Origin of the sequence: Paraburkholderia bryophila, from assembly GCF_003269035.1 — a bacterium.
Classification (GTDB): domain Bacteria; phylum Pseudomonadota; class Gammaproteobacteria; order Burkholderiales; family Burkholderiaceae; genus Paraburkholderia; species Paraburkholderia bryophila.
Genome location: NZ_QLTK01000016.1, coordinates 1 through 56,642, shown reverse-complemented (window position 1 = coordinate 56,642; position 56,642 = coordinate 1). Strand labels below are relative to the sequence as shown.

Sequence of the window (56,642 nt, the reverse complement as noted above, 5' to 3'; positions counted from 1 at the left end):
GCGTCGCACCCAGTGCGTTGAGCGCCTTCACCACATCGGCGAGGTTCGCGCCGGCGGTCACCATCTTCAGTGCGCCGTTGTCCTGCTTCAATTGAATCTGCGACTGCTTGGCCGCTACCGTCTGGCCGTTCGAGAACGCGCCGGGCTGGCTCACCACCGGCTGCGTATTGATCACCACCGACAGATTGCCGTGCGCGACCGCGCAGTTCTGCAGCGTGACCATCTGGTTCATGACGATCGAGCCGGTGCGCGCGTTCAGGATCACCTTCGCGGCGGCCAGCGCCGGCTTGACGTCGATGTTCTGCAACTGCGCCATGAAGGCGACCTGCTGCTCGGGGTCGCTCGGTGCGCGCAACTGGATCGTGCGGCCGTCGAGCGCCATGGCCGTGCCGCTGCCGAACGTGGTGTTGACCGCCGACACGATGCGCTGCGTGGTGTCGTAATCCATATCGTTCAGGTCGAGCTGCATCGTGCCGGCTTGCGACACCGAGGTCGGCACCGCGCGCTCGACGATCGCGCCGCCGGCGATTCGGCCTGCGGCCAGCGTGTTGACCTGCACCTTGCTGCCGTTCGCGCTCGCGCCGGCGCCGCCGACCGCGAGGTTGCCCTGACCGAGCGCGTACACCTGGCCGTCCGCGCCCTTCAGCGGGGTGAGCAGCAGCGTGCCGCCGCGCAGGCTCTTCGCATTGCCGAGCGACGACACGGTCACGTCGATCGCTTCGCCCGGACGCGCGAACGGCGGCAGCACCGCCGTCACCATCACCGCGGCGACGTTTTTCAGCTGGATGTTCGACAGCGACGACTGCTGGTTGGTCGAGCCCGCCGCCTGGTTGTTGATCGAGATGCCGAGGTTCGCCAGCATGTTGGCGAGCGTCTGCGTGGTGAACGGCGTCTGCGTGGTCTGGTCGCCCGTGCCGTCGAGACCGACGACGAGGCCGTAGCCGATCAGCGGGTTGTCGCGCACGCCCTGAATCTGCACGAGGTCTTTCAGACGCTCCGCGTGCGCGGGCGTCGCGGCCGGCAGCGCCGCGCAGGCGAGCGCGACGAAAGCCAGCGCTCGGCCGAAATGAGCGAGTCGCGCGAGGCGGCCTGGGCGGGAGAAGACGGTGCGCATGATTACCACGGTGAGACGTTGAGGAAGAACCGCTGCAACCAGCCCATGTTCTCGGCCTCGTTGAGATAGCCCTTGGCGGAGTATTCGATCTTCGCGTCGGCCACCTGGGTCGAGTACACGGCGTTCAGGTTCGAGATCGTGTTCGGATTCACCACGCCGGAGAAGCGCACGAACTCATCGCCCTGGTTGATCAGCATCTGCTTTTCGCCGCTCACCGCCAGGTTGCCGTTCGGCAGCACGCCGGTCACCGTCACGGTGATCGTGCCGTTGAACGTATTCGACGCGTTCGCGCCGCCCGTGCCCTGGAACACGTTGGAACCGGTGGCGCTGAGGTTCGACCTGCTGAACAGGCCGGGCAGGAAACCGGCGGTCGGCACGTTGAAGTTGGTGCTGCCGGAACGGTTGGCGTTCGCGCCCGAGGACTTCGTCGCATTGACGTTTTCCTGGATCACGATGGTCAGGATGTCGCCCACATTGCGCGGCCGTTGATCTTCGAACAGCGGCCGGCCCGCGTAACCCGGGTTATAGATGGAGCCCGGCGCCTGCATCTGCGGCGGCATCGGCGGCATGGCGGTCATCGGCTGCTGCGTGATGGGCTGCTTGGGCACGAGCGCACAGCCACCGAGCGCGGCGAGCAGCGTGAGCTGCACGAGCGCCTCGGCGGTACGCGAATGAACCGGGTGACGAGAAGAGTGCGACATGATGATTACCGCCTTTTAATTCCCAACCCCTTAAACCTGCATCTGGCTCAAGGTCTGCAGCATCTGGTCGGAGGTGGTCACGGCCTTGCTGTTGATTTCGTAAGCGCGTTGCGTCTGGATCATGTTCACCAGTTCCTGCACCACGTTCACGTTCGATGCTTCCACGTAACCCTGATTCAGCGAGCCGGCGCCGTTCAGGCCCGGTTGCGCGATGTTCGGCGCGCCCGACGAAGCCGTTTCAGAGAACAGGTTTTCGCCCTTCGCATCCAGGCCGGCCGGGTTGATGAAGGTCGCGAGCTGCATCGAGCCGAGCTGCTGGCTGTTGGTCGAGCCGGCCACGGTGATCGACACCACGCCGTCGCTGCCGATGGTCAGCGAAGTCGCGTTGGTCGGGATCGTGATGGCCGGAATCACCTGATAGCCGCTCGACGTGACCAGTTGGCCCTGCGCGTTGGTCTGGAACGAGCCGTCGCGCGTGTAGGCGGTCGTGCCGTCCGGCATCTGCACCTGGAAGAAGCCGGCGCCGTTGATCGCAACGTCTTTCGAATTGCCGGTCTGCGTCAGGTTGCCCTGCGTGTACAGACGCTCGGTGGCGACCTGTTGCACGCCGGTGCCGAGCTGGATGCCCGAAGGCAGTTCGGTTTGCTGCGTCGAGTTCGCGCCCGGCTGGCGGACGGTCTGATACAGCAAGTCCTCGAACACCGCGCGCGAGCCCTTGAAGCCGTTGGTGCTGACGTTCGCGAGGTTGTTCGAGATCACGTCCATCTGCGCCTGTTGCGCATTCATGCCGGTGGCGGCGATATACAGTGAGCGGTTCACTTTTGTTCTCCTGAGAGCCGGGCGAACCCAGCGCATCCTGTTAGCTAAAGCTGAGCAACTGGTTAGCGGACTGGTCGTTCTTGTCGGCGTTTTCCAGCAGCTTGGTCTGCATCTGGAACTGGCGCGCGTTGGTGATCATCGAGACCATCGCGCTGACCGGATTCACGTTGCTGCCTTCGAGCGAGGCCGGCGCCACCGTGACGGCCGGATCGGCGTCGGCGGGGTTGCCGTCGGCGGTCCGGAACAGACCGTCGTCGCCGCGCGTCATGGTTTGCGGATCCGGATTCACCAGCTTCAATTGATCGACCGTCACCACCGCCGTCGGCGGATCGCCAGGGGTCAGGGCCGACACCGTGCCGTCCTTGCCGATGGTGATTTCCGCACCCGGCGGCACCGACACCGGGCCGCCGTTGCCGAGCACGGTCTGGTTCATCGCGTTCACCAGTTGGCCGTTTTCGTCGACGTGCAGATTACCGGCGCGCGTATAAGCCTCGTTGCCGTCGGCGGTTTGCACCGCCAGCCAGCCCGGACCCTGAATCGCGACGTCGAGCGGGTTGCCCGTCTGCTGGATCGGGCCGGGCGTGTAGTCCGCGCCCGGCGTCGACGACAGCACGAAAGTGCGAGTGGTGTTGTCGTTGACCGAACTGCCGTCGCCGAACGACATTGGCACGGCACGGAAGGTCGCGAGCTGCGCGCGAAAACCGGTGGTCGATGCGTTCGCCAGATTGTTCGCGACGATAGCCTGCTGTTCGAGCGCTTGCGTGCTGCCCGACATCGCGGTGTAGATCAGCCGATCCATGATGGGAAGTCCCGGTCGCTTACAGGTTGATCAGGGTCTGGTCGACGGTCTGCTGGGTCTTGATCGTCTGCGCATTCGCTTGATAGTTGCGTTGCGCGGTGATCAGGTTCACCAGCTCGCTCGTCAGATCGACGTTCGAGTTTTCCACCGCGCCGCCTTGCAGCACGCCGTGGTTGGTCGAGCCCGGCGCGGAGATCTGCGCGACGCCCGATTGCGAGGTTTGCTGGAACTCGTTGTTACCCAGGTTCACGAGACCGTTCTGGTTCGAGAAGTTCGCCAGCGCGATCTGGCCGAGTGCCGCCGTTTGCTGGTTCGAGTAATTGCCGGTCAGCGTGCCGTCGGCGCCGATCGTGAAGCTCGTCAGCGTGCCGGCCGCGTAGCCGTCGGGCTGCAGCGAGTTCACGCCGTCCTTACCGCCGTACTGCGTCGTGCCGCCGATGTTCAGCGTCAGGTTCTGCGGCGTCGACGAACCGTCGGTAGTCGGAATGCTGAAGTTGTAGACGAACGGCGTGGTGGTTGCCGAGAAGGTTGGCGGCGACGCGATCGGGGTGTTGACCTGGGTCGTGCCGAGCAGCGTGCCCGACGAATTGAAGTTCGCCTGACCCACCAGGTTCGCGGTGCCGGTCGAGGTGCCCGCGTACACGTTCCACGTGCCCGCCGAGGTCTTGGCGAAGTACATGTTGACCGTCTGCGAGCCGCCCAGCGAGTCGTAGACCGTCGTGCTGGTCGAGTAGTTGTACGTCGAGGAGCTGTTCTGGTTGAACGCGATCGGCGTCGGCGTGATCGTCATCTTGTCGCCCGTGACCGGCGTGCCGTTCATCGTGATCGTCTGACCGTTGCCGAGCGAAACCGCCGAGCCGGCCGTGTACGTCGCGGGCGCCGTGGTGGTGCCGAGCGTGGTGTCGGTCACGGTGTAGGTGGTCGCGCTCGTGAAGTTGACGGTGTAGCTGTCGTTGTTCGTGCCCGACGCGGTATTCGTAATCGTCGCGCCCGGCGTGGACAGCGTGCTGCCCGTCTGGAGCGCGGGCACCACGGTCGGCGTACCGAGCATCAGCGGATCCTGCGCATTCAGGTTCAGGCCGGCGACGATCTTGGTGGTCGCTTGCGGTGCGATGTTGGCGGTCGGCACGCTCAACGGCACGGTTTGCGCGGTGTTGATGATGCCCGCGGCGTTCGCGCCGTAGCCCATCAGCTGCAAACCCTGCGCGTTGGTGATGAAGCCGTTCTTGTCGAGCTGGAACACGCCGTTGCGCGAGTACACCAGCGAGCCGTTATTCGACAACTGGAAGAAGCCGTTGCCGTTGATCGCGACGTCCAGCGCCTGGTTGGTGCTGGTGATGGTGCCTTGCGAGAACTGCTGCTGCACTTCCGAGAGCTTCGTGCCGATACCGACCTGGTTGCCCACGGCCGTCGCCACCGAATTCGCGTACATGTCGGCGAATTGCGCCGCGCCGCTCTTGAAGCCAACCGTATTCGCGTTGGCGATGTTGTTGCCGATCACGTCGAGGTCGCTCGACGATGCCGACAAACCACTCAAACCTTGTTGGTAACCCATGACGGTCTCCGTATCTGGAAAGTCGTAACTGACTGAATCTGAATCAGAGGATGGCGGCGATGTTGGTCAGGCCGACCGTCGTGCCGTTCGACAGCACGAGACCCGGCGTACCGGTGCTCTGCATGACGACGCTTTGCACCGTCGCGCTCGACAGCGTGGTCGCGGTGGCCTGCTGACCGTTGATCGTGCCGACGGCGCTGATCGTGTAGGTGCCGTCCGGCAGTGTGTTGCCGGCCGAGTCGGTCGGCGTCCAGCCCACCGGCACCGTGCCGGCCGACTGCTTGCCCAGGTCGACCGTACTGACGATCGTGCCCGCCGAATTCTTGATGACCACCTGCAGGTCGCTCACCGAGTTGGCGAGCTGCACGCCGAACGAGCTGGCCTTGCCGCTCGCGACGGTCGTCGTGCTGCCCGGGGCGAGCACGGTCGAGCCGATCAGCAGCGCGGCTTGCGACTGCTGGCCCGCCGACATCTGCGTGGCAAGCGAGCTGAGGGTCGTGTTCAACTGGCTGATGCCCGACACCGTGTTGATCTGCGCCAGCTGCGAGGTCATCTGCGAGCTGTCCATCGGATTGGTCGGGTCCTGGTTCTGCAACTGCGCGACGAGCAATTGCAAAAAGGTTTGCTGCAGGCTGCTGGCCGAGGTGCTGCTGCTCGAACTCGTCGAGCTGGTCGCGCCCGTCGCGCTCGAGCTCTTGCCCGTGCCGTTCATGGTATCGAGCAGCGTTTGCGACACGGTCGTGCCGTTGCTGCCGATGGAGGTGTTGGTGGTCAAGGAGCTCTCCTCAGGTTCCGATCGTGAGCGTTTTCAGCATCAGTGTCTTGGCGGTGTTCAGGGTCTCGACGTTGGCCTGGTACGAGCGCGAGGCCGAGATCATGTTGACCATTTCCTGCACCGGGTCGACGTTGGGCAGCGTGACGTAGCCGTCCGAATTGGCGGCCGGGTTGCCGGGGTCGTACGCGGTCTTCATCGGCGTCGGGTCGTCGACCACGCCAGTGACCTGCACGCCGCCGACCTGCTGGCCGGACGCGGTGCGCGCGCCGCCCAGCGGGCTGACCGCGAACACGACCTGCTTGGCCTTATACGGCTGGCCGTCCGGGCCGGTCGTGCTGTCCGCGTTGGCGAGATTCGACGCCGTCACGTTGAGCCGCTGCGACTGCGCCGACATCGCGGAGCCTGCAACACCAAAAATGTTCATCAGGGATGGCATGGTTTCCTGACCTCTCCTACCGTTTAGCCGGCTTCAAGTTAATTCACGTAGCGATTGTTCTTGCGACCTGCTGCTGGCCTGCGCGGCGTCGGTTATTACGAGCCCGACTGGATCGCCGCCAGCATCGTCTTGATCTGGCCTGACAGCACCGTCATGCCTGATTCGAAATGCAAGGTGTTGTCCGCGAACTGCACCCGTTCGGTGTCGATGTCGACGGTGTTGCCGTCGAGCGCGGGCTGGGTCGGAATGCGGTATTGCAGATTGCCGTAGTCGTCGGACGTGCCGCCGGTCGGCGTCAGCGTCGATTTGCCCGACATGTGGCCAGGCGACGTCGACACCATCGACATACCGCTCGTCACACCGGCGGGCTGCGTCATCGCGAGCGTCGAGTTGTTCGACGCGGCGGTGCCGGTGGCGCCACTGCCCTTCTTCAGCGCGCCGGCAAGCGACGAGGCGAAGTCGACGTCGCGCGCCTTGTACCCGGGGGTATCGGCGTTGGCGATATTCGACGACAGCAGCTCCTGGCGGTAAGCGCGTACATCGAGCGCCTGGCGGCCAAAGGCGAATTCGGCATCGAGTTTGTCCAGCATAAGAAATCTCCGGAGAACGTTCCCGAGGCTTCCCGCTGCAACCTCGCGTGAGGACTGCGTGAAGCGAGAAGGCCTTTTTGCATGAAGTGCATCTTATGGGCGCTACGCAAGGAGCAATCGGACGAATAACCGGGAAAGGGGGCTTCTATTCAACGTTTGCGCGAAGGGGGCGCTCACTAGAATGCAAGGCGTACCGATGCATTCGATGGAGTAACACAATGGACCAGCCCACCTTCGATCCGACGTTCCGCGCCAGGCGCGCGGCAGCGCATGGCGTCGGTGCGGGCGTGCCGCGCCGGGCAAGGACACTGCCGGCCTGGTCGATGCGGCTCGCGCGCCTGGCGTTGGGTTCGGCGCTGTGTCTGCCGGCCGGCGCCCTGTTGTTCGCGCCGAGCGCCTACGCACAGGAAGCCGATGGGCCGATCGTGATTCCCGGCCCGGGCGAAAAGAATCCGGCGGCGCTCGCCGATCTCGCGCAGCAGATGCAAGCCGCGCCGGCCAAACGCGCCGGCACCGCCGGGACGCTCGCTGCGGCCACGGCGCAATCGCTGGGGCGTGGACCGGTTTCCCGCACCACGGATGAATTCACCCGCGTCGCCAATACAAGCGGCTCGATCGTGATTGGTGGCGAAGGCGATTCGCCCGCCGCGCCGCAAATGATCCGCACCAATTTCAAACCCGACGCGAACGGCGTCGTGACGATTCCCGCGCCGGGTGCGGCCAATGCGCCGAACGGCGTGGCCAACGTCAATGTCGTGCCGGGCCAGCGCCAGGTGATGCCGGTCGTCGTGGCGCCGGCTGCGCGGCAAGCGGCGAGTGTGCAGCCGGTGGCGGCCAATGCGCCTGCCAATGGCGGGTATCGCGGCGTGAATAACGGCGTCGTGAGCAGCGCCAGCGGCGTCAACGGCATTGCCAGCAATCCCGCCGTCACCGACGGTTTCGACAGTCTCGCTTCGCGCGGCGAGCCGCCGCAACTGGGTGCGAACGGCAAGCCGCTCGCCGCTCGCGGGATCGCCACGCGCGCGGCTGTCGCGCCGCTCGCCCCTTCGACCACGACCGCTGCCACGGCCACGAACGCCACGCCGGCAACGAGCCCGACGCCCGCGACGATCGCCCGCGTATCGGCCACACGGCCCATCGCACCGGCCATCGCGCAACAAAACATGCGCGCCGCCGCCGTCGCGCAGCCCGCGCCGTTGCCCGGCCAGCAAGATGCGGAAGCGATCCGCGGCGCCGCTCTCGCGTTCCTGCAGCAGCAATCCACCGGCTTGCCGGGCAAGGTCGAGATCAGCGTCGCCCAGGCGTTTCCGCGCGGTCTCGCGGCCTGCACGGCACTCGAACCCTTCATGCCAAGCGGCGCGCGCCTGTGGGGCCGCACGACCGTCGGCGTGCGCTGCGCAGGCGAACGGCCGTGGACCATCTACCTGCAGGCGCGTATTTCACTCACCGCCACCTACTACCTCGCTGCCCGCGCCATGTCGCCGGGCGAAGTGCTCACCGCCGCCGACCTCGTCGCGCGTGACGGCGACCTGACCGGTCTGCCGCAGGCGATCGTCACGGACCCGTCGCAAGCGATCGGCTCGGTGACACTCACGCGCGTCGCCGGCGGCATGCCGTTGCGCCGCGACATGCTGAAAAGCAGCTCGGCGATCTCGATCGGTCAGACGGTGCGGGTTGTCGCGGCGGGCGCCGGTTTCTCGATTTCGTCCGAAGGCAGCGCGATGAACAACGCGTCGCCGGGCCAGCAGGTGCGGGTCCGTACGCCCAGCGGCCAGATCGTTTCCGGCATCGTGAAAGACGGCTCGACGGTGGAGATTCAACTGTGAACGGGCCTGCAACGCACGCCGCTCGGGGTTCGCGCGTGCGCACGGCCTCGCGGAGCCGGCGGCAGGTCGTGAAGATGGCACGTGTCGGGCCTGCCAGGGGGCCGGATCGTCTTGAATGGCAAGGCAAAACCTGGAGCGATTGCGCTAAAGTTTTGATCAGCGAGTGCCGTTATCAGGATCAAATCGTTCAGGAAGCCAATCGTGAAAGTCGATTCCACAACCAATTCGAATCTGCCGTCGTTGAAAGACGCCCTGTCCCGTTCGCAAGCAAGCGACGCGACGACCGCGAACAACAACGCGCAGACCGCGAGCACCGCCTCGCAAGCCACCACCAGCGGCACGTCGGGCGACGCCAGCGTCAGCCTGTCGGGCCTGTCGCAGCATCTGCGCAGCCTTGCGGCGTCCGGTTCGGCGGACATCGACACGGCGCACGTCGAGTCGATCAAGCAGGCCATCAAAAACGGCTCGCTGACAATCGACTCCGGCAAGATCGCCGACGGCGTGCTGAATACCGCACGCGACCTGTTGCAAAGCAAAACCTCGTCGACCGGCAACTGATCGACGCATCGAAGTACGGTGAATTGCCGGGCGGCGTTCGACAAACCCGGCTCGCGAATCTAGCGCGAGCCGTCGTGTTCAGCGAGTTGTTGAAATGAAAGACGCCCTGCTTGCCACCCTCGTCGAAGAATATTCGGCCGTCGAGGCGTTCGCCTCGATTCTCACACTCGAGACCAAGGCATTGACCGCCTTGTCGCCGCTCGAATTGCTGCCGCCGATCGTCGAGAAGAAAACCGAACTGATCGGCGTGCTGGCCAATCTCGAAACCAAACGCGACGCGCTGCTCGCCGACATGGGCTTGCCGGCCGGCTGGCCCGGCATGGAGCTCGCGGCCGGCACCGACGCGCGCGTCGCCGAACAATGGTCGCTGCTGCAGAAGGCCGCCGAACGCGCGCGGCGCTTCAACACGAGCAATGGTGAGCTGATCCGCGTGCGGATGGACTACAACCAGCGCGCACTGGCGGCGCTTCAGGTCGAAGTGCCGCAGAAGGTCGGTTTCTACGGACCGGACGGGCGCATTCCCGCGCAGCCAGCGGCGTAACTAACGGCTTCCCCTCCCTGCGCAGCGGCATCGCTGCACGCGATCGGCGCATACGTCGTTTGTTGCGACTGACTCTATTGCCTTGAACGAAGGGCTCGTCATCATCGACGAGCCCTTTCTGCTTTTCGCCTCCACTTTCATTCCCACCCGTGCGTTAGCCATCCGGCCAGGTGGCGCGACTGCACGCGCCGGGTTGAAATCATGCCCTCCCCCACTGAGGTTCTTCGCGGTCCGTCGCGCGCGTCGACATCGATCCGCAGACCAAGGCGGAACGCTAACCTATAGCAGGTTTGTGTAATCGTGTGTATGATTTCAGGAGTGCAAGATGAACAGCGCCGCGGTAATGAAATGGATTCAGGCGAATGACTGGCAGCTAGTCCGCATTTCGGGCAGCCACCATCATTTCCGGCATCCGTTCAGGGCGGGTCTCGTGACGATCCCTCACCCCAAGAAAGATCTGCCGCCCGGCACATTGAACAGCATCCTGAAACAGGCAGGCCTGAAATGAAAAATCTGATTTTCCCGATCGCGCTCGAATCGGGCGACGACCAGCATGCGTATGGCGTGGTGGTGCCGGACCTCCCCGGCTGCTTTGCGGCCGGCGACACGCTTGAAGAGGCTTTTGCGAACGCGAAGCTGGCGGTCGAGTCGCATCTCGACACACTGCTCGACGAAGGGCTACCGGTGCCGCAGCCGCTCAAGTTGAGCGAGCATCAGCGCAATCCGGATTACGCGGGGTTTATCTGGGGATTCGTCGCCACCCGGAATATTCCGGCCCTGAAGAAGGCCGTGCGTATCAACATCTCCCTGCCCGAGGTGCTGGTCCAGGATATCGACATTTACGCGCAAACGCGCGGCCTGTCGCGGTCGTCGTTTCTCGCGCTGGCCGCGGAGCATGAGATGGCGGCGTGAGGCAGGCAGGGTTGAGGGCTATTGCCACCTGCGCCGTAACCTGAAACGCCGGGGTCATCCGGCCGGCGCTTCAGGTTGTGTGGTCACTTCTTCGGGCTACGTCGTGAGACTTCAGGTCGCATCGGGTCGCCTCGAGTCGCCTCAGGTGGCTTCGGCATTCGCCCAGGCCATTTCGCGCAGGCGCGTGCGCAAACGCGCCACCGCCTGGCTGTGCAACTGGCACACCCGCGACTCGCTGACTTCCATCACCGCGCCGATTTCGCGCAGGTTCATGCCACGTTCGTAGTAGAGCGACATCAACAGCTTCTCGCGTTCCGGCAGGCGGTCGATCGCGTCGACCAGCGCCGAGCGCAGGCTGTCGTCCAGCAGCGCCGACAGCGGGTCCGAATGATCCACGCAGTAGCGGTCGAGAAACGGCTCGTCGTCCGCCGAACGGTCGAAGTCTTCGTAGTAGATCAACTGGCTGCCGTGCAGGTCCTGGAGCATCGACTGATACTCGTCAAGCGGCATTTGCAGGTGATCGGCAATCTCCGTTTCGCTCGCCGAGCGGCCCAGGTTCTGCTCCACCTTGTGCACCGCCGATTCGACTTCGCGCGAGGTGCGCCGCAGGCTACGCGGCAACCAGTCGTTGCTACGCAACTCGTCGAGCATCGCGCCGCGAATCCGCTGGCTGGCGTAGGTCTCGAACTGTGCGCCCTGGTCTTCCTTGTAGCGGCTCGCGGCGTCCAGCAGGCCGATCATGCCGGCCTGGATCAGATCGTCGAGATCGACGCTGGCCGGCATCTTGGCAACGAGCTGCAAGCCGAGGCGACGCACCAGCGGTGCGTACTTCGTCAGAACTTCGGCTTGGGAAATCTTTCCCTGAGCGTTATACATCGTGCTCCCCTTGTCCTTGTGCCGCCTCTCAGGCGAGCTGCGCAGACGGTTGGTCGGCGTGTTGCGCCGCTGTAACTGTCGCAGACGCCATCCATGGCGTTTGCGACGACATCGCTGGCCGCATCGGCCAGTACTGCAATTCGGCGGCAAGGTGCCGGAAATCACGCGCAGCCGGTGTCGATGGGAACGCATCGACGACACACCGCGACAACTCCTGGGCTCGCGCCATCCGCGCATCGGCGGTAATGCAACCGGCGTCTTCCAGCGCCACCGTCAGGTAGCGCCCGGCCACGCCGGCCAGGTTGGCGAACGCGGTATGCGCGTCGCCGGGACTCTGCACGTGATTCACCAGCACCCGGAACTGCGCGAGCGCGTGCGCGTAGTGCAGGCGTTTCATGCAGGCGTACGCCTCGGTGATCGCTTGCGCGGCCATCCGCGTAACGATCATCACGTCGTGCGCCTGTTTGGCGAGCGGCGACAGGTGGCCTTGCGGATCCAGCTGCGCGTCGATCAGCACCACGTCCGCGGAGCCGTGCAACACCACGCCGAGTTGCGCGGCCGAATAGCCTTCGCGGTTCGATCGCGACGCGGCCAGCACCGAGAAGCCCACCGCATGCCGCGCGGCGGCGTCGTCGAGCGCCATCTCGCCACGCATCACGGCAGCGAAATTCCCCGCGCCGCGCAGGCCGCCGAGCATCGCGCTCACCGACAGCTCGCCGAGGCATTCGTCGATCACCAATACGTCCTTGCCTTGCTGCGCGAGCGCCGCCGCGAGGTTCACCACCGTCGTCGTACAGCCTGCGCCCGTCGAGCCGCCCGTCACCGCAATCACGCGCGAGCCGCTACGCGCCAGCAGGCGCCGCAGTCCTTCTGCCTGATCGGAGATGAGCTTATCCAAAGCGGACCTCGTGAAGGTCGGCTGTCGAGCGGGCGGACAGCGAGGACAGTAAGGCTGGAATGTCGTCTTCGTGCGGCACGAACGGCGAGTTGTCGCGCGGAATGCAGAACGCGCTCTTGATCAGGAATTTCCTGGTCGCGACGTACAGATTCTCCGGGACCTTCTGCCCGGTCGACACGTAGTGCACCGGCAGCTTGTAGCGGATCACGGTATCGAGCACGCCGCCCAGGTTGGTGGCTTCGTCGAGCTTGGTCAGAATGCAGCCGGCGAGCGGCTGCTGGTCCGGCGAACGCTGATAGGCCTGCACGACTTCGTTAAGCGTGTCGCCATGGCTGGTCGCGTTGAGCAGTAGCAGGCGCTGCACCGGCTGACCGGCGCGGCACAGCATTGCGATCTGGTCGGAGACGAGCCGGTCGCGCTGGCTCATGCCGATCGTGTCGATCAGCACGATGTGCTTGTTGCGCAGTTCGGAGAGCGCGAGTTGCAGATCGGCGCCGTCTTTCACCGCGTGGACCGAGACGCCGAGAATCTTGCCGAAGATGCGCAGTTGTTCGTGGCCGCCGATCCGGTAGCTGTCGGTGGTGAGCAGCGCAACCTTGCTGGCACCGAAACGCATCACGCAGCGCGCGGCCAGCTTGGCGGTGGTCGTCGTCTTGCCGACGCCGGTCGGGCCCATCAGGGCGAACACGCCGCCGCGCTCCATCAGCGCGTCTTCGTCTTCCATCACCGGCAGGTTCGACGCGAGCACCGAGCGCACCCAGTCCATGCCGCCTTCCATGTTGTCGACTTCTTCTGGCAGGTTGTCGACCATCATCTGCACGAGTTGCGCGGAGAAACCGGCGGCGAACAGATGCTTGGTGAGCGCGGCGCGCGCCGGGTTGCGGCGTTGGCGGTCGCCCCACAGCAGGCCGGCGAAGTGTTCTTCCATCATGCCGCGCATCGACGACAGCTCGTTCATCACCGTGTCGTTGACGACCTGCTCCATGCGCGCCTTGATCGCTTCCGCGACGGACGCCGGGGTGCGGTCATCGTTCTGCGTCAGCGACGGCGCGATCTTCTGCGCGGCGCGGCGTGCGGCGAGTTGCGCGGCTTCGCGCGCCCACTCCGGGGCGTCGGCGCTTTGCGCGGCGCCAGCGCTGCCCGGCTGGACGGCGGCGCCCAGACCCTTGGCCATGGCGGCGGCGGGCGTCATCGCAGCGGGACGCGCGCTGTACGCGCCTTCCTGCTGCTGTTCGGCGGCGATACGACGAGCGTGGTCGATCAGCCAGGGATTCGATTCGGCCATCGTGCGCGGCGTTTGCGAGTCAACGACCGGCGCGGCGGACGACGGCGGCATGCCGGCGGCCTTGAGCAGATCGGCGCGAATGTCTTCGTTCAGACGCGCGACCGCGGCGCGTGCGCTCGGCTGCTCGGCGCCGGCTGCGTGCGACGCGGCTGCGGCTGACGTGGCAGGCTTGCCTGCCGCACCCGCCGACAGCGCGTTGGTCGTGCCCGGCAACGCCGCTTTCGGCGTGGCGGACGGCGCCGGCTTCGCAGCGGCCTTCACGGCCTGCTGCGGCGCGTCGGCCAGTTCGTCGCTCGAGGCGTCGTCGAACGCGTACGGGCCGGCGGCATGAACGCTGTCGTTCTCGGCGCCCGCTTCCGGGCTCGCGCCGAACACCGACGAGAACACGTCGGGCATGCCGCTCGCGTACGGATTGCCCATCGGCAGCGCGCGCGGCGCGGCCAGCGCGGGATGTCCAGCCGTGCCGTTCATCGGCCCGGCGTGTGACGCAGCGGCGCTTGCCCGCGGCGGCTTGGGGGTGATGGCGGCCAGGTCGCTGTCGGCCAAGGCGACGATCTCGACGCTGCCGTCGTCCATCGTGCGATTGGACAGTACGACCGCGTCCGCGCCCAACGCTTCGCGTACGAGACGCAGCGCATCACGACTGGTTGCACCGACAAATTTACGAATGTTCAAGCTGGACCCCCGATGAGGTAAACGGAACTAACGGACCGGCGACATACCGCTTCCCATTGAGATCATTATTGCGAAACCCGTCGAGCGACGATCGATGGATAAAGACTGTTAAAGGGGGGTAATTCGGACGATGGAAACGTGCTGCAAGTCCCGCGCACAGCGGTTTTAAACGTGCCTTTCAGGGCCGCGCGACGGGGCGTCAGCGAGGCCATCCTGAACGACACCGCCGGCGTGCGGCGCGAAAAGTCAGGCGCACAAATAAAAACCGGCGCTCGAAGAGCGCCGGTTGAAATACAGTCTGCGAGATAAACCGGAGCGGTGTCCCGGTTCAACGCGGGATTCGATACCCGGTCGAGGGCGGCGCTCAATGCGCCCCGATCAGATTCACCACCTTGATATTGCGCGTATCGGGGACTTCCGCGTAAGACAGCACCTTCAGTTGCGGCAGGCTGCGCCGCAGAAAGCGCGCGAGCATCGGCCGTAAGGCGTGCTGCACCAACAGTACGGGCGCGAGCCCGAGGTTCTGCTGACGCGTCATCGCTTTCTGGGTTTCGTTCAGCAGCGTATGCGCCAGCCCCGGTTCCAGCCCCGGGTTGGAGCCGGTGGACAGCGCCTGCGACAGCACCCGTTCGAGATTCGAATCGAGGCCCATCACCTGCATGTCGCCGGTGCCGGGGAACCACTGCTGCGTAATCGCGCGACCCAGCGCAAGCCGCACGGCCGCGGTGAGATCATGCGCGTCGGTCACCTTCGGCGCGTGCTCGGACAGCGCTTCGAGAATCGTGCGCATGTCGCGGATCGGCACGCCTTCTTCCAGCAGGTTCTGCAGCACCTTTTGCAGCGTGGTGAGCGGCAGCGACTTCGGCACCAGGTCGTCGACCAGCGACGGCGTGTCCTTCTGCATCCGTTCGAGCAGCGACTGCACTTCGCGGCGGCCGAGCAGTTCCGACGCATGCGTGACCACCAGGTGATTCAGGTGCGTCGCCACCACGGTGCTCGAATCGACCACCGTGTAGCCGTACACCTGGGCCTGTTCACGCAGATTCGTATCGATCCAGATAGCCGGCAAACCGAACGCGGGATCCTGCGTCGGTGTGCCCGGCAGCGCGGCGGAAACCTGACCTGGATTGATGGCCAGCCATTGCCCCGGATACGCTTCGCCGACGCCCACTTCGACGCCCTTCAGCGCAATGCGGTAACCGTTCGGCCGCAGTTCGAGGTTGTCGCGAATATGAATGACCGGCGGCAGAAAGCCGATTTCCTGCGCGAACTTCTTGCGGATGCTCTTGATCCGCTTGAGGAGTTCGCCGTCGGAGTTCTTGTCGACCAGCGGAATCAACCGGTAGCCGACTTCGAGACCGAGCGTGTCGATCATCGTCACATCGTCCCAGCTCGCTTCGGTGTTCTCGACCGGCGTCATCGCGGCGGGCGCGACGTCGACCAGCGCGTTGGTGTTCTTGCGCTCGTCGGCCTTCTTCTTCATCGTGCGGCCGAGCTGGATCAGGCCGCCGCCGAGCACCAGAAACGCGAAGTGCGGCATGCCCGGAATCAGGCCCATCAGCACGAGAATGCAGCCGGTGATCACCAGCACGCGCGGATTCGTGAACAACTGCCCGGTGAGCTGGGTGCCGATGTCTTCGTTGGTGGCCACGCGCGACACGATCACACCGGCCGCGGTCGAAATCACCAGCGACGGGATCTGCGCGACCAGGCCGTCACCGATCGTCAGCAGCGTGTAGGTCTTGCCGGCCGAGGCGAAGTCCATGCCATGCTGCACCATCCCGACGATCAGGCCGCCGAAGATGTTGATCACCATGATCAGCAAACCGGCGATCGCATCGCCGCGCACGAACTTGCTCGCACCGTCCATCGAGCCGTAGAACTCGGCTTCCTGCGAGACTTCGAGGCGCCGCTTGCGGGCCTGGTCTTCGTTGATCAGACCGGCGTTCAGATCGGCGTCGATCGCCATCTGCTTGCCCGGCATCGCGTCGAGCGTGAAGCGCGCGGATACTTCCGCGATCCGCCCCGCGCCCTTGGTGATCACCATGAAGTTGATCACCATCAGGATCACGAAGACGACGATACCGACCGCGAAGTTGCCGCCCACGAGAAAGTGGCCGAACGACTCGATCACCTGACCGGCCGCGTCGGGACCGGTGTGGCCTTCGAGCAGCACGACCCGGGTCGACGCGACGTTCAGCGACAACCGCAGCAAGGTCGAGAACAGCAGCACGCTCGGGAACGCGGCAAAGTCGAGCGGCTTCATCGTGTACATGCTGACCAGCAGCACCATCACGGAAAGCGCGATGTTGAAGGTAAACAGCAGATCCAGCAGGAACGGCGGCAACGGCAGAATCATCATGCCGAGGATCATGACGATCAGCACCGGCCCGGCGAGGGCGCGCAAATTGGTGCTGCTCAAGGCATCCGGCCGTCGGGCGAGGAAACCGGCGCGAGTGTTCATGCGGAGGGTCCTGAAGCGTCGTTAGCGGGGTTGACTGGGTTGAGTACGTCGGCGGCTTCCTGGTCGGCTTCGTCGTCCGCCACAGCGCCCTTGTCGAGTTCCGGCGGCACATCGAAGTCGGTCGGGGCGACCGGCACGGTGCCGCCTTCGGTATTGAATCGCCGCAGTTGATACACCCACGCGAGCACTTCGGCGACCGCGCCATACAACGGGCCCGGAATTTCGCGGTTCAGCTCGACGTTGTGATACAGCGCCCGCGCGAGCGGCGGCGCTTCCAGCAGCGGCACGTTGTTTTCGGCGGCGATCTCGCGAATCCGCGCGGCCACCAGGTTCACGCCCTTGGCGACCACCTTCGGCGCGCGCATCTCGCCGTCCGTGTATTGCAGCGCGACCGCGAAGTGCGTCGGGTTGGTCACCACCACGTCGGCCTTCGGCACGTTGGTCATCATGCGGCGGCGGGCAATCGCGCGCTGCTGCTGACGAATCCGGCCTTTCACATGCGGATCGCCTTCGCTTTCGCGGTGCTCGCGCTTCACTTCTTCCTTCGTCATGCGCAGTTTCTTGTGGAACTGCCACAGTTGATACGGCACATCCATGGCGGCGACCACGAACATGCCGGCCACCGTCATGCCGCAGCACACGGCGATCAGATGCGCGGAGTTGGCCAGCGCGAGCTGCAACGGCTGGGTCGCCAGCGCAAGGATCTCTTCGCGGCGATTCCAGATCGCCGTACCGCCGATAATGCCCACCACCAGCGTCTTGGCGAGCGACATGCCGAGCTGGACCGGGCCATTGATCGAAAAAATCTTGCCGAGCCCTTCGATCGGATTGAGCCGGTTGAACTTGGGCTCGAGTCCCTTGGCGGACAACTGCCAGCCGCCCAGCGCCATCGGCGCAAGCAACGCCGCCGCGCCGGTGAAAGCCAGCACCGGCAACAGCGCGTAGAGCCCTTCGCGGCCGGCCACGCCGGCGCCGCTCATCATCCGGCGCGTTTCGAACACGGTGGCGTGATTGAACGTGAAAGCCGTGCGCAGCATGCCTTGCAAATGCTCGCCGATGCTGCTGGACATGCCCCACACGCCGAAGAATCCGGCCGCCAGCAGCGCGAACGTCGACAGCTCCCGCGAACGCACGATCTGCCCTTCCTCGCGCGCCTTCTGCAGGCGCCGGGGCGTGGCTGATTCGGTTTTTTCGAGGTCGCTATCCTCTGCCACAAACGCTCTCCAGTCGGCCGAGGCACGGCGCCTCTTTCCAGTGAGAGCGATTATTCCCGCTCGACGCAAGCGCCGATCGGCGGATAAGGGCGGAGAAAGGGGGGTATTTCGAGAGATGGAGCGGCGCGCGGCGGGGCCAAGCCGCGCGGCTCGCGACCGGCTGCCCGGGGTTATCCGGGCAGCCGGCGAGTCAGGCTGTCAGAGGCTTCCGTCAGAAGGCCACGAACGGCTGCTGGCCACCGCTCGCGGTCTGATCGAGGCCGTAATACACGTAGCGGCCAAAGAAGAACGGCAGACCGAGGTCGAACGCGCTGCTGCCGCTGATCTGCCCGGCGAGGTCGTTGAACGCGTAACTGGTGCTGTTGCCGAACAGCATCGACGCACTCAGGATGCCGATGCTGGCGGTCGCTCGCGCGCTATTCACGCCGCCCAGCGTGACCGAGCGGGTTTGCGCGGACGACGGGCAGTAAAAGCCCTGGAAGTTACTGCCGCACAGCGCGAGCGAACTATCCGAGAAGAAGTAAGCGTTCGAGCCCGAATCCAGGAAGGCCTGCACCGTCGTGCCGTTAAAGACGCTGTTGTTCAGATCGCCGTAAGCGTCCGTGGTGAAGGACTGCGCGGCCGCCAGCGTATTGTTCGACTGCGTGCCGATGCCGAACACCAGCGTGCCGGTGGCCGACGCCGCGCCGAAATTCGACACGGCCGGCAGTTGCACGATCACGCCGTTCTTGTCGACCGGGAAGTTCGCTACCGGATTGGCCACTTGTTGCGTGAGCGGCACGGCGGTACGGGCACAGGACGCACCGCCCGGGCACGCGAAGTAATTGCTGTAGTTCGCCGCCGTCACTGCATTTGCACACGTCGCGCCGCAATCGTTCGGCGCGGTGCCGATGCCGAGAATGCCGTTGGCGCCGAGATCGGCGACGGTATTTTCCGCCGAGCCGCTGCAACCGCGCGACGGCACGGTGCTGGCGGCCAGGTCGCCGATGATCTGCAGCGGAATGGCCGCCGTGGTCGTCTCACCGCCAATCGACACGCTCGCGGTGCGCACGGTGCCCCACGTGTAGCCGTCGGCGAAGGTCGCGCACTCGGCGAGCTGATTGCCGCTCACCGTGCTGACCGGCAGGGCCCCGAGCACCGACTGGTTGATCGCCGTATTGACCAGACGCAAGCCGAACGAAGCGGTATCGACCTGGACGTTATTGATGGTCTGACAGTTGGTCGTGGAGCCCGGCGCGCAAATCGTCACGCTGACCGTTGGAATATTCACGACGCCGTTCACGCCGGCGCCCACCGTGATCGTCGCGGTGTTCGCGGCATTCGCGGCAATCGGCTGCTGCGTCGGGCTGGCCGGCAGCGAGCCGCCGTTCAGCGAGAACGAGGAATTGTTGCCGCTGCTGTTGCTGTCGCCACCCCCGCCGCCGCCGCACGCGACCAGCGTGGACACCAGCATCACGGCCGCGACGGCCTGCATCCAGCTCTTGAGCTTCACAGCCTTGCTTGCAATACGTAGGGTTCGCATCGTCGTCCTCGCGCTTACTGGATGTCGGAACCGCTGACGCCGGCGGGCAACGCGGGCGGCAGCCACGCCTGACCGTTGAAGGCGCCCATATGGCCACCGGAATGCACTACGAGGCCGCTCTGATCGACCGCGACGGGTCCGCGGCCACCGCCGCGCCCAGCCTTCACGGCCTTCACGCCGGCCACGTACTGCGGGAAATAACTGCCGAGCATCTCGTTGAGATCGGGCATTTGCGGACCGCGCCACGCAATGCCGAACACGGAGCCGTCGGCGGCCAGATATTCGCGCACCACCGTGCCGTTGCCGAGCGTGGTCTCGCGCACGGTGTACGGCGCGGAAGCGGAACTGGAGGAAGCCGCGCCGGATGCGGAGCGCATCACGCTCAACGCGGCGCTCGCGGCCGGCTGAATGGTACGGGAGGAAACCGATGCATCCGCGGGCGGGGTCATCGGGGCGCCGCCCAATCCCGCATGGGCGGACGGCACGGCGAATAACGAACTGGGCAAGACTAGCGCCGTAACAATCCTGGCGCGGCGTACACGACTCCACATGACGAGGCTCCTCCCGAGCTGCGCGCGGTTCGCACAAGGTGCGACCGTCGACGTGTATGCAGATCATACGGCACCGCCGGCGTGGCAAACGGGAGGGGTTTTCCTCACCTTGCCACCGCCCGGAGACTGTCGTCACCGGCCAGCCGTGCCGCTGCTTGAGCTCGTAGTATGCCTGTGCTTTGTGTCGGTAGACAGCAAGCACACGCGGGCGCGTGGCTTGCCATGCGGACTGATTCGCCCAGACGTTCCGGGCGGCCCGGCAGGCGGGCCGCCGCTCGCGCCGCCGGCTTAGAAGCCGAGGCTTGCCAGCAGGTCGTCGACTTGCGACTGGTCCTGCATCACGTCCGTCTTGCCTTCCGGATTGATCTGCGGACCATTCAGCAGATGTTCCGGGCTGCCGGTCGGCGACACTTCGGCTGCGGCCAGTGCCGCCGCGTTCGCCGCGAACTGTTCGCGCCGTTCGAGCGCGATGTTCTCGACCAGCACGCCGAGCAACTGCTGCTCGATCAGGTACACCACATCGGTGATCTTCTTGATGACCTGGCCGGTCAGATCCTGGAAGTCTTGCGCGAGCATGATCTCCATGAGCTGCGAGTTGGTCGCCGTGGTCGCCTCGGGCACGCCGCGCAGGAAAGTGCGCGTGTCGTTCATCAGCGCGCGCACTTCCTCGCGCTCGATCGGCGCCGCGTACCACTGCTCCCAACGCGCGTCGAGCACGCCGGCGTCCTTTTGCAGTTGCTCCTGGATCGGCTTGGCGACTTCGATCGACGACAGTACGCGTTCGGCGGCCTGTTCGGTCATGGTCGCGATGTACTTGAGGCGGTCGCGCGCATCCGGCACCGCTTCGGCCGCACGCTCGACGTGCTTGTCGAGCCCGAGCTCGCGCATCGAATCGCGCAGCGTGCGGGTCAGTGCTCCAATGCGGGCGAGGATGCGGTCGGACGCGAAGTCGCCGCTCTCATTCACCGCTTCGGCGCCTTGCGCATTGGTCGGCAGAGTCACATCAGCTCCCGGCTTTCGCCATCTTCTCGAGAATCTTGTTCAGCTTCTCGTCGAGGGTCGCGGCCGTGAACGGCTTGACGACATAACCGCTCGCGCCGGCCTGGGCCGCCGCGATGATGTTTTCCTTCTTCGACTCGGCCGTCACCATCAGCACCGGCAGGTGCGTGAGGTTCGCGTCGGCGCGGATTTCCTTGAGCATGGCCAGACCGTCGAGGTTCGGCATGTTCCAGTCGGAAATCACGAAGTCGTAGGTGCCTCCGCGCAGACGCGCGAGGCCGGCCTGACCGTCTTCCGCCTCGTCGACGTTCGAATAGCCGAGCTCTTTGAGGAGGTTGCGAACGATCCGGCGCATCGTCGGAAAGTCGTCAACTACCAGAATCTTCATTCCCTTATCCATTTCATTCCCTTAGCTTGATCCATGTGCGGCGCTTGACCGTGTCAAACCAGCGCATCAAATTAACGCCCCAATCGCCCGGCCAGCATCATACCCGTTGAACGCGATCGCCCATCGACGACAGACGCGCCATCACGCGCCGGCTCATTTCCGGCAGCGATGCGATCTCGTCCGCCGCGCCGAGCGCAATCGCTTCGCGCGGCATGCCGAACACGATACAGCTCGCTTCGTCCTGCGCAAGGGTATACGCCCCCGCTTTTTTCATGTCCAGCAGTCCGGCGGCGCCGTCGCGCCCCATGCCGGTCAGAATTACCCCGACGGCGTTCTTGCCCGCATGCTGTGCGGCCGAACGGAACAGCACATCCACCGACGGTCGATGCCGGTTCACCGGCGGATCGTCCGACAGATGCGCAATATAGTTCGCGCCGCTGCGGGCCAGCAACAGGTGAGCGTGACCCGGTGCGATATACGCATGCCCCGGCAGTACACGTTCGCCATGCTCTGCCTCTTTAACGGTAATCCGGCACAAACCATTGAGGCGTTGCGCAAAAGATTTCGTGAAACCCGGTGGCATATGCTGCGCGATCAGCACGGCGGGCGCGTCCGGCGGCAGCGGCACCAGCACTTCGCGGATCGCTTCGGTGCCGCCCGTCGACGCGCCGACGATAATCAGCTTCTCGGTACTGAGCAGCGGATTGTTGAACAGCGGCGCGGCGCCCACCGGCGCGTGCGCCGCATGAGCCGCCGCATGCTGGACCGGCGCGGCCTGGCGCACGCGGGCGCGGGCTGCGGCGCGAATCTTGTCGGCGAGCTTTTCCGAGTAGTCGAGCATGCCGTCGCGAATCCCGACCTTCGGCTTGGTCACGAAGTCGACCGCGCCCAGTTCCAGCGCGCGCAGCGTGATTTCGTTGCCGCGCTCGGTCAGCGACGACACCATCACGACCGGCATCGGCCGCAGGCGCATCAGCTTCTCGAGGAAGTCGAGGCCGTCCATGCGGGGCATTTCGACGTCGAGCGTCAGTACGTCCGGATTGTGCTGCTTGATGAGATCGCGCGCGACCAGCGGGTCGGGTGCGGTCGCCACGACCGTCATGTCCGGCTGGCCGTTGATGATTTCCGTCATCAGGCTGCGGATCAGCGCCGAATCGTCGACGCACAGTACTTTGATCTTTTGCACAGCGCTCACGCCTCCTCTGTAGTTCTGGCGTTGTTTGAGTTAATCGGGCGCGAGTTGGCGCCGAACAGTTCGATGCGCGGCTTCGCTGCGCCCGCACTGCCTGCCGCCGACCCGGCTGTTCCCGCTGCTCCGCCGCCGCCCGAGCTGAACAGCTCGACCTTGGGGCGTGCCGCGCCCGTCGACGAAAACAGTTCGACCTTGGGCCGCGTCGCAGCCGGCGTCGAGAACAGCTCGACCCGCTTGCGCGCGGCGGCGAGCCGCTCGGCACGGGCCTCGGCGCCCTGCCGCACGAGCGCCTGTTCGCGCTCGGCCACGCCCGCTTCCTGCTGCAGACGCAATTTCTTCACCATCACCTGACCGGTGCGCGGCATGAACGCGACCTTGCGCGGGTGCGAGCCCTGCAAGTCTTCCGCGACGATCCGGATCTTCTCGAGCGCCAGATAGCGGCGCACGAACTCCGAATTGCGATCGCCGATGTTCATCGTCGTCATCCCCGCCAGCACCGCGCCGCCGCCGAACACCTTGGCTTCGAAGCGCTCGCGCCGGCCGCCGGCCTTGATGAGTTCGTTGATCAGCACTTCCATGGCGTACGCGCCGTAGCGCATCGAGTCCGACGCGGCTTGCGCGACGTCCGCGCCGTCGTCGGGCAGCATGAAGTGGTTCATGCCGCCGATGCCCGCCGTGCGGTCCTGAATGCAGGCCGCCACGCACGAGCCGAGCACGGTGACCAGCACCATGTCTTCGTGCGTCGTGTAGAACTCGTTCGGCAACAGCTTCACGCCGGGGCGCTGGAAGTGGTTGTCGTAATACAGATTGGTTGCGATCGGCAGACGGCTGCTCATACGGTCACCCCGCTCGTCGTGTGAGACGACGTCGATGTCGATGCACGCGCCGGCGTGCGCGTGCCGGTGGCGTCACGCGTCAGTTCGTAGACGGTCTGGCCGCGCAGCTTGAATGCCTGTGTGACGTAGGTGAAGTTTTCCGAGTGACCGGCGAACAGCAGGCCGCCCGATTTCATCAGCGGCTCGAAGCGGCCCAACACCTGGGCCTGGGTCGGCTTGTCGAAATAGATCATCACGTTGCGGCAGAAAATCGCGTCGAACTGCGAGCGCAACTGGTAATCGCGGTCGGTCAGGTTCAGTTGCTGGAAGCGTACCAGCGCGCGTACTTCCGGACGCACCTTGACCATCCCGGCATGCGCGCCGGTGCCCTTCAGGAAGAAGCGCTTGAGCCGCTCGGGCGACAGGTGCTTGACCTGGTCGAACTGGTACATGCCGGCTTCGGCTTTCGCGAGCACCTGCGTGTCGATGTCCGTGGCCAGCACCGACGCCTGGCGCGCGCCGCTGTCGCCCAGCGCTTCGATCAGCGTCATCGCGATCGAGTACGGCTCTTCGCCGGTGGACGCCGCCGAGCACCAGACCGAGACCGGCTGCGCACGGCGCGGCACGAACTCGGCCAGAATCGGAAAGTGATGCGCCTCACGGAAGAACGCAGTCAGGTTGGTGGTCAGCGCATTGGTGAAGGCTTCCCACTCGGCCGGATCGTTCTCCGCTTCGAGCAGATCGAGATACTGTTTGAACGTGTCGAGGCCGCGGGCGCGCAGACGGCGCGCCAGACGGCTGTACGCCATGTCGCGTTTGTGATCCGATAGCGAAATGCCCGCGCTGCGATGGATCAGGTCGCGAATGCGAGCAAAATCCGCCGACGTGAATTCGAAATCCCGTCCCTGTTCACCGGATCTAACCGGCTCCGCCCGATCGGGTCGTTGCTGTGCGCGCGTTGCCATCATGAAAGTTCCTGCCTGCAATACGAGCCATCCCGTTTGCCGCCCAGAGGGTGTCCCTGGGAGGAAGGGATTGTGTTCGCGGGGTCGCGCCCGCCCGCGAGTTCTTCCAACACGCAGTCGGCCCGCGACACGCCGTGTAAGCGTGCTTCGATGATTCGCTCCTCATGGCGCGAGATGTCGAATGACTGCATGTCTTCGTGCCATTTCCTAGAACGTTTCCCAGTCCGCGTCCGAGCCCGCCGCGGTCGCGCTGGACGCGCCCGAGCGTGCCGTGGAATCGGCGGACGGACGAACCGTCTTCGGCCGCAGCGCCGGTTCGACGCGTGCCGCGCCTGCTTCGTGCGCGGTTGCCGCCGGTGCTGCGTGTGTTGCCGTGTTGCTTGCCGCAGCCGCGCCTACCGCCGGTGTGGCGTGATGCGCTGCGTGATTCGTGGCATGAGCCGGGCCCGCTTGCGGAGCCGTCTTGGCCGCTGCCTTGCTCTTGTTGCCGTGGCTACCGACATTGCCGCCGCTACGCGCCGCCACTGGCGAACGCGCCGCCGGAGCCGCGCTGCTGCGCGTCGGGCCGCCGGCCACTTTCCAGCCGGTCAGCACCGCTTGCAACTGCCGCGTCTGATCTTCGAGCGACGCCGCCGCGGCCGCCGCCTGTTCGACCAGCGCGGCATTCTGCTGCGTGACTTCGTCCATCTGCACGACCGCCCGATTCACCTGTTCGATGCCGCCGGACTGTTCTTCCGACGCTGCGCTGATTTCGCCCATGATGTCGGTCACGCGGCGCACCGCCTGCACGATCTCGTCCATCGTGGTGCCCGCCCGGCCGACCAGCGTCGAGCCGCTTTGCACCTTGTCGACCGAGTCGCCGATCAATTCCTTGATTTCCTTCGCGGCGCTCGCGCTGCGCTGCGCGAGGCTGCGCACTTCGCCGGCCACCACCGCGAAACCGCGGCCCTGCTCGCCGGCGCGGGCGGCTTCGACCGCCGCGTTCAGCGCGAGAATATTGGTTTGAAACGCGATACCTTCGATCACGCCGATGATGTCGACGACCTTGTTCGAGCTGGTCGCGATGTCCTGCATCGTCGTGACGACCTGGCTCACCACGTCGCCGCCGCGCGTGGCGATGTCCGACGCGTTGACGGCCAGTTGGCTCGCCTGGCGCGCGTTCTCGGCGTTCTGCCGTACGGTGCCCGTCAGTTGCTCCATGCTCGACGCGGTTTCCTGCAGCGAAGCGGCTTGCTGTTCGGTGCGTTGCGACAGATCGGTGTTGCCCATGGCGATTTCGCGGGCGCCGGTGTCGATCGATTCGGTGCTGCTGTGGACCGCCTTCACCATGGTCGACATGCTGTCCTGCATCCGCTTGATGCCGGCGAACAGAACGCCGATTTCGTTACGGCTGAACACATTGATCGACTCGGACAGATCGCCCGCCGCGATCCGCTCGAAGCACGCGGTTGCATCTTTCAGCGGTTGCACGATCAGGCCGCGCAGCGCGAAACGGATGCCCACCACCACGACCAGCGCGAACAGCGTGAACGCGATGATCAGCGTGGTCATCAGCGAGATGTTCGACTGCGCGCCGGCCTGCAGATCCACCGCGCTTTGCTGCAACGCCTTGATGACCGCCGACGCCGCGCCGTCATAGGCGATGAACATCGGGCTGATCTTCGTATCGGCAATCGCGTGATACGCGTTCATGTCGTTCGCGTTCAACGCCGCGAACTCCGGATCGACGCCGTCGCGCATCACCGCCGTGCGCTTGGCGAGCACGTCGTCGAGCAGCGCCGGGTCGATGCCGGCTTTCGGCGCGTCGAGATACATCTGCCAGCTTTGATTGCCCTTGACCAGCAGTTCCTGCGCGCGGTCGATCGCCTTCTTCGCTTCGTCCGCATTCCCCGCGGCCGACAGCGTGTTGAACCGGTCGATTGCGAGACGCGAGCGCAACAGATACGCGGAAGCATCGTCGAGGGCGTGAATCGCCACCAGATCGCCGCGCGCAATGCGGTCGAGCGACTGGCTCGCGCGATTCAGCGCGGTTAGCCCAAGAGCGCCGACCACCACGGTCAGCGCCGCCAGAAGGATCCCCACCATCGTCAACGACGTGCGAATCGACCACCTGCTCAGCATCTCGATGCTCCCTGTCCCAATCTGTCGTTAAAGCTTGCTGCTGCCGCTGCCGTCAGGCGCCGAGTGCTTCGATCAGCGCCATTTCGCGGCTGGTCATCAGCTTCTCGATGTCCATCAGGATCAGCATGCGGCCGTCGACGGTGCCGAGTCCCGTGAGGTACTCGGTCGTCAGCGTCGCGCCGAATTCCGGCGCCGGCATGATCTGGTCGGTGGCGAGCGTCAGCACGTCCGACACGCCGTCCACCACCATCCCGACCACGCGATGCGCGACGTTCAGGATGATCACCACCGTCTGGTGGTCGTATTCGACCCGGCCCAGATGGAACTTGATGCGCATGTCGACGATCGGCACGATGATGCCGCGCAGATTGATCACGCCCTTGATGAATTCCGGCGCATTGGCGATCCGCGTCACGTTGTCGTAGCCGCGGATTTCCTGCACCTTGAGAATGTCGATGCCGTACTCTTCGGCGCCGAGCGTGAAGACGAGGAATTCCTGACCGCCGGCGTCTGCCTGCTGCGCGTCGCGGCGGCCATTCGTACCGCTCGCGTTCGCGACGCTCGAATTGATGGATTGGACTTCTGCCACGTTAGCCCCCAAACGGTTGGGATGAGTTAAGTTGAATGAGTGTTGTGTCGAATGTGAGCGGCATCACGCGAGGCTCATTGCGCCGTGTGCGTGGCGCGTTTCGCGATTCAGCGCCGCCACGTCCACGATCAGCGCGACGCTGCCGTCGCCGAGAATGGTCGCCGCTGAAATGCCGTGCACCTTGCGGTAATTCGTTTCCAGATTCTTCACGACCACCTGCTGCTGGCCCACCAGTTCGTCGATCAGCATCGCAAAGCGGCGCCCTTCGGTTTGCATGATGGTGACGATGCCCTGGGTCGGCTCCTGCTTGGCGTCGTCCACGTTGAACACTTCGTGCAACGCGACCAACGGCAGGTATTCGCCGCGCACGCGCACCACGCGCTCGCCGTTGGCGACCGTGTAGATATCTTCGGCTTGCGGCTGCAGCGACTCCATCACGAAGTTCAGCGGCAGAATGAAAATCTCGCTGCCCACCTTGACCGACATGCCGTCGAGAATCGCCAGCGTGAGCGGCAGAACGATGCGCGTGGTGCTGCCCTTGCCGGCGTGCGAGGTGATTTCCACGTGACCACCCATCGACTGGATGTTCCGCTTCACCACGTCCATGCCGACGCCACGACCGGAGACGTCCGTGACCTGTTCCGCCGTCGAGAAGCCCGGCAGGAAAATCAGGTTCCAGACTTCTTCGTCGCTCATCGTCTCGCTGACCTGCATGCCCTGCTTGGCCGCCTTCGCGAGAATCTTGTCGCGGCGCAGGCCTGCGCCGTCGTCGCTCACTTCAATGACGATGTTGCCGCCATGGTGAGCCGCCGACAGCACCAGCTGCCCGGTCGAATCCTTGCCCGCCGCGCGCCGCGCTTCCACGGTTTCGATGCCGTGGTCGAGACTGTTGCGCACGAGGTGAGTCAACGGATCGATGATCCGCTCGATCAGGCTCTTGTCGAGTTCGGTCGCCTGACCGAAGGTGACGAGCTCCACTTCCTTACCGAGTTTCGCCGCCAGATCGCGCACCAGGCGCGGGAAGCGGCTGAACACGTAATCCATCGGCATCATGCGGATCGACATCACCGCTTCCTGCAGATCGCGCGCGTTGCGCTCGAGCTGCGCCATGCCGTTGAAGAGCCGGTCGTGCAGCGCCGGATCGAACGTGCTGGTGGTTTCCGCGAGCATGGCTTGCGTGATTACCAGTTCGCCGACCAGGTTGATCAGCTGATCGACCTTTTCGACGCCGACCCGAATCGAACTGCCTTCCGCACCGCCCGCAGCGGCAGCCGGACGGGCCGCCGCCTTGCGATCATGCTCAGCGGGCGCGGCCGCGCTCGCCGCCGGCGCCGCGCTGGCCGCCGGTGCGCTGCTGGCTGCGGCGGGTTGCGCCGCCGGTGCGTCGAATAGGCCATGTGTTGCAGCGGGCGCAGCGGTGTTGGCCACCGGGGCCGACGACGCTGCCTGCCCCGCTTCTGCTGCTTGTGCTGCCTGTGCTGCTTGCGCCGGGGCCGAATCGGCAGCGTCGGGCGTTCCAGGTTCGCCTTGCTGCGTTTCGTCCGCCGGTGCGGTGCCGCGGCCGATCGAGATCTGACTTTCGTCGATCACGAAACAGCAGACGGCGATGATATCGTCGGAGGTCACGTCGGTCTGAAGCCACAGCGTGAAGTCGCCGCCGCTCTTGACCTGCCCGACGATGTTGCCCAGGTTGCCCAGCTCTTCGGCCAGCAGTTCCTGGTCCTTCTCCCCAACGCCCCGTAGCGTAATTTTCAGATGGGGACCGGTGCTATCGTCCGCGCCGGCGCCCGCGGCTTGTCCGGTCTGAGCCGGTTCGCCGTCAGTCCATTCACCCGCCGCCGCTTGCACCGCCTGTTCGACGACGTGCTCCGGCGGGGTACCACCTTGTCCTGCCTGTGTTTCAACAACTGCTGCCACTGGTGCGGCTACCGGCGCGGCTGGCGCACCGCCCGCGCGGCTTTCCGCGTGCAACTGTTCGAGCTTCGCGCAGATCGCCCTGGCGATCGCCGCGTCCGGCTCGGCGCTTGCCCGGTAGTCGGCGAGCTGGCCGGACAACACGTCCTTGGTTTCGAGGAACGTGTCGATCATGTCCTTGCGCAGCACGAGTTCGTTATTGCGCGCGCGGTCGAGCAGCGATTCGAGAATGTGGGTCGTTTCCGTCAGCGCGGTAAAGCCGAACGTCGCCGCGCCGCCCTTGATGGAGTGCGCCGCGCGGAAAATTGCCGCGAGGTCTTCCGGGTCCGGATGCGCGATGTCCAGATTGAGCAGCAACTGCTCCATCTGCGCGAGCAGTTCGTCCGCTTCGTCGAAGAACGTCTGATAGAACTGAGTGATGTCGAGTGTCATGCCTGGGTCACCGCGAGAGTTCCTGTCTAGGCTTGGGCTACCGTGCCGCCGCGTCGAGAGCTTCTATAACTTGGTCTAAGGGTGGTGCTTACGCCTGATCCGGTTCGGCTAACGCCGCCACCAGTTCGGTCAGCATGTCCGGGTCGAGCGGCTTTTCGATCCAGCCGGTCGCGCCCGCCGCCCGTGCCGCTGCCTTGAACGGCTCGCCCGATTCCGTCGTGAGGACGAGGATGGGTGTCGCCTGGTAGGCCGGGTTGCCGCGCAGCGCGGCGATCAGATCGAGGCCGGTCTTGCCCGGCATGTGCTGGTCGGTCAAGACGAGGTCGAACGACATGGCGAGCGCGTTTTCGAGCCCTTCGATGCCGTCCGACGCGAGCGTCACCTCATAGCCGGCCGTCGTCAGCGTCGCGGCGAGAATCTGCCGCATCGATGCCGAATCGTCGATTGCCAGGATATGCCTGATCATGAAAACCTCGCTGCACTTACGCTATGGATCGCCGGGCGGTCCGCGCCCACGGGCGCGTGAAACGGCCGGACGACCGCTGTCTGTTACTGGGCCGCCGGCGCTGCCGCCGGCAACTTCGGTGCAGCCGTCACCGGCTGCGCAAGCTTTTGCAGCAACGGCTTGGAGCCGGCTGCGTCGTCCGACAAGGTGGTCGTGGTGGAGTCGTCATGATCGAGCGCCTCCTCCGACTTCCTGTTCAATACGATGATGCTGATACGGCGGTTTTCCGGATCCATCGGGTCCGCCTTGTTCAGGTTTTGCGTCGACGCGAGACCGAGCACGCGCATCACCTTCGCTTCGTCCATGCCGCCGGCGATCAGCTCGCGGCGCGACGCATTGGCGCGATCCGCGGACAGTTCCCAGTTGCTGTAACCCTTCTCGCCGCCCGCGTACTGTGCGGCGTCGGTGTGTCCCTGCACGATGATGCGGTTCGGCACGTCGTTCAGCGTGTGGCCGATCTCGCGCAGAATGTCGCGCATGTACGGCTCGACCTGGTCTTTGGCGGTCGCGAACATCGGCCGCTTCTGCGAGTCGACGATTTCGATGCGCAAGCCGGTCAGCGTCGAATCGATGCGGATCTGCTGCTTGAACTGGCGCAGCACCGGGTTCGCTTCGATCGCGGCCATCAGCTTGACCTGCAGATCGTGCAGCCGGGCCTGCTCGCGGCGTTCCAGCTCGCCCTGCGACTGGTTCATCGAGTCGTCGGTGCTGTGCGAAACGGTCCGCTGGGCACGGCTGTTCTGGCCGTCCGTGATGCGTGTAATGCCTTGCGCGTCGGTCGAAATATCGCGGCCGCCACCCTTCAGAATGCTGGAGTCTTCCGCGCTGCGGTCGCCGCCCCACAGCGTCACTTTCAACGGCTGGTTGAAGTAATCCGCAATCCCCTTCAACTGCACCGTGGACGCCGAACTCAGCAACCACATCAGCAGGAAGAACGCCATCATCGCGGTCATGAAGTCGGCGTACGCGAGCTTCCACGCGCCACCGTGATGGCCGGCCTTCTTCGGTGCGGCGCGCTTGACGACAATGGCGCGGTCTTTATCCTTGCTCATCGATTCGGTTCCCGGCGCCCTTTACTTGGCCTTGACGCGGCGCACGTGCTCTTCGAGCTCGGCGAACGACGGGCGCTCGGTCGAGAAGAGCACCTTGCGGCCGAATTCGACGGCGATTGCCGGGGCGTAACCGTTCAGGCTGGCCAGAATCGTCACCTTGATGCACTGGAACATCTTGGTCGACTCGGTCACGCGCTGTTCGGCGACGCTCGCGAGCGGCCCGATCAGCCCGTACGAGAGCAGAATCCCGAGGAAGGTGCCGACCAGCGCCTGCGCGATCATCTCGCCGAGCACGGCGGGCGGCTTGTCGGCCGAGGCCATGGTGTGCACCACACCCATCACCGCGGCCACGATCCCGAACGCCGGCATGGCGTCACCGACCTTGTTCAGTGCGTGCGCGGGCGCCTCGCCTTCCTGGTGATGCGTTTCGATTTCCTCGTCCATCAGACTTTCGATCTCGAACGCGTTCATGTTGCCGCCCACCATCAAGCGCAGGTAGTCGGTCAGGAATTCGATGATGTGATGGTCGGCGAGAATCTTCGGGTATTGCGTGAAGATCGGACTCTTCGACGGATCGTCGATGTCCGCTTCCAGCGTCAGCGTGCCTTCCTTGCGCGCCTTGGCCAGCAGAACGTAGAGGAGCGCCATCAGCTCCATGTAGACGTCCTTGTTGTACTTCGCGCCCTTGAACAGGGTTGGAATGACGCGCAGCGTCGCCTTGATCGTCTTCATTCCGTTGCCGAGAATGAACGCGCCGACGCCCGCACCGACGATCATCAGCACTTCAACAGGCTGCAGCAGCGCACCAAGATGGCCGCCTTCCAGCGCGTAACCGCCGAAAACGGACAACAGCGTCACGAGAGTTCCCACGAAAATCAGCACTGCCGAGCCCTCACAAAGAAGCGACGGTGACCGTCGTTAATCTGGTTTACGGCAACGCAGCAGAAAACTTTGGTGGAAAAGCGGCTCGTCGCTCGGGTGTAAACCAGAGGCGGGTGCGCCAGAGCCGGTAAGGGCTGGCGCGGGACGGGCGGACCGGAGGGGCCGCCGGATGGGAAGGCGGCCGGCGCGCAGTGCGTCGGCTTGCGGCGGGCGGCCATGGCGGGTGTGGCGGCCGGGGTGGCTGTGTCGGCCGCCCTTAGCCGTCACGGCTCAGGCTTCGAGCGCGGCAAGGTTCTCGCGGGCGCGAGCGTCGGCAAATTTCTTTGCGTCGGCGAATTTCTTTGTCTTACCGGCCCGCGACGGCGGCTGGCACAGGCCGCAGACGAATGCATGCTGCGGATCGTGCGCATGCGCGACAAAATGTCCACCGCAACGGCAGCAGGCGGTCATTTGCAGCATGCCGGAATCGAAGAAGCGCACCAGCGTCCACGCGCGCGTGAGGCTGAGCACGGGTTCGTCGTCGTGCAACTGAACATGTTCCAGATACAGCCGGTAGCTTTTCACGATCGACTGGATCGTCTGGCAACCGCCGTGGCCGGCCATGAAACGGTAGATGTTGTAGAACAGCGAGGAGTGAAAGTTCGGCTGCCAGGTCATGAACCAGTCGGTCGAAAACGGCAGCATGCCCTTGGGCGGGGACACGCCTTTCAATTCCTTGTATAACTTGATGAGCCGGTCGCGCGACAGACTGGTTTCTGCTTCCAGCAATTGCAAGCGCGCGCCCAGTTCGATCAGTTCGATGGCCAAGGTGATTTCCCTGACTTCGAGCACCACACTTTTATAGGCCATCCGCGTGCCGATCTCCCGTCCTGATCGCTTTGTTTGCCATGCGAGCTGCCATTAGCCGAGTTGCTCGACCGGCTGGCTAGCCATCAGGATCGCGGAATGCGCCTGAGCCACGGCGCTGGTTTTGCCTTTGTCCGCGAGCGCGGACAGCACGGCATGGTCGTCGAAACGGAAACGGCACAACACCTGATTGGACGCCGCCAGCTTGACGGTCTGCGCCAGAGACAAACTGGCGAGTACGTCGGCTAACTGGTCCGAAATCCCCATGCGAAACATGCCCATCGGCTTGTCTTCGCGCAGCAATCGCTGCGCTAGCAGGAGATAAGACAGGTTGACTTCTCTGATCTCATTGAGCATTTCGCTTGTCGCGCTCATGATTCCCCCGGGGTAAATCTGGCTGGTCAGGCCGTTACGGAAACGTTTGCTCGAACGCGCGCACCCAAACCGCACGAATCGGCTCGTTTCTGGTCTTGCGCCATTGTGTCGAAAGGGGGGGCGAACGAAAATCGGACAGACACCCTGCCTGCTTGACGGATAAATCCGTCATTCGTGTAGGAATAATTCCTACAAAGGGACGCGCATGGGGAAGTGAGTTGGCGCGGTATGCGCGCAATTTGCGTTTTGCAATGCGCTTTGAATACTCGCCTGGAGACAAATGCGGATCGAATGGTGAGCCTTGAGCGACTCTAAATCCGCACCTTTGCAGCGGTGAAAAAGAATTATAAGACCAATTCACTTTAACGCAACGCGTCCCTACGCAGTGGCGTAGGTATTGCGCTCCAGCCGTCAGGCCCACGCCTTGCTGAGGGTTGCGCAGCGTTTCAATCCGCTCCGCTTGCCCCGCCTGGACATCTGCGGTGAGAGTCCAGCCGATCTGTAACGCACCATGTTTCGCGCTGTAACAACATTAAGCGTTTGAAAAATAACTCGAATTCGCTCGGCCGATCCCGATAATGAACGCTAAGGGATTACCCGATGCAAGTTCGGAGCACCCCCGGGCGGCGGCTTACCGCGCCCAACCGTCCGACAGGCATTCGCTCTTCGCTCGACCCGAGCGCCGCGTGCGAAGCCGTTCTGAATAGGAGAAAACGCATGCGAATCGCCCAAATTGCGCCGTTGTACGAAGCCGTCCCGCCGAAGTTGTATGGAGGCACCGAACGCGTCGTGTCGTACCTGACCGAAGCGCTGGTGGACCTCGGCCACGATGTCACGCTGTTTGCCAGCGGCGACTCGGTCACGTCCGCCAACCTCGACGCCTGCTGGCCGCGCGCATTGCGCCTCGATCCGACGATTCGCGACGCGTTGGCGCCGCATGTGCTGATGATGGAAAAAGTGCGCAAGGTCGCGCATGAATTCGACGTGCTGCACTTCCACCTCGACTACATGCCGTTCCCGCTGTTCATGACCATGGATACCCCGTTCGTGACCACGCTGCACGGCCGCCTCGACTTGCCGGAACTGCAACCGGTGTTCGACGCGTTTTCCAACGTGCCGGTGGTGTCGATCTCCGATTCGCAGCGTCTGCCGTTGCCGCAGGCGAACTGGCTCAACACGATTTATCACGGCCTGCCGGATCAATTGCTGACACCGCAGGCGCACAAGAAGCCGGAATACCTCGCGTTCCTCGGCCGCATCTGCCCGGAGAAGCGCGTCGATACAGCCATCAAGATCGCTGCACAAAGCGGTTTGCCGCTGAAGATCGCCGCCAAGGTGGACAAGGTCGACCAGGAATACTTCAAGCGCGAGATCGAGCCGCTACTGTCGATGGCCCATGTGGAATTCGTCGGCGAGATCAACGAGGCGCAGAAGCCCGAATTCCTGTCCGGCGCCAAGGCGTTGCTGTTCCCGATCGACTGGTCGGAGCCGTTCGGTCTGGTGATGATCGAGTCGATGGCCTGCGGCACACCCGTGATCGCGTTCAACCGCGGCTCGGTGCCGGAAGTGATCGACCACGGCGTGACGGGCTATATCGTCGAAGACGTGCAAGGCGCGGTGGCCGCGCTGCAACGTCTGGACGAACTGTCGCGTACCGAGATTCGCGCACAATTCGAACGCCGGTTCAGTTCGAAAACGATGGCGCGAAACTACGTGGATGGCTATTCGGCACTGATCGATGCGACCCGTCGTCCGATGCTGCGTCAGGTGGCGGTGGGCTAAGCGGCCGGGTTGAATGAAGTGAATCGCGAGGGATACGCGTGTTATGGCCAGGTGTCGAGTGGCGTTTAAGCGTGGTCCTTGCACGCGTAGGTGGCTTTGTGCGATTTTCCGATTGACTGGCCAAACCGGCAGTCAATTCTCCATGTGAATCGTTTGCGCGAGCGGAAAGTCGGAGTTATCCCGCCTCCTTTGCAGAAAAGCCGCCCCCAAGGGCGGCTTTTTTAATGCCGGTATGGATACGCTCCCATACCGGTTTCGCGTGCGGTCAATAAGCTCGATTGCCGACTAACCTTCAGTTGGCTTTCGTCCGGCTACTTATAGACTCAGGCCGCACCAATCAGAAAACGCTCGCGATTCTTGCCGGCAATCCACTTAGGCGGTTTGCCGCGGCCGCTCCACGTATTGCCCGACTTGGGATCCTGGTATTTCGCCGGCAACGGCGCCTTCTTGGGCGGGCGCCCGCGCCGCGCGGCGACCGCAAAGCCCAGGTCTTGCGCGCTTAGACCGTATTCAGCGATCTTTTGGCGGATGTCGGCGACGACATTGTCAATTTCAGTACGGCGCGCTTCTTCCGCTTGTGCCTGTAATTTGGCGATCTGCGCCTTGAGATCTGCGTATTGTGACATTCCGGCTCTCCCCTTTTCTAGAACTCATTCGCTCGCAGACTAACTGCAATTATAAAAATTCGCAATGGCCAATAATACCGATTTAGGAAGATATCCTCTGATAATTATTAAGCTTCGATGAATTGTAAAACGCCATCTTTATCCGGCAATAATAGGTAAATCAGACTCCACTTTTGACAATTCTTGACACCTATTCCAGCTGTCCTTCCCTAGAATTGCGCGTTCAAACTTCTGACTGCGGCGTGTCTCATCTGTGCCGCGTAAAGCGCCATTCTTTTTAGGATTACCGATCATGTCGTTGTCAAAACGTCTCGCCGCCGAACTCTTCGGCACCTTCTGGCTTGTGCTCGGAGGCTGCGGGAGCGCCGTTCTCGCCGCCAACTTCGCCGGCCCCGTTCATGGTCTCGGCATTGGCTTCGTGGGCGTGTCGTTCGCGTTCGGCTTGACCGTGTTGACCATGGCTTATGCGATCGGCCACATCTCCGGCTGCCATCTGAATCCGGCGGTGAGCGTCGGCTTGACGGTCGCCGGCCGTTTTCCGGCTCGTGATCTGCTGTCGTATATCGTCGCGCAAGTAGTCGGCGCGGTGCTCGGCGCGCTGGTATTGTCGTTGATCGCGTCGGGCAAACCCGGCTTCGATCTCGTGGCCAGTGGCTTTGCCAGCAACGGCTATGGCGAGCGCTCGCCTGGCCACTATTCGCTCGTGGCGGCGTTTATCTGCGAAGTGGTCATGACCGGCTTCTTCCTGTTCGTCATTCTCGGTGCCACGGACAAGCGCGCGCCGGCCGGCTTCGCACCGATCGCCATCGGCCTGTGCCTGACGCTGATCCATCTGATTTCGATTCCGGTCACCAATACGTCGGTCAATCCGGCGCGCTCCACCGGACCGGCGCTGTTCGTCGGCGGGGCGGCAATGGATCAACTCTGGTTGTTCTGGGTCGCGCCGATCCTCGGCGCGGTGATCGCAGGCGTGCTGTATCCGGTGATCGCGGAAAGCCGGCGCGGCAATTCGGCGGCGCTGGCGGCCGACTGATCGGCGCAGGCGGTAGAGCGAGCAGTTGAAGCGGGCGCCGAGGCGCCCGCTTCGCTTTGGTTCGCTTTGCTTCGGTTTGCCTGGTCGCGAGGTGGACTAAGCATGCCACTGGATATTCGTCGACGGGCGCGCTGAAAGTCCGCTGCTAGAATCGTGCGACTTCCCAAGCTCGCACAGGTACTACCGATGAACCGTTTCCGTGGATTCCTGCATGGCATCGCACTCTCGATCGGCGGATTGTGTGCCGGCGCGCTGGCGCTACCCAATGCGCATGCTGCAGACAGCCATACCGAAACGCTCGTGTTCGTGCGACACGGTGAAAAACCCGCAGCGGGTTACGGGCAACTCAATTGCCAGGGCTTGAATCGGGCGCTGGCTTTGCCGGCGGTGATTGCGGCCAAGTTCGGCAAGCCGGATGCGATCTACGCGCCCGATCCAGGCCAGCAGAAAGACGATAGCGGCCACCCTTACTACTACATCCGGCCACTCGCGACGATCGAGCCGACGGCCATCCAGTTCCAGATGCCCGTACAAACGCCGTACGGGTTCGCACAGATCGACCAGTTGGGCGCCGCGCTTTTGAGTCCCGACAATCGCGGCAAGCTGATCGTCGTTGCGTGGGAACACAAGCTGATCGTGAAGCTATTGCGGCAGATGTTGAGCGCGCACGGCGGCAATCCCGCCGATATTCCGAACTGGAAAAGCGACGACTTCGACAGTATTTATATCGTTCGCCTCAACTGGCAGAACGGTGTCGCAGAGGCGAGCTTCAAGCGTGATCGCCAGGGTCTCGACGGACGCTCTACCGATTGCCCGTGCGCGGCGCTACCGGCTGCGCCGTCGGCGGCGGCTTCGGCGGCTGCCACGAATGCGGCGGATTAATTCGGTAATACAGATGTAAGTCGTGATTACGGGAACGGCGGCCAGGTTTCCGGAAAATCGTTACGCCAACCTAGTTTTTTATTCCCCACCGCGCTGAAACGGCTTATGGAACAGCCGGTTAGTTGAAGCGGCCATGCCGAGCGGCAGGCCGCGGACCAGGCTTCAACCAGCTTTCAACCCTGTGAAGATGCTTGCAGTCCGTAACATCTCGTCGCAGTCAGCGCGGACCGGCATGCGTACATTGATCCTGTGCGACAAACAACTCGTCGCCTCACAGGAGAACAACATGAAACGCATCGTCACTCACTTGCTGGTTGCCGCAGGACTCGCGGTCGGCGTATGCGGCGTCGCTCAGGCGCATACGGATCTGAACATCGGCCTGTCGCTCGGCGCGCCGGTTTATGCACAACCCGCCCCGGTTTACGCGGCACCGCAACCGGTCTACTACGGCAATGGCGGATGGGACCACCGTTATGATCGCCGCGACTACTATCACCAGGACCATCGTTACGAGCGCGGCTGGGATCATAACGACCGCCGTTGGGGCCACGACGATCGCGGCGGTTACCGCGGTGGCTGGCACGGCTGATGATTCGGAACAGTAACGCTGACGGCTGACGCGCGCCACGACGCGCTGGGTGATTGGGTGTGCGCCGCTTTTTTTCAAATGGCGGCTTGCGTCGCAAACCGGCCCGCTTCCACCGAACTGGAACCGGGCCGGTTTCATTTCAGCTCAGGACATCAGCTCGTCGTCGAGCGAGAACAGCTTGCGCAGATGATGCGCCACGCCGGCCTCGAAATTGTTGCCGATGCGCGGCACGTTCGGCAGGCGCGTGATGAGATCCGGGTTGGCGTTGTTCATCATGAACGGATGGCCCGCCGTTTCCAGCAGGTCGATGTCGTTCATGTTGTCGCCGAACGCTACACACTCTGCCGCATTGACGCCGAGGCGCCCGAGCACGATCTGCAACGCTCGCCCTTTGGATACGTTCGATGTCATCACCTCCAGACAATCCGGCAGCGAATACGTGACATACAACGCGTCGCCGAATTCGCGCTCGAGGTTCGTTGCGACTTGCGCGAGATCGGCAGGTTCGCCGATGTAGAGAGCCTTCGCGATATCCGCGCCGTTGTGTTTCGGCAGATCGGTCACTTTGTAGGTGAAGCCGGAATCCTGATGGAATTTCAACAGATCCGGCGCGTCGCGGTCGATCAACCACGCTTGATCGGCGAACAGGTTGACGATGACGCGGCCGTGTTCGCCGACGATCTCCGGCAGCACCAGACGTTGCACGATCGCCGGCGGGAGGTCGTCGGCGTGAATCACCGTGTTGTCCGGCGCGTGAATGCGCGCGCCGTTCGATGTAATCAGATACGGGCTGATGCCCAGCACGTCGCGAATGCCGGCGACATCGCAGTAGTGGCGGCCGCTTGCGATCACGAAGTGCAGCCCGTCACTTTCCAGCTTGCGCACGGTGGCGACCGTGAACGGGTCTACCTGATGATCTGCGTTGAGCAGCGTGCCGTCGAGATCCGTGGCAATGACTTTGTACATGGTGTGAGCAACCGGGCAGCGTCGAAGCTGGGTATTTTACCGGTGCCTGACGACGTCGCGGCTGCGGCGTTCGCTGGGGGCGAGCGAAACGTGGTCGGTGAGTTCAGCTAGTGCGCTCGGTTGGCCTGTTTGCCTGTTTGCCTGTTTGCCTGTTTGCCTGTTTGCCTGTTTGCCTGTTTGCCTGTTTGCCTGTTTGCCTGTTTGCCTGTTTGCCTGTTTGCCTGTTTGCCTGTTTGCCTGTTTGCCTGTTTGCCTGCTCAGCAGCGTACTCGGCCGGCGCGCTCACCCAGCCGACTCAGCCAGCAATTCGCTCGGCTTCGCGCTGCGCCAGTTGCAATCCACCATGCGCAGAGTCGGCCAGCGGTTCGCGCAACCTTGACTGACAGGCCAGCGGCACGTAATCGCGCAAGGGCGCGCCCAAACCGCCGCACAAGGCAACGGGCAAGCTTGCCGAGGAATCCAGCGCCGCGATCATCTTGCCCACCTCCACCCCGGCCTCCCCGAGCAAACGCGCCGCGAACGGATGCGCACGATGCGCGATGACGATCGGCGCGAGCCTCGCATAAGCGGTCTGATTAGCCTCGCAAAGCCAGACGACCAGGCTATCCCGGTCATGCGCGCCGGTGTGGGCGAGCAGCGCGTGCGCGAGATCGTCGCGGGGGACACGTCCGTCGAGCGATTGTTGCGCATGCACGATGGCGCGCAGGCCGAGCCACGCACCGCTCGCTTCGTCACCCGACGGATAGCCGAAGCCGCCAATGATCCGGCATTCGCCGTCGCCGTCGAGCGCAGCCGCGACGCTGCCGGTGCCCAACGCGACGATTACGCCATGCGCGCCGCCGTGCGCTCCCAGTAGTGTGGTGTAGGCGTCGCTTTCCACCGCAAGCCCTGCAACAGCGGGCGCCTGTGCGCGAAACGCGGCTAGCCATTCGCGATTATTGACCCCCGCCAAACCACAACCCAGCACGCAGCGCGACCAGTCCAGCGCGACCCCGGCGCTCGCGAATGCCTCACCGCAACCGGCCGCGATGGATTGCCACGCGCGCTCGACGCCCAGCCCCAGACCCGACGGCCCGCTTGCCGCCTGTGCCAGTTCACGGCCGGACGCGTCGCCGAGCACCACACGCGTGCCGCTACCGCCGCCGTCCACGCCGATCAGAAAGAGGTCTTGGTTCATCGAATTGAAAGAGTTCGGAAAGTGAATATCGCGTAGCGTGGCAGGTCCGTTTCAATCGCGCAATCGGCCGAATGGCCTGCTTGCACTGCGTGAGGCTTCGGCTATGCTGGCGGGCGATATGACTACGCGGGAGCGCGACCGTGACACAGCGATGCAACTGGGCGTCGAGCGAATCGCTCGCACACTATCACGACACCGAATGGGGCGTGCCCTCGCGCGACGACCAGCACCTGTTCGAGATGCTGGTGCTGGAAGGCGCTCAGGCGGGCCTGTCGTGGTCGACGATTCTCAACAAACGGGCCGGTTACCGCCGCGCTTTCGCCAACTTCGACATCGACAAGGTTGCCCGCTTTACGCCGAAGCACGTGGACGCGCTGGTCACGGACGAAAGCATCGTGCGCCATCGCGGCAAAATCGAAGCAGCGATCATCAATGCACGCGCCGTGCAGCAGATCCAGAGCGAGCACGGCTCGCTGGCGAACTTCGTGTGGTCGTTCGTCGACCAGACGCCGATCCAGAACGATTGGGCGTCGTATAAGCAGGCACCGGCATCGACCGAAGTGTCGGACGCGCTCAGCAAAGCGCTCAAAGGCTACGGCTGCAAGTTCGTCGGAACGACAATCTGCTATGCGTTCATGCAGGCGGTCGGCATGGTGAACGACCACGAGACGAACTGCATGTGCCGGGCGCGATGCGCGGCGCTGGGCAAGAAGGGGCGCAACCGCAAGGCGGGTTGACACGACCCGCGCCCCAAATCCGCGAATTGAGGGCCTTTCGCCTTGCTAGTCGGGGCTTCGTTAATCGGTGCGCGCCCGATACTGATCGTCATGCGCACTAACAACGAATAACCGCTGCGTAACGCGTGGGAGACCAACCATGAAAACGCTTAGCTTCCTGACGCATCAGGAGATTTTCGATCAGGCCGTGAGTCATCTGCTCGGCCAGAAGCGCGCCGCACTGCTGCCGCGCGGCGGCGGCGCCTACCGCGGCTATTGCGGCGGCTGCCCGGTCGGCAGCTTCATCAAGCCGCTCGACTACGTGAGCGCGATGGAGGGCATTCCCGTGCGCTACATCGGCAAAACACCCGTGCAAGTGCCGGCTTACATGGACGTCGGCATCTCGGCGCTCAAGAAGGCGCTGTTTCGCGCGCGCCTCAACGTCTACGACCCAACCACCGTCGACCTGCTCAGTTGCCTGCAGAACGTCCACGACGTGTTCGGCACGTGGGAATGGCACGAACGATTGGGGTCGATTGCCCTCCAATTCAGCCTGTCCGCCGAGCGACTGAAAAGCGCCGCTTGATCTCACCGCAACTCGCCTTAAACCACCGTCTAAAGCAGTCAAAAGGCCCCAAAAAGCAAAACGGCGATGTGGCTTCTTTCGAAGCTCACACCGCCGTTCGGCCGTGCTAAAAAAGCGTGCTTAGTGCAGCTTTTTCGGCAGCATCTGGCTGCGCAGGCGCTTGTGCAGGCGCTTCACAGCAGCAGCCTTCTTGCGCTTACGTGCCGTTGTCGGCTTTTCGTACGATTGGCGCTCACGCAGTTCAGCGATCAGGCCATTCTTTTCGATTGCGCGACGAAAGCGGCGAATCGCCACTTCGAACGGCTCGTTTTCCTTCAGAAGAATCGTCGTCATGTAATTCCTAACTCAATCACTTGATACGGGTTAATTTGCGTGGCGGGAAACCGCTCACGCGCCGGCCCTCCGGTCGTTTCGATTCATGGCCAGTAACAGGCAAACGCGGGCAGAACCCGGCCAAACCACGAATGAAACGAGAGGCAAAGCGGCCACGGAGGCCGGAAAAGAGAGGTGGGGAGTTCACCGCCGAACGCGGACAGACGTGATACAAAAAACCGCGTCTGTTGCCGTTTCGCCAACCTTTCATCAATAGAAAACACTGACGAAACAGGCAAAGATCTCAATTCACTCCCGATGATATCAGGAAACTCTCCATCCTACCAGGGGTTTAGCGATTGCGCCAGGCCATCCGCGCGTCACGCGCTCGCCTCGTCCAGTTCGCGGATATCGGCGCCGGTGAGCATCAAATGGACGGCGGCCGCAAGACTTTTGAGCTGCTCGACCGAGGTCGCGCTGGCAATCGGCGCCGTCACGCTGGGCCGCGCGATCAACCACGCCAGCGCGACGGTGGCCGGCGTACTGCCGTGCTGGTCGGCGACCCGGTCGAGCGCGCCGAGAATCCGCATGCCCCGTTCGTTCAGATACCTTTCGACGCGGCCACCGCGCACCTTGTTCGCCAGATCCGCCGTCGAGCGGTACTTGCCGGACAGAAAACCGCTCGCAAGGCTGTAGTACACCACCACACCGAGCTGGTTGGCCAGTGCCACCGGTTCGATGTCGCGCTCATACGCGGCGCGATCATACAGGTTGTACTCGGGCTGCAGCAGTTGATATTCGGGCAGTCCGTGCTGCCGGGAGACGGCCAGCGCCGCCTCGATCCGCGCGCCGCCATAGTTCGAAGCGCCGATCACCCGCACCTTGCCAGCCTCGATCAGCTTCTGATAAGCACCGAGTGTTTCGGCGAGCGGCGTGGCTGCGTCGTCGTCGTGGGAAAAATAGATGTCGATGTAATCCGTTTGCAGGCGTCGCAGCGAATCGTCGACCGCCGCCTGAATGTTGGCCGCCGACAACCCCAAGCGCTGCGGATGCTTCGAGACCTTGCTCGCCAGCACGATCCGGTCGCGCTTGCCGCTCCGGCGGAACCACTTACCGATGATGCTCTCGGACTCGCCGCCCTGGTTGCCCGGCACCCACGCCGAGTAGACGTCGGCGGTATCGATGAAGTCGAGACCGGCGTCGACGAACGCATCCAGAATGGAAAACGAGGTCGCTTCATCCGCGGTCCAGCCGAAAACATTGCCGCCAAACATAAGCGGTGAGACCTGCAATTCGGATCTTCCAACCTTGCGTTTCTGCATGATTTCTCCCGATTTTGTTACAAGATAAAACGAGAATACGCCGCCTTTCCCATCCCTGCAGTGAGCCCGCCAAGCCAGTCAGCAAGCGCCTCCCAGCGATTCGACGCGGTATCGCGACGGCAAAACAATTGGGAAGACATTGAACAAAGTGCCTCAAGTTTTTTTTAGGGGCGCCGTCAACCTTCACTGAGGCGGCCAGCAATGAACGAGTGCTTCCGCCGATGCCAACGTGGCGTATTGGGCTCAAGGCTTATTTAGGAGATTTTCATGCTCGGAATCAATAGCAACATCAACTCGCTGGTTGCACAGCAAAACCTTAATGGCTCGCAAAGCGCCCTCTCGCAAGCCATCACGCGTCTGTCTTCGGGCAAGCGCATCAACAGCGCGGCCGACGACGCAGCAGGTCTGGCGATCTCGACGCGTATGCAAACGCAGATCAACGGTCTGAATCAAGGCGTGTCGAACGCCAACGACGGCGTGTCGATGATTCAAACCGCGTCGAGCGCACTGTCGTCGCTGACGTCCAGCCTGCAACGTATTCGTCAGCTGGCTGTGCAGGCATCGACCGGCACGCTGTCGTCGAGCGACCAGGCCGCACTGCAACAGGAAGTTTCGGCACAGATCTCGGAAGTGAACCGTATCGCGTCGCAAACGACGTACAACGGCACGAACATTCTGGACGGCTCGGCAGGTAACGTGACGTTCCAGGTCGGCGCGAACGTTGGCCAGACCATCAGCCTGAACCTGAGCCAGTCGATGTCGGCAGCGAAGATCGGTGGCGGCCTGGTGCAAACGGGTCAAACCGTCGGCACGGTGTCGGTCAGCGTCGACAACACGGGTACGTACACGTCGGCAGCGAGCCCGGCCATCACGGCCATCAACGTGTTGTCGGACGGCAAGGGCGGCTATACCTTCACCGACCAGAACAACCAGGCAATCGCGCAAACCGTCGCAGCAGCCGTGTTCGGCTCGGGCGCAACGGCCGGTACGGGTACGCAAGGTACGGCTCTGGCACTCCAGGCCGCAGCAACGACGACGGCAGGCGCAGGTTCGGCAGCTCAGGCTTCGGCAGTGGCGCAGATCAACGCGATCAACAGCCCGCCGACGGTCTCGAACCTGAACATCAGCACGGTGACGGGCGCGAACGAAGCGATGGTCTCGATCGACAACGCTCTGCAAACGGTCAACAACCTGCAGGCATCGCTGGGCGCCGCGCAAAACCGTTTCACGGCCATCGCCACGTCGCAGCAAGCTGAGTCGACCGACCTGTCGTCGGCACAGTCGCAAATCACGGACGCCAACTTCGCACAAGAAACGGCGAACCTGAGCAAGGCGCAAGTGCTGCAACAAGCGGGTATCTCGGTGTTGGCGCAAGCTAACTCGAACCCGCAGCAAGTTCTGAAGCTCCTGCAATAAGAGCTGACGTAGTACCGGCTGCGCGCCGCGCTATCAAGAGACGGCGCGCAGCCGGGTTTCAAGCAACGGGAGGCATGCCTCCCGATGTGCATTTGCAACACTCGATGCTGTAGCATCCCGCACCACCTAATTCAGATTCCTAGACGCCTGGAGCCTCTGCATGTCCTCGATCTCAACCACGTCTTCTACAGCGAGCGCCAACGCTGCGCTGCAGTCGGCCGCTCAGTCGATCATCAGCGGCTCGACAGGCAATTCGTCGATGGACGTGTCGTCGCTCGTCACGGCGCTCGTGAACGCCAAAACCGCGGGGCAAGCCGCCGCGCTGTCGGCGCAACAAACCAGCGACAACACCAAACTGTCCGCGTACGGCGCACTGAGCGCTGCACTGAGCGCGCTGCAATCCGGTATTGCCGGTCTGGCGAGCGGTTCGACGTTGTCCACGTTCACCGCTACCGCCACCGGCACCGGCCTCGCCGCGACGGCCGGCAAGGGCGCCGTGGCCGGCAGCTACACGGTCGCCGTGCAACAGATCGCCGGTTCGCAGGCGTTGTCGTCGGCGGCGTTCGGCGCGACCACGCAGCTCGGCACGGGCACGTTGACGATCGGGCTCGGCAGCCAATCGGTGAACGTCAATATCGACAGCACCAATAACACGCTGTCCGGCATTGCGGCCGCGATCAACGGCGCCAGCGGTAACCCCGGCGTCACGGCTACCGTGGTGACCGGCACGGACGGCGCTCACCTCGTGCTGCGCTCGGCGAACAGCGGCGCGGCCAACGTGATCAACGTGACGACCAACGTCACGAGCGACAACGGCCTGTCGAGCCTCGGCGTGACGTCGACGGCCAGCACCACCGGCGGCCAGTCCACCATTACCTCGGCGAATACGAGCAGCGCCTGGTCGCAAAGCACCTCCGCGCAGGACGCGGAGTTCACGATCAACGGCATCGCCGCGACGAACGCCAGCAACTCGGTGACGAGCGCCATTTCGGGTGTCACGCTGAATCTGTCGGCGGCGGCCGTCGGCACGTCGCAGACGCTGAACGTGACGCCGGACACGACGGCGGAAAGCAGCGCAATCAACACCTTCGTGAGCCTGTACAACACCGTCGTCACGACGATGGCCACGCTCACCTCGTATAACTCGTCGGCATCGTCGCAAGGCCCGCTGCTGGGCGACTCGACGCTGCTGACCATCCAGAACGCGCTGGCCTCGGTGGTCGGCGGCGCGGTCGGCTCGGGCAGCACCGGCACCACGCTGGCGTCGATCGGTATCACGCTAAAAGACGATCCGGCGGACGGCACCCTGGTGGTCGACAGCTCGACGCTGACCACCGCGCTGACAGCCAACCCCGCGACCGTCGCTTCGCTGTTCAACTCGACCAACGGCATCGCCGCGCAGTTGAACAACGACATCACGACGTTCACGCAGACCGGTGGCATCATCGACACCCAGAACACCGGGCTGAACACCGATCTGAAGAGCGTCGCCACGCAGCAAAGCGCGCTCGCCGATTACACTGCGCAGTTGACGAGCCAGTATCAGGCGCAGTTCACGGCGCTGAATACCTTGATGGCGAGTGCCAACAGCAATTCGCAGTACCTGACCGCGTTGTTCGGCGGCGCCAACAGCGCCGGTGCACTGGCCAGCGCCAACAACACGTAACCGCCGAGCCTGCCGGAGGCGCTCAAGATGAACCAGACGGAATTAGTAGAACGCCTGTTGGCAATGACGCGCGAAATCGCCCAGGCGGCGTCGTTGGCCGATTGGCCGGAAGCGGCTCGCCTGATCGAAGCGCGTTCGCCGCTGCTGATGTCGCTAGTCGCGGAGCAGGAACCGGCCGCGCTGGAGAAGATCCGCCAGATCCAGGCCATGGATGCAGCGCTGCTCGCGGATGCCGAAACGACACAAAACGAACTGCATATCGAGTTCGAAGCGGCCATGGGACGCGCCAAGGCAGCCGGCGAGTATCAGCGCATGGCGCGCATGTAAGCAGACTGACCGCGGAACCTGCAAGCCACCGCGGTGCCGCGAGGCAAGCGGACGCCGACGTCAGGTTCCCGCGCACACCCCGACAATAAGAACTACGCGTCGAAGTGAGACGCGCTCGTTCCCTCAGCCCGCCGCGTGCGGGCTTTTTTCTGGCATTTCACGCCCGCACGCCCCTGCCCATACGCTAAACAGGCGGCGTTTTCACCGTCATCTCCGCGCATCGGAAACCCCGTGCCCGTCGCACAATTTCCGTCATAGACCATTCCGCGCCGAGACCATGACGCTCCTTCACGACCAGCCGACCGCTGAACCCTTGACGCCCGAGCAACAGCTCGAGCAAGACATCGCGCTGGTTTTGCAGACCGCATTGGCGCATCACCACAAGGCCGAGTTAGACGACGCCGAGGCGCTGTATCTCGCGATCCTCGACGCCATGCCGGGCCACGTCGACGTGCAGTACAACCTCGGCGTGCTGTACGTGCAGCGCAACCGTCCTGCCGACGCTCTGCCGCACCTGGAAGCTGCGCTCGGCGGCGCGCCGAACAACGGCCAATTCTGGGTGGCCTATATCAGCGCCCTGATCGATTCGGACCAGATCCAGGCGGCCTGGATGGCGCTGGAAATGGGCCAGCAAAGGGGCTTGAAGGGACCGGCCGTCGACGGACTGATCACGCGCATGGCGCACGGCGGTGCCCGCTACGCCACCGCTGCGGTCGCACCGGTCGTCGTCTCGCCGGAACCGGCGCCCGCAGAGATCGTTTCGACAGACCTCAACGCGACAGACACCGCCGAAGCCGCGCCCGCAACGCTCGATACGCGCCGCCCCACTCCGCAAGAAATTACCCGCTTCAACACGCTCTTCGCCAAGGGCCACATTCCGGACGCCATCAAACTCGCCCGGAGCATGACGGAACGGTGTCCGTCGAACGGCCTCGCGTGGCGCTGCCTCGGTATCGCGCTTCATCGGGCCGGCCGCTACGCGGACTCGCTACAGCCTCTGAAAAACGCCGTTGCGTTCGGCAGCGACGATTCCGAAGTGCGTAAGGCACTGGCCGATTTGCTGCGCCTGCTGGGTATGCATGCCGAAGCGGAAGTCGAGTGCCGGAAATTGCTCGAACTGCATCCGGACCACTCGGAAGGCCATCGTATTCTCGGCATGGTGCTCTCCGGCCTCGGCCGCGCTCGCGAAGGGGTCGCCGAGTGCCGTCGCGCCACCGAACTGACGCCTGACTACGCGGAGTCCCACAGCACGCTGGGCGTCGTGTTACTCGACATCGGCGCCACCGAGGAGGCCGAGCAATGCTTTCGCCGCGCGCTCGAACTCGATCCCAAGAATTCGCCGACGCGCAGCAATCTGCTCTTCGCCATCGCGCACAACCCGGAAATCTCCCCCGAGCAGATCTACGCCGAGCATCGCGAATTTGCGCGGATTCATGAAGCCTCGCTGCGCTTGCAGAAAGTGCGTCACGCGAATAGCCGCTCGCCCGGCCGCCCGCTGAAAGTGGGCATCGTTTCCGGCGACTTGTTCCGTCACGCCGTCGCGTCGTACCTGATGCCGATCATCGAGCCGCTCGCGAAAGACAAGAGCCTGTCGCTCCATGTCTACTACAACCACGTGCATGACGACGACTACACGCACTGGCTGACCAGCCAGGTCGACCAGTGGACCCGCACGGCCGGCATCTCGGACGAGCAATTCATCGAGAAAGTTCGCGCCGACAAGATCGACATTCTGATCGACCTGAGCGGGCACACCGGCCGCAATCGGCTGCAGGCGTTCGCGCGTAAGCCCGCACCGATTCAGGTGAGCTGGATCGGCTATCCGGCGACGACCGGTCTCGACGCGATGGATTATTACCTCAGCGACCGCTTCTTCACGCCGTTCGGCGAGATGGAAAAGCAGTTCTCCGAGAAGCTGGTCCACCTGGCTTCCATCGGGCCGTTCCTGCCGGACCGCAATGCACCGCCGGTCAACATCCTGCCGGCAATGCATAACGGCTACATCACGTTCGGCAGTTTCAACCGGCTGAACAAGTTGCGTCCCGACGTGATCGCCGTGTGGGCACGGTTGCTTCGCGAGTTGCCCACGTCGCGCATGGTGCTCGGTTCGATGAACGGCGACGAAGGCGACGAGAACCTCATCAGCTGGTTCGTCAACGAAGGCATTTCGCGGGACCGTTTGACGTTCCGTCCGCGCTCGCGCGTCGAGGTCTACCTGCAACAGCACTTTCAGGTCGACATCTGTCTGGACACGTTCCCGTATACCGGTTCCACGACGGTTCTGAACTCGTTGTGGATGGGTGTGCCCACGCTGACGATCGCCGGCAAGACGATGGCGAGCCGGGCCGCCACGGCATGGCTGTCGCATTCGGGTCTCGACGCTTTCGCGGCCGAAGACGCGGACGACTTCGTCGCCAAGGGTGTCAAGCTGGCCTCGGACATCCCCGCGCTGGCGAGCATTCGCACCGGCTTGCGCGAGCGCTGCATGCAGTCGGCGCCGTTCCGGCCGGAGCTTGTCGCGCAAAGCCTCTCGCGCGCGTTTCACACGATGTGGCAGCGCTGGAGCGACGGCCTCGCTCCAGCCGCCTTCAGTACGGACGAGCCGCAAACCGTGCTCGCCCGTCACCCGGACTAAAAAACAGCAGCGAGGAAACTATGGGCTCTAGCGCTCCTCTTCGTGCGATCGCGTCGCTGGACGACGAACGCATTTACGTCACCCAGCCGCATCTGCCGCCGCTGGACGAGTTCCTCCCGTACCTCGAAAAGATCTGGACCAGCAAGATCCTGACGAACGGTGGGCCATTTCATCAGCAGCTCGAAAAGGCGCTCTGCGAATATCTCGGCGTCGAGCACCTCGCGCTCTTTACCAACGGCACGCTGGCCCTCGTTACCGCGCTGCAGGCGCTGCGCATCAACGGCGAAGTCATTACGACGCCGTATTCGTTTGCCGCCACCGCTCACTCGTTGCTGTGGAACGGCATCAAGCCGGTCTTCGTGGATGTCGATCCGGATACGCTCAATCTCGATCCGCAGAAGATCGAAGCCGCCATCACGCCGCAAACGACCGCGATCATGCCGGTGCACTGCTATGGTCATCCGTGCGACGTGAAGGCCATCCAGAAGATTGCCGACAACTACAACCTCAAGGTCATTTACGACGCCGCGCATGCGTTCGGCGTGCAGACCGAAGACGGCAGCGTGCTCAAACACGGCGATCTGTCAATCGTCAGTTTTCATGCAACCAAGGTCTTCAACACGTTCGAAGGCGGCGCGATCATCTGCCCGGATGCCAAGACGAAACAGCGCATCGACCATCTGAAGAACTTCGGTTTCGTGGATGAAGTGACGGTCGTGGCAGCCGGCATCAACGGCAAGATGAGCGAGATCAACGCCGCGTTCGGGCTTCTGCAATTGCAGCACGTCGACAAGGCGCTCGCCAAACGCCGGGCGATCGACGCGCATTACCGCGCGCTGCTGGCCGACGTGCCGGGCATTCGCTGCCTGCAGGACGCCGGCGAAAAAGTCGCGAACTACGCTTACTTTCCCGTCCAGGTGGAAGACAGTTTTCCGATCAGCCGCGACGCGCTGTATGAGCGACTGAAGGAACACGACATCTTTGCGCGCCGCTACTTCTATCCGCTGATTTCCGAATTTCCGATGTATCGTGGGCTACCATCGGCACATAACGACAACCTGGCGGTAGCCAGCGCCGCGTCGAAACGAATTTTGTGCCTGCCGATTTTTCCGGATCTCAGCCCGGTACAGGTTGAACGCATTGTGAGCATCGTAGCCAGCGTCAACTGAAAGCGGCCGGCCTGCAACTGGAACGCATTCAATGCAAAACATCGTGCTCGTGGGGTCGTCCGGCCATGCGAAAGTGGTTATCGATATCGTCGAACGGCAGGCGCGCTACCGGATCGTCGGGCTTATCGACGCATTTCGGAAAGTCGGCGAAACGACCCTCGGTTATGCCGTTCTCGGCAGTGAGTCCGATCTCCCGGCGCTTGCCGCTGAACATGATCTGAAGGGCGTCATCGTCGCGATCGGCGATAACAGCGTGCGCGCGAAAGTGACGGCCAGAGTGGCCGATATTTGTGCGTCATTGCCATTGCCGTTCGTCAGCGCGGTGCATCCGTCCGCCAGTATCGGCAAGGAAACGACTATCGGCGCGGGTACGGTTGTGATGGCAGGCGCGGTGATCAATCCGGCCTGTCGCATTGGACGCGGGTGCATCGTCAATACCCGAGCCTCGCTCGATCACGACAGCGTGATGGGGGATTATTCGAGTCTCGCGCCGGGCGTGACGACCGGCGGAAATTGCCATATCGGCAGCCACGCCGCAGTGAGCATCGGCGCTGTCCTGCGTCATGGCATCGCGATCGGCGAGCACAGCGTGGTGGGCGCGGGGTCGCTCGTGCTCAGCGCCGTGGAAGCTTTCTCGATTGCCTACGGCTCCCCGGCGAAGAAAGTTCGCGATCGCCAACCCGGCGACAAATACCTCTAGCCTTTGCCGCTCAAAGCGGCTGCGCCGGTCGCAAGAGCGCGCCAGCGACGGCACGCTCCTTGCCGACCCGTCAGGCGTTCGCCGCGGCCCGCAATTCAAGCCACGCTTTCTTCGCGCGCAGCAACTCGGTCAGTATTTCGATCGACTGCCCCTCGTCCGCCGTCAGGTCGGCCAGAAAGTGGCTGTTATTTTGACGGAGCCACAGCCCGGGCATGTCCCACCAGGCCAGTTCAACCAGCAACTCGCGGATTTTCTCGGTGAAGCGGAACCGCACGAGGCGTGCCGGGGAGCCGACGTAGATCCCGTACGGCTCGCTTTTGAAATTAGCCGGCACGAGCGTTCTTGCGCCGATCACGCAACCGTTTTCAACGGTGGAGCCGCCATGGAACATCGCCTCGTCACCGATCCACACGTCGTTACGGATCACGGTGTCGCCGTATTGTGGCGGAGGAGAATTCCGCATGCCGTCGCCGCCGTACACGCTCAGCATCGACGTCGAAATGGTCCGCATGTCGTGCTGCCCGTTCAGCAGGAATTTCAGCTTCAGGCCGCCGGCGACGAATTTTCCGATCACCAGCTTCTGAAACTCGCCGTCGTATTTGGCAATTGAACCAACGCCAATGCCCGAGCCCTTGCCGATCACGAAGGTGCCAACAGTGGCTTCCTCATCCATCCAGTTGCGAAAGAAGTTGTTCGGGATCGTCGAGATCGCTCCGTCGGCATAGCCCAGCACAATGAAGGCTTTCGACAAGAAGTGGGTGGCCTGGACGCCGGTAAAGTCGTCGGATGTGGTGACGTTCATGGTGCTCCGAAAGGGGTCGTTAACCTCACGCCGCCTGCCCGTCCCAAGCCTGCGGGACGCAATGGCGACAATGGCTCACAAACGAGCATATCGATCGGCGAGCGGAAGCACTCGGTCGAACAGGGCCCGATATCGCTACCACTTCAATGCATCACGCGCGCTGATGGATTGCCGCCGCGCGCGGCGTTTTGACCAGCCATCTTCGTCTGCGCCGCAACAATAGGGGCTGCAACAATGGCCGCGCCCCATTAGACTGACGCTCCCTTCAAGTTAGCCGCACGTCTTTCGATGAGGAATTCATGATCCGCACGATGCACCGGTACTGCATTGCCCTTGCCGTCGTAGTTCTTTCCGCCTGTTCCGTCACGCCGCGTCACGACGTGAGCGAATCGCCGGCCGGCGCATTGACGGCTGCGTCGCTGGCGTCATGGAACGACTCCGCGACCAAACGCTCGATCGTCGATTTCGTTCAACTGGTGACCACGCCCGAATCCAAGGATTTCATCCCGCGTGCGGATCGGATTGCCGTATTCGATAACGATGGCACGCTGTGGCCGGAGCAACCCGCATCGGTGCAACTGGTGTTCGCGTTGCAACGCGTGAAGACGGTGGCCGGCAAGCATCCAGAATGGAAGCGTCAGGAGCCGTTCCGCTCGATTCTCAAAGGCAATCTAAAAAGCATAGCGGCGAGCGGCGATACGGGTTCGATGCGTGTGTTGGCCGCAGCGCATGCCGGCATGACCAGCGATCAGTTCGCCGCGCTCGTGCACGAATGGTTCGACTCCGCGAGCGACCCGCGCTTCAACCGGTTGTATGCGGATCTCGCGTATCAACCCATGCTCGAATTGCTCGCGTATCTGCGCGCCAACGGCTTTAAGACTTACCTGGTGACCGGCAGCGACGTCGAGTTCGTACGTGACCTGGCGCAGCGTGTGTATGGCATTCCGCCGGAGCAGGTGATTGGCAGCACCGTTAAATACCGCTATGCGCAAACAAACGGGGCGGTTTCGTTGACCCGGCTTGCGCAGGTCGACAATCTGGTCGACGGTTCGGCTAAACCGCTCGCGGTTGATCGCGTGATCGGGCGGCGTCCGGTGATCGCGTTCGGCAACTCCGACGGCGACGTGCCGATGCTGGAATGGACTTCGGCCGGCGACGGGCCGCGGCTGGCGGCGCTCGTGCATCACACGGATGCGGAGCGGGAGTACGCGTACGATCGCACGTCGAAAAGCGGCAAGCTCGATAAGGGTTTGGATGAAGCTGCGACGAAGGGTTGGCTGGTTGTGGATATGAAGGGGGATTGGAAGACGGTTTTTAAGCCGGATGCGACGGCGAGTGGGGCGGCGGCGGGTGGGGCTCCGACTGCAACTCCAGCTCCGGCGAATTAAGCGCGAGCTGGCGGCGAATAGGGCAAAGGCCGCTTTTGAAGCGGCCTTTGCGGTTGGGTTGCGGCGCGTGGGACGGTACGCCAGCGTCGTTCAGTGCGGTCAGTTGAAGTGATACTGAACGCCGATGGTGAAGCTGTTGTTCTTTCGTTTGGTGCCGTCACGGTTGCTGGAGTCAGTCGTCCATTCGCCCACCGCACTCACCTGCTTCGAGAATTTATATTCGAGGCCCAAACCCCAATGCAGACGCGTGTCCGGTTCATCTCCCGTGAAGCCAACGCGTGCGTAGGGCATCCATTGATTGAACGGCATGCCGATTTTGGCGTCGATCCCGGCATCTTTAAATGTGGCCGAGCCATGATGCAGATCGGTGAAAATTTCCGCACCCACGACAAAACGGTCGACGTCGAAGTTATATCCGGCGGTGAAACCCGGGAAAACGGTGGTATGCGAACTCTTATAGATATTGCCGGAAGCGTCCGAGGTGTTAACGCCTAGTTTGAAACCCAGATAAGGCCCAGCAAACTGGCTTGCGACTGGGCTTGGCGCGGCAGCCTGGGTAAGCTGCGATAATAAAACGATCGATGTGGTTAAAACCAGCCTGGTTATTTTATGCATGTCCTGCGAGGAAAAACATTGGCATGCGAATGAGTCCGCAATATCCATATTGATAAGTACGGAGACGCCGATGGGATGGCAACTCTGGGAATGGCCATGCATGCATTATGCAAAGCGCATGGCCGACGCATACTAATCAAGTGGATAGCGTGGCGGAATGAGAAGATTCCTCAAACAGAGGATTCTTAGTCTGCTTTAGTCTTTTTCAGACAAAAAATCACGGATTTTGGTGGTGGTTTTGTCAAGGCGGGGGGAGCGGTGACCAAACGAGCTCCTCACCCCACGTCCGAAGCTGTGCTACCAATCAACGTACAACTGCACTCGGTAAGGTGCCCATGCAGCGCCACCCCAGACTTTGTCAAAACTTGCGCCACCAGCGAAATTAGTCCGCGACTTAATCCGTCGGTTGAGCGCTCGTGTTCCTAACGCCCTACGAAATAAGTCGAGCACTTAGCCCAGCCTACACGGCTGGGCTAAGTGCTTTCTGAATTCCATCTAGGCACAGTGTAGGCGTTTTGGGTCTCCATCAATCAAGTCGATCTACGTCAATCGCAGGCCACTAGCATCTGTGATGCGTTGACGTGCTCACCCCTCGACCGACATTGACAGTTGCGAAGCAACGAGTTTCGGCGGTGGATGACACTTGCAGACGCAAAGGTCGCCGCTCAATGCCGCCTGCCGGCCATCGGGCGAGTTCATCGAATGACGTGGGGCGTCGCACCTGATTTTGCCGGTCGTATGACACGAGGCACATTGCACGTCGTCACCCTCATGGGCAATCTCGCGGCTTTCGAACTGGATCGAAGTCGGCGTCGCAACGACTGTTCCGCTCGCGGTGGTCTTATCGCCGTTGAGTATCAGATATCGTGTCATCCGCAAGCGAAGCCTGTTTGATCTAAAAATGATGCCGGATCTACGAAAGAGTTCGGCAGGCCGGCGTCGAACTGTCGTCCATTCACGTCGAGGCAACAGCAGACCAGTTGCTCACGCCCTTGCATTCCAGGCTCATCCTTTCCGGGCCTTCCAGTCATAGAAATCCCAACCCACGCCAGGTTTTTCGATGCATCCGCCAACGTGAGCATTTTCGATATCAACGCCAGCGTATCTCGGCCGCTGCGCCGTATCCATTGTAATAGTCACTTGACCGTTTGCCCCGTTGTCCTTGAATACGTTGATATCGATGGCTTCGCCGTCAGGCAGGAACGTGGAGTCGTCCCCCGCCTCGTCCTTCGTGGCGTAGAACTTTGCCACGCCGGATATCGCAGACTTGCACGTTTTCGAGGCCAGGTTGATTTGATAAGAAACAATCCGCTTGCCCGCTGAATCCTTACCCACGTCCTTCAACATGATCGTCGCCGAATAGGGCACGTCATGCGATGTCAGCGCGACACCACCGTCGCTGGCCCACGACGGCAGCACGAACATCGAAACAAATAAAGCACAACCCGCTGTTTTTAGCAATTTCACGTCCACTCCCAGATCGCACAAATCTTCAACACCTGCCGTTACCGAGTCGATGCCTCTGACATCTGAGGTCCACCATGCTCCATCAATTTGAGGTCGTAATCGTCGTCGCTCTCCGTGTAATCCGACGGAAATCGATACGCGACCACCCAACTCTCGGGAAGCGAACTATAAGTGACGGCATGCCCGGTCCCCTGATTTCCCCCCAAGGTCGCAATTCTCGGCTGACCGTGTGCCGGGGGAGCCTTGCCGTTAACAAAAGTCACGTGATGGCCGCCGGTAGGGAACCGTATGACAGCCACCGCGCCATAGGCGGGCTTATTGCCTCGCGTTGACTTTCCCCATCGTGCCAGATTGGCCGACCACGCATCGTTGTTCCCATCATAGCCCACGCGTTTCAGGCACCAGTTCACGAACGCCGCACAGTAGGCATCGCGATTCGGATTCGCGTGCACATCGGAAGTCGCGCCGAAGTAATCGCGAATGTGTTCGGTGGAAACGACCCCACCGCCACGCTTAATGCCCAGTTGATATTCGCTGTCCGCCACAGCCATCCACGGTGCGTGGTGGGTACTTAGCGCTTCAGTTGTAGGGTGATCGCCCGCATCCCGTGATCGGATGGCGTGGACCGTGGGCGTGGGAGCGGGAGCAGAGACGTGCATGGCTGGCGGCGCCGCACTCGCGCTCCCTGAATTGGGGTTTGCATGCGCGGACGGGGCTGATCCCGAAGCCCCCAGTGTCGTCGGTACCGAACGAGAAGCCTGTGATCCACTCGCAGATGTCCGCGCCGTTGCGCTTGTCGCTACCGCCGCAGCACCCGGCATAGCAGCAGCCCGCGAAGCCCCACTCACATGCGGCTTCGGCACAACCAGCACCTGCTGCGGATAGAGGAAATACGGTGATGCAATACCGTTCAGATGCGCCAGTGTTCTATAGTTCGTTGAGTGCTTCTTTGCAATCTTGCCCAGCGTATCCCCTTTCTGCACGACATAGGTCTGCGTCCCCGCGTGCGACGAGGTCCGCGCACTGTGCATATCATGAGTCGGGGCAGGCGTGGGAGCGTCGGTAGAAGCCGGCTCGGAAGGATGGCTGGCCCCCGCGTGAGCAGGCGGCGGCTGATGTAATTCGGTCGCCGACGGTACGACAATGGTCGGCGCAACAACAGTAATCGCCGTAGCGGGTGTGGTCGGACCTATCCGTGATTTTGTGGGCGAGGCATATCATGAAGGATGAATATCATGGATATGCCGATCATGAAAAAGAAACGTACTGTGGCCTCTCAG

Annotated in this window: 56 protein-coding genes (1 of these 56 running past the window's edge); 18 read left to right on the top strand and 38 right to left on the bottom strand. The window is 63.1% G+C overall.

The genetic code is table 11. The features are described from left to right. From BX591_RS21860 to flgB, 8 genes are all read right to left on the bottom strand, one after another. On the bottom strand, positions 1-1,114 hold the 5' portion of the coding sequence (locus BX591_RS21860) for a flagellar basal body P-ring protein FlgI (RefSeq protein ID WP_111933396.1). The gene continues 74 nt to the left of window position 1, outside the view; the window shows 1,114 of its 1,188 coding nt (coding positions 1-1,114); its start codon is at positions 1,112-1,114; its stop codon lies beyond the left edge, outside the window. A 2-nt stretch (positions 1,115-1,116) separates the two neighbouring features. Then, positions 1,117-1,815, bottom strand: coding sequence for a flagellar basal body L-ring protein FlgH (flgH, locus tag BX591_RS21855; RefSeq protein ID WP_111933395.1), 699 nt, complete (start codon positions 1,813-1,815; stop codon positions 1,117-1,119). A gap of 30 nt (positions 1,816-1,845) precedes the next feature. Then, a complete protein-coding gene (gene flgG, locus BX591_RS21850; RefSeq protein WP_111933394.1) occupies positions 1,846-2,634 on the bottom strand; it encodes a flagellar basal-body rod protein FlgG in 789 nt (262 codons plus the stop codon). 40 nt (positions 2,635-2,674) lie between these two features. Next, positions 2,675-3,433: a flagellar basal-body rod protein FlgF gene (flgF, locus tag BX591_RS21845; RefSeq protein WP_111933393.1), complete on the bottom strand. Its 759-nt coding sequence runs from the start codon at positions 3,431-3,433 to the stop codon at positions 2,675-2,677. A gap of 19 nt (positions 3,434-3,452) precedes the next feature. Further along, a complete protein-coding gene (locus BX591_RS21840; protein ID WP_111933392.1) occupies positions 3,453-4,988 on the bottom strand; it encodes a flagellar hook protein FlgE in 1,536 nt (511 codons plus the stop codon). A 43-nt stretch (positions 4,989-5,031) separates the two neighbouring features. Beyond that, positions 5,032-5,763 (bottom strand): flagellar hook assembly protein FlgD, encoded by a 732-nt coding sequence (locus BX591_RS21835; RefSeq protein WP_111933391.1) that lies wholly within the window; start codon positions 5,761-5,763, stop codon positions 5,032-5,034. Between the two features lie 10 nt (positions 5,764-5,773). Then, a complete protein-coding gene (gene flgC / locus BX591_RS21830) occupies positions 5,774-6,199 on the bottom strand; it encodes a flagellar basal body rod protein FlgC (protein ID WP_012434707.1) in 426 nt (141 codons plus the stop codon). A gap of 95 nt (positions 6,200-6,294) precedes the next feature. Further along, positions 6,295-6,789, bottom strand: coding sequence for a flagellar basal body rod protein FlgB (flgB, locus tag BX591_RS21825; RefSeq protein ID WP_111933390.1), 495 nt, complete (start codon positions 6,787-6,789; stop codon positions 6,295-6,297). A 218-nt stretch (positions 6,790-7,007) separates the two neighbouring features. Here flgB and flgA point away from each other — a divergent pair, with 218 nt between their 5' ends. From flgA to BX591_RS21800, 5 genes are all read left to right on the top strand, one after another. Then, complete coding sequence (flgA, locus tag BX591_RS21820) at positions 7,008-8,615, top strand: flagellar basal body P-ring formation chaperone FlgA (RefSeq protein WP_111933389.1); 1,608 nt, start codon at positions 7,008-7,010, stop codon at positions 8,613-8,615. 201 nt (positions 8,616-8,816) lie between these two features. Then, the gene (gene flgM, locus BX591_RS21815; protein WP_111933388.1) at positions 8,817-9,173 is read left to right on the top strand and encodes a flagellar biosynthesis anti-sigma factor FlgM; all 357 of its coding nucleotides are present in this window, start codon (positions 8,817-8,819) and stop codon (positions 9,171-9,173) included. Between the two features lie 94 nt (positions 9,174-9,267). Then, entirely contained in the window at positions 9,268-9,714 is a 447-nt protein-coding gene (locus tag BX591_RS21810) for a flagella synthesis protein FlgN (RefSeq protein ID WP_111933387.1), read from the top strand. A 325-nt stretch (positions 9,715-10,039) separates the two neighbouring features. Next, a complete protein-coding gene (locus BX591_RS21805; protein WP_111933386.1) occupies positions 10,040-10,222 on the top strand; it encodes a type II toxin-antitoxin system HicA family toxin in 183 nt (60 codons plus the stop codon). Continuing rightward, a complete protein-coding gene (locus tag BX591_RS21800) occupies positions 10,219-10,626 on the top strand; it encodes a type II toxin-antitoxin system HicB family antitoxin (protein ID WP_111933385.1) in 408 nt (135 codons plus the stop codon). Before BX591_RS21805 ends, BX591_RS21800 begins: the two co-directional genes overlap by 4 nt. A gap of 141 nt (positions 10,627-10,767) precedes the next feature. Here the strand turns inward: BX591_RS21800 and BX591_RS21795 are convergent, their stop codons facing one another. The 20 genes from BX591_RS21795 to flhD form a co-directional block, all read right to left on the bottom strand. Beyond that, positions 10,768-11,502 carry an RNA polymerase sigma factor FliA gene (locus tag BX591_RS21795; RefSeq protein WP_111933384.1) on the bottom strand — a complete coding sequence of 245 codons (735 nt, stop codon included), beginning with the start codon at positions 11,500-11,502 and terminating at the stop codon, positions 10,768-10,770. A gap of 28 nt (positions 11,503-11,530) precedes the next feature. Further along, on the bottom strand, positions 11,531-12,400 hold the full coding sequence (locus tag BX591_RS21790; RefSeq protein WP_111933383.1) for a MinD/ParA family ATP-binding protein: 870 nt from the start codon (positions 12,398-12,400) through the stop codon (positions 11,531-11,533). Next, positions 12,393-14,360: a flagellar biosynthesis GTPase FlhF gene (flhF, locus tag BX591_RS21785; protein ID WP_111933382.1), complete on the bottom strand. Its 1,968-nt coding sequence runs from the start codon at positions 14,358-14,360 to the stop codon at positions 12,393-12,395. The genes BX591_RS21790 and flhF overlap by 8 nt, the downstream gene beginning before the upstream one ends. 364 nt (positions 14,361-14,724) lie before the next feature. Then, positions 14,725-16,824 (bottom strand): flagellar biosynthesis protein FlhA, encoded by a 2,100-nt coding sequence (gene flhA, locus BX591_RS21780; protein ID WP_111933381.1) that lies wholly within the window; start codon positions 16,822-16,824, stop codon positions 14,725-14,727. Further along, positions 16,821-18,038: a flagellar biosynthesis protein FlhB gene (gene flhB, locus BX591_RS21775; protein WP_111933380.1), complete on the bottom strand. Its 1,218-nt coding sequence runs from the start codon at positions 18,036-18,038 to the stop codon at positions 16,821-16,823. The genes flhA and flhB overlap by 4 nt, the downstream gene beginning before the upstream one ends. Positions 18,039-18,249: 211 nt before the next feature. Next, a complete protein-coding gene (locus BX591_RS21770; RefSeq protein ID WP_111933379.1) occupies positions 18,250-19,560 on the bottom strand; it encodes a DUF3443 domain-containing protein in 1,311 nt (436 codons plus the stop codon). A 14-nt stretch (positions 19,561-19,574) separates the two neighbouring features. Further along, positions 19,575-20,111, bottom strand: coding sequence for a DUF2844 domain-containing protein (locus tag BX591_RS21765; protein ID WP_111933378.1), 537 nt, complete (start codon positions 20,109-20,111; stop codon positions 19,575-19,577). A gap of 288 nt (positions 20,112-20,399) precedes the next feature. Continuing rightward, complete coding sequence (cheZ, locus tag BX591_RS21760; RefSeq protein ID WP_111933377.1) at positions 20,400-21,113, bottom strand: protein phosphatase CheZ; 714 nt, start codon at positions 21,111-21,113, stop codon at positions 20,400-20,402. A 1-nt stretch (position 21,114) separates the two neighbouring features. After that, positions 21,115-21,510, bottom strand: coding sequence for a chemotaxis response regulator CheY (gene cheY / locus BX591_RS21755; RefSeq protein ID WP_007179968.1), 396 nt, complete (start codon positions 21,508-21,510; stop codon positions 21,115-21,117). Positions 21,511-21,595: 85 nt separating this feature from the next. Further along, positions 21,596-22,684 (bottom strand): protein-glutamate methylesterase/protein-glutamine glutaminase, encoded by a 1,089-nt coding sequence (locus BX591_RS21750; protein WP_035562579.1) that lies wholly within the window; start codon positions 22,682-22,684, stop codon positions 21,596-21,598. Positions 22,685-22,689: 5 nt separating this feature from the next. Continuing rightward, on the bottom strand, positions 22,690-23,526 hold the full coding sequence (gene cheD, locus BX591_RS21745; RefSeq protein ID WP_111933376.1) for a chemoreceptor glutamine deamidase CheD: 837 nt from the start codon (positions 23,524-23,526) through the stop codon (positions 22,690-22,692). Continuing rightward, a complete protein-coding gene (locus BX591_RS21740; RefSeq protein WP_111933375.1) occupies positions 23,523-24,473 on the bottom strand; it encodes a CheR family methyltransferase in 951 nt (316 codons plus the stop codon). The genes cheD and BX591_RS21740 overlap by 4 nt, the downstream gene beginning before the upstream one ends. A 204-nt stretch (positions 24,474-24,677) precedes the next feature. Beyond that, a complete protein-coding gene (locus BX591_RS21730; RefSeq protein ID WP_111933373.1) occupies positions 24,678-26,591 on the bottom strand; it encodes a methyl-accepting chemotaxis protein in 1,914 nt (637 codons plus the stop codon). 52 nt (positions 26,592-26,643) lie between these two features. Next, positions 26,644-27,180, bottom strand: a complete 537-nt coding sequence (locus tag BX591_RS21725) for a chemotaxis protein CheW (RefSeq protein WP_035562576.1) — start codon at positions 27,178-27,180, stop codon at positions 26,644-26,646. A 63-nt stretch (positions 27,181-27,243) separates the two neighbouring features. Then, positions 27,244-29,526, bottom strand: a complete 2,283-nt coding sequence (cheA, locus tag BX591_RS21720) for a chemotaxis protein CheA (protein ID WP_111933372.1) — start codon at positions 29,524-29,526, stop codon at positions 27,244-27,246. An 88-nt stretch (positions 29,527-29,614) separates the two neighbouring features. Next, positions 29,615-29,992, bottom strand: coding sequence for a response regulator (locus BX591_RS21715; RefSeq protein ID WP_035554450.1), 378 nt, complete (start codon positions 29,990-29,992; stop codon positions 29,615-29,617). A gap of 83 nt (positions 29,993-30,075) precedes the next feature. After that, positions 30,076-31,083 carry a flagellar motor protein MotB gene (gene motB / locus BX591_RS21710; protein WP_111933371.1) on the bottom strand — a complete coding sequence of 336 codons (1,008 nt, stop codon included), beginning with the start codon at positions 31,081-31,083 and terminating at the stop codon, positions 30,076-30,078. 21 nt (positions 31,084-31,104) lie between these two features. Next, the gene (gene motA / locus BX591_RS21705; RefSeq protein WP_006050895.1) at positions 31,105-31,965 is read right to left on the bottom strand and encodes a flagellar motor stator protein MotA; all 861 of its coding nucleotides are present in this window, start codon (positions 31,963-31,965) and stop codon (positions 31,105-31,107) included. A gap of 270 nt (positions 31,966-32,235) precedes the next feature. Continuing rightward, positions 32,236-32,814, bottom strand: coding sequence for a flagellar transcriptional regulator FlhC (gene flhC / locus BX591_RS21700; protein ID WP_105510118.1), 579 nt, complete (start codon positions 32,812-32,814; stop codon positions 32,236-32,238). 51 nt (positions 32,815-32,865) lie between these two features. Then, a complete protein-coding gene (gene flhD, locus BX591_RS21695; protein WP_035562573.1) occupies positions 32,866-33,186 on the bottom strand; it encodes a flagellar transcriptional regulator FlhD in 321 nt (106 codons plus the stop codon). 717 nt (positions 33,187-33,903) lie between these two features. Between flhD and BX591_RS21690 the strand changes: the two genes are divergently transcribed. Next, the gene (locus BX591_RS21690) at positions 33,904-34,968 is read left to right on the top strand and encodes a glycosyltransferase family 4 protein (protein WP_111933369.1); all 1,065 of its coding nucleotides are present in this window, start codon (positions 33,904-33,906) and stop codon (positions 34,966-34,968) included. Positions 34,969-35,291: 323 nt separating this feature from the next. On the opposite strand, the gene BX591_RS21685 is transcribed toward BX591_RS21690, so the two are convergent. After that, positions 35,292-35,594, bottom strand: coding sequence for an H-NS histone family protein (locus BX591_RS21685; RefSeq protein ID WP_035554438.1), 303 nt, complete (start codon positions 35,592-35,594; stop codon positions 35,292-35,294). Between the two features lie 292 nt (positions 35,595-35,886). Here BX591_RS21685 and aqpZ point away from each other — a divergent pair, with 292 nt between their 5' ends. The 3 genes from aqpZ (at position 35,887) to BX591_RS21670 (ending at position 38,098) form a co-directional block, all read left to right on the top strand. Next, positions 35,887-36,627 carry an aquaporin Z gene (aqpZ, locus tag BX591_RS21680; protein WP_111933368.1) on the top strand — a complete coding sequence of 247 codons (741 nt, stop codon included), beginning with the start codon at positions 35,887-35,889 and terminating at the stop codon, positions 36,625-36,627. Positions 36,628-36,813: 186 nt separating this feature from the next. Next, entirely contained in the window at positions 36,814-37,509 is a 696-nt protein-coding gene (locus BX591_RS21675; RefSeq protein WP_111933367.1) for a histidine phosphatase family protein, read from the top strand. 286 nt (positions 37,510-37,795) lie between these two features. Then, positions 37,796-38,098 (top strand): PXPV repeat protein, encoded by a 303-nt coding sequence (locus BX591_RS21670; protein ID WP_111933366.1) that lies wholly within the window; start codon positions 37,796-37,798, stop codon positions 38,096-38,098. A gap of 144 nt (positions 38,099-38,242) precedes the next feature. Here the strand turns inward: BX591_RS21670 and BX591_RS21665 are convergent, their stop codons facing one another. Both BX591_RS21665 and BX591_RS21660 read right to left on the bottom strand, forming a co-directional pair. Beyond that, the gene (locus tag BX591_RS21665) at positions 38,243-39,064 is read right to left on the bottom strand and encodes a Cof-type HAD-IIB family hydrolase (RefSeq protein ID WP_111933365.1); all 822 of its coding nucleotides are present in this window, start codon (positions 39,062-39,064) and stop codon (positions 38,243-38,245) included. Positions 39,065-39,359: 295 nt separating this feature from the next. Beyond that, positions 39,360-40,241 (bottom strand): glucosamine kinase nucleotide-binding domain-containing protein, encoded by an 882-nt coding sequence (locus tag BX591_RS21660; RefSeq protein ID WP_111933364.1) that lies wholly within the window; start codon positions 40,239-40,241, stop codon positions 39,360-39,362. Positions 40,242-40,381: 140 nt separating this feature from the next. On the opposite strand from BX591_RS21660, the gene BX591_RS21655 reads away from it, so the two are divergent. Beyond that, the gene (locus tag BX591_RS21655) at positions 40,382-40,978 is read left to right on the top strand and encodes a DNA-3-methyladenine glycosylase I (RefSeq protein ID WP_111933363.1); all 597 of its coding nucleotides are present in this window, start codon (positions 40,382-40,384) and stop codon (positions 40,976-40,978) included. Between the two features lie 139 nt (positions 40,979-41,117). Continuing rightward, positions 41,118-41,543, top strand: coding sequence for a hypothetical protein (locus BX591_RS21650; protein ID WP_111933362.1), 426 nt, complete (start codon positions 41,118-41,120; stop codon positions 41,541-41,543). A 120-nt stretch (positions 41,544-41,663) separates the two neighbouring features. Here BX591_RS21650 and rpsU read toward each other — a convergent pair whose 3' ends face one another. Beyond that, on the bottom strand, positions 41,664-41,876 hold the full coding sequence (gene rpsU, locus BX591_RS21645) for a 30S ribosomal protein S21 (RefSeq protein WP_006050883.1): 213 nt from the start codon (positions 41,874-41,876) through the stop codon (positions 41,664-41,666). A 359-nt stretch (positions 41,877-42,235) separates the two neighbouring features. After that, positions 42,236-43,177 (bottom strand): aldo/keto reductase, encoded by a 942-nt coding sequence (locus tag BX591_RS21640; protein ID WP_111933361.1) that lies wholly within the window; start codon positions 43,175-43,177, stop codon positions 42,236-42,238. A gap of 267 nt (positions 43,178-43,444) precedes the next feature. On the opposite strand from BX591_RS21640, the gene BX591_RS21635 reads away from it, so the two are divergent. From BX591_RS21635 to BX591_RS21610, 6 genes are all read left to right on the top strand, one after another. Then, entirely contained in the window at positions 43,445-44,593 is a 1,149-nt protein-coding gene (locus tag BX591_RS21635; protein ID WP_111933360.1) for a flagellin, read from the top strand. Between the two features lie 160 nt (positions 44,594-44,753). Then, a complete protein-coding gene (gene fliD / locus BX591_RS21630; protein ID WP_111933359.1) occupies positions 44,754-46,259 on the top strand; it encodes a flagellar filament capping protein FliD in 1,506 nt (501 codons plus the stop codon). A 27-nt stretch (positions 46,260-46,286) separates the two neighbouring features. Continuing rightward, positions 46,287-46,586, top strand: coding sequence for a flagellar protein FliT (gene fliT / locus BX591_RS21625; protein WP_111933358.1), 300 nt, complete (start codon positions 46,287-46,289; stop codon positions 46,584-46,586). A 277-nt stretch (positions 46,587-46,863) separates the two neighbouring features. After that, positions 46,864-49,221, top strand: coding sequence for a tetratricopeptide repeat protein (locus BX591_RS21620; protein ID WP_111933357.1), 2,358 nt, complete (start codon positions 46,864-46,866; stop codon positions 49,219-49,221). A gap of 20 nt (positions 49,222-49,241) precedes the next feature. Next, positions 49,242-50,390, top strand: a complete 1,149-nt coding sequence (gene vioA, locus BX591_RS21615; RefSeq protein ID WP_111933356.1) for a dTDP-4-amino-4,6-dideoxy-D-glucose aminotransferase VioA — start codon at positions 49,242-49,244, stop codon at positions 50,388-50,390. A gap of 31 nt (positions 50,391-50,421) precedes the next feature. Then, positions 50,422-51,090 (top strand): acetyltransferase, encoded by a 669-nt coding sequence (locus BX591_RS21610; RefSeq protein WP_111933355.1) that lies wholly within the window; start codon positions 50,422-50,424, stop codon positions 51,088-51,090. A gap of 70 nt (positions 51,091-51,160) precedes the next feature. Here the strand turns inward: BX591_RS21610 and BX591_RS21605 are convergent, their stop codons facing one another. Next, on the bottom strand, positions 51,161-51,892 hold the full coding sequence (locus tag BX591_RS21605) for an LbetaH domain-containing protein (protein WP_111933354.1): 732 nt from the start codon (positions 51,890-51,892) through the stop codon (positions 51,161-51,163). A 299-nt stretch (positions 51,893-52,191) separates the two neighbouring features. On the opposite strand from BX591_RS21605, the gene BX591_RS21600 reads away from it, so the two are divergent. Next, positions 52,192-53,280 (top strand): HAD family hydrolase, encoded by a 1,089-nt coding sequence (locus tag BX591_RS21600; RefSeq protein WP_111933353.1) that lies wholly within the window; start codon positions 52,192-52,194, stop codon positions 53,278-53,280. A gap of 99 nt (positions 53,281-53,379) precedes the next feature. Here the strand turns inward: BX591_RS21600 and BX591_RS21595 are convergent, their stop codons facing one another. The 4 genes from BX591_RS21595 to BX591_RS36985 all read right to left on the bottom strand — a co-directional run bounded on the left by BX591_RS21595 (position 53,380) and on the right by BX591_RS36985 (position 55,913). Further along, positions 53,380-53,997, bottom strand: a complete 618-nt coding sequence (locus BX591_RS21595; RefSeq protein ID WP_244147088.1) for an outer membrane protein — start codon at positions 53,995-53,997, stop codon at positions 53,380-53,382. A 483-nt stretch (positions 53,998-54,480) separates the two neighbouring features. Continuing rightward, positions 54,481-54,768: a PAAR domain-containing protein gene (locus BX591_RS21590; protein ID WP_111933351.1), complete on the bottom strand. Its 288-nt coding sequence runs from the start codon at positions 54,766-54,768 to the stop codon at positions 54,481-54,483. 132 nt (positions 54,769-54,900) lie between these two features. Then, a complete protein-coding gene (locus BX591_RS21585) occupies positions 54,901-55,362 on the bottom strand; it encodes a hypothetical protein (protein ID WP_146749808.1) in 462 nt (153 codons plus the stop codon). 38 nt (positions 55,363-55,400) lie between these two features. Beyond that, positions 55,401-55,913, bottom strand: a complete 513-nt coding sequence (locus BX591_RS36985) for a CHAP domain-containing protein (RefSeq protein ID WP_244147087.1) — start codon at positions 55,911-55,913, stop codon at positions 55,401-55,403. Positions 55,914-56,642: the final 729 nt, after the last annotated feature.

Excerpts from the sequence above, each read along its gene's own strand:
- flgH (WP_111933395.1), bottom strand. The coding sequence starts at position 1,815 with ATGTCGCACTCTTCTCGTCACCCGGTTCATTCGCGTACCGCCGAGGCG.
- flgF (WP_111933393.1), bottom strand. The coding sequence starts at position 3,433 with ATGGATCGGCTGATCTACACCGCGATGTCGGGCAGCACGCAAGCGCTC.
- BX591_RS21840 (WP_111933392.1), bottom strand. The coding sequence starts at position 4,988 with ATGGGTTACCAACAAGGTTTGAGTGGTTTGTCGGCATCGTCGAGCGAC.
- flgC (WP_012434707.1), bottom strand. The coding sequence starts at position 6,199 with ATGCCATCCCTGATGAACATTTTTGGTGTTGCAGGCTCCGCGATGTCG.
- flgB (WP_111933390.1), bottom strand. The coding sequence starts at position 6,789 with ATGCTGGACAAACTCGATGCCGAATTCGCCTTTGGCCGCCAGGCGCTC.
- flgA (WP_111933389.1), top strand. The coding sequence starts at position 7,008 with ATGGACCAGCCCACCTTCGATCCGACGTTCCGCGCCAGGCGCGCGGCA.
- BX591_RS21810 (WP_111933387.1), top strand. The coding sequence starts at position 9,268 with ATGAAAGACGCCCTGCTTGCCACCCTCGTCGAAGAATATTCGGCCGTC.
- BX591_RS21805 (WP_111933386.1), top strand. The coding sequence starts at position 10,040 with ATGAACAGCGCCGCGGTAATGAAATGGATTCAGGCGAATGACTGGCAG.
- BX591_RS21800 (WP_111933385.1), top strand. The coding sequence starts at position 10,219 with ATGAAAAATCTGATTTTCCCGATCGCGCTCGAATCGGGCGACGACCAG.
- BX591_RS21795 (WP_111933384.1), bottom strand. The coding sequence starts at position 11,502 with ATGTATAACGCTCAGGGAAAGATTTCCCAAGCCGAAGTTCTGACGAAG.
- flhA (WP_111933381.1), bottom strand. The coding sequence starts at position 16,824 with ATGAACACTCGCGCCGGTTTCCTCGCCCGACGGCCGGATGCCTTGAGC.
- BX591_RS21770 (WP_111933379.1), bottom strand. The coding sequence starts at position 19,560 with ATGCGAACCCTACGTATTGCAAGCAAGGCTGTGAAGCTCAAGAGCTGG.
- BX591_RS21765 (WP_111933378.1), bottom strand. The coding sequence starts at position 20,111 with ATGTGGAGTCGTGTACGCCGCGCCAGGATTGTTACGGCGCTAGTCTTG.
- cheY (WP_007179968.1), bottom strand. The coding sequence starts at position 21,510 with ATGGATAAGGGAATGAAGATTCTGGTAGTTGACGACTTTCCGACGATG.
- cheD (WP_111933376.1), bottom strand. The coding sequence starts at position 23,526 with ATGAGCAGCCGTCTGCCGATCGCAACCAATCTGTATTACGACAACCAC.
- BX591_RS21740 (WP_111933375.1), bottom strand. The coding sequence starts at position 24,473 with ATGATGGCAACGCGCGCACAGCAACGACCCGATCGGGCGGAGCCGGTT.
- BX591_RS21730 (WP_111933373.1), bottom strand. The coding sequence starts at position 26,591 with ATGCTGAGCAGGTGGTCGATTCGCACGTCGTTGACGATGGTGGGGATC.
- cheA (WP_111933372.1), bottom strand. The coding sequence starts at position 29,526 with ATGACACTCGACATCACTCAGTTCTATCAGACGTTCTTCGACGAAGCG.
- BX591_RS21715 (WP_035554450.1), bottom strand. The coding sequence starts at position 29,992 with ATGATCAGGCATATCCTGGCAATCGACGATTCGGCATCGATGCGGCAG.
- motB (WP_111933371.1), bottom strand. The coding sequence starts at position 31,083 with ATGAGCAAGGATAAAGACCGCGCCATTGTCGTCAAGCGCGCCGCACCG.
- flhC (WP_105510118.1), bottom strand. The coding sequence starts at position 32,814 with ATGGCCTATAAAAGTGTGGTGCTCGAAGTCAGGGAAATCACCTTGGCC.
- flhD (WP_035562573.1), bottom strand. The coding sequence starts at position 33,186 with ATGAGCGCGACAAGCGAAATGCTCAATGAGATCAGAGAAGTCAACCTG.
- BX591_RS21690 (WP_111933369.1), top strand. The coding sequence starts at position 33,904 with ATGCGAATCGCCCAAATTGCGCCGTTGTACGAAGCCGTCCCGCCGAAG.
- BX591_RS21685 (WP_035554438.1), bottom strand. The coding sequence starts at position 35,594 with ATGTCACAATACGCAGATCTCAAGGCGCAGATCGCCAAATTACAGGCA.
- aqpZ (WP_111933368.1), top strand. The coding sequence starts at position 35,887 with ATGTCGTTGTCAAAACGTCTCGCCGCCGAACTCTTCGGCACCTTCTGG.
- BX591_RS21675 (WP_111933367.1), top strand. The coding sequence starts at position 36,814 with ATGAACCGTTTCCGTGGATTCCTGCATGGCATCGCACTCTCGATCGGC.
- BX591_RS21670 (WP_111933366.1), top strand. The coding sequence starts at position 37,796 with ATGAAACGCATCGTCACTCACTTGCTGGTTGCCGCAGGACTCGCGGTC.
- BX591_RS21665 (WP_111933365.1), bottom strand. The coding sequence starts at position 39,064 with ATGTACAAAGTCATTGCCACGGATCTCGACGGCACGCTGCTCAACGCA.
- BX591_RS21660 (WP_111933364.1), bottom strand. The coding sequence starts at position 40,241 with ATGAACCAAGACCTCTTTCTGATCGGCGTGGACGGCGGCGGTAGCGGC.
- BX591_RS21650 (WP_111933362.1), top strand. The coding sequence starts at position 41,118 with ATGAAAACGCTTAGCTTCCTGACGCATCAGGAGATTTTCGATCAGGCC.
- rpsU (WP_006050883.1), bottom strand. The coding sequence starts at position 41,876 with ATGACGACGATTCTTCTGAAGGAAAACGAGCCGTTCGAAGTGGCGATT.
- BX591_RS21640 (WP_111933361.1), bottom strand. The coding sequence starts at position 43,177 with ATGCAGAAACGCAAGGTTGGAAGATCCGAATTGCAGGTCTCACCGCTT.
- BX591_RS21635 (WP_111933360.1), top strand. The coding sequence starts at position 43,445 with ATGCTCGGAATCAATAGCAACATCAACTCGCTGGTTGCACAGCAAAAC.
- fliD (WP_111933359.1), top strand. The coding sequence starts at position 44,754 with ATGTCCTCGATCTCAACCACGTCTTCTACAGCGAGCGCCAACGCTGCG.
- fliT (WP_111933358.1), top strand. The coding sequence starts at position 46,287 with ATGAACCAGACGGAATTAGTAGAACGCCTGTTGGCAATGACGCGCGAA.
- BX591_RS21620 (WP_111933357.1), top strand. The coding sequence starts at position 46,864 with ATGACGCTCCTTCACGACCAGCCGACCGCTGAACCCTTGACGCCCGAG.
- vioA (WP_111933356.1), top strand. The coding sequence starts at position 49,242 with ATGGGCTCTAGCGCTCCTCTTCGTGCGATCGCGTCGCTGGACGACGAA.
- BX591_RS21610 (WP_111933355.1), top strand. The coding sequence starts at position 50,422 with ATGCAAAACATCGTGCTCGTGGGGTCGTCCGGCCATGCGAAAGTGGTT.
- BX591_RS21605 (WP_111933354.1), bottom strand. The coding sequence starts at position 51,892 with ATGAACGTCACCACATCCGACGACTTTACCGGCGTCCAGGCCACCCAC.
- BX591_RS21600 (WP_111933353.1), top strand. The coding sequence starts at position 52,192 with ATGATCCGCACGATGCACCGGTACTGCATTGCCCTTGCCGTCGTAGTT.
- BX591_RS21595 (WP_244147088.1), bottom strand. The coding sequence starts at position 53,997 with ATGCATGGCCATTCCCAGAGTTGCCATCCCATCGGCGTCTCCGTACTT.
- BX591_RS21590 (WP_111933351.1), bottom strand. The coding sequence starts at position 54,768 with ATGACACGATATCTGATACTCAACGGCGATAAGACCACCGCGAGCGGA.
- BX591_RS36985 (WP_244147087.1), bottom strand. The coding sequence starts at position 55,913 with ATGGCTGTGGCGGACAGCGAATATCAACTGGGCATTAAGCGTGGCGGT.